Genomic DNA, 54,993 nt, shown 5'->3' on the forward strand with positions numbered 1-54,993 from the left:
TCAGCACGTCCCCCTTCGTGCGGACCGGTCCGGCATCTGTACCTGCGCCGGGCGAGCTTTCTTTCTATCACCCGCCCCACAGGCCACACCGGTCACACCGAAAGCGCCTCAGCGATCAGGCGTCCTCGGCCAGTTCCAGCCAGCGCATCTCCAACTCATCGCGCTCAGAGACCAGTTCGCGCAGCTCCGCGTCCAGCTTCGCCACCTTCTCGAAGTCCGTGGCGTGCTCCGCGATCTGTGCGTGCAGCGCGGTCTCCCGCGTCGACATCTTGTCGAGCTGCCGCTCCACCTTCTGCAGTTCCTTCTTCGCCGCACGTGCGGCCTGTGGGGAGACGCTCGCGGCCGGCGCGGCCTTCTCCTTCGCCGCCGCGGGTGCGGCGGAGGGGGTGGCCGCCTCCTCCATCCGCTGCCTGCGCTCCAGGTACTCATCGATCCCGCGCGGCAGCATCCGCAGCGTGCGGTCGCCGAGCAGCGCCATCACCCGGTCCGTGGTCCGCTCGATGAAGAACCGGTCGTGGGAGATCACGATCATCGATCCGGGCCAGCCGTCGAGGAGGTCCTCCAGCTGGGTCAGGGTCTCGATGTCGAGGTCGTTGGTGGGCTCGTCGAGGAAGAGGACGTTCGGCTCGTCCATCAGCAGGCGCAGGATCTGGAGCCGGCGCCGCTCACCGCCCGAGAGGTCACCGACCGGGGTCCACTGCTTCTCCTTCGAGAAGCCGAACTGCTCGCAGAGCTGGCCCGCGGTCATCTCCCGGCCCTTGCCCAGGTCGACCCGGTCCCGTACCTGCTGGACCGCTTCGAGCACCCGCAGGTTCGGGTTGAGCTCGTGGACCTCCTGGGAGAGGTAGGCCAGCCTGACGGTCTTGCCGACGACGACCTTTCCGGCGGCGGGCTGCGCGTCGCCCTGTGTGCGGGCCGCCTCGGCGAGCGCCCGCAGCAGCGAGGTCTTGCCCGCGCCGTTGACCCCGACCAGACCGATCCGGTCACCGGGGCCGAGCTGCCAGGTGAGGTGGGTGAGCAGCGTCTTGGGACCCGCCTGGACGGTCACGTCCTCCAGGTCGAAGACGGTCTTGCCGAGCCGCGCGTTGGCGAACTTCATCAGCTCGCTGGTGTCGCGCGGCGGCGGCACGTCGGCGATCAGTTCATTGGCCGCCTCGATGCGGTAGCGCGGCTTGGAGGTACGGGCGGGGGCACCGCGGCGCAGCCAGGCCAGCTCCTTGCGCATCAGGTTCTGCCGCTTGGACTCCTCGGTCGCGGCGATGCGCTCCCGCTCGGCCCGCGCGAAGACGTAGTCGCTGTAGCCGCCCTCGTACTCGTGGACCGTGCCGCGCTGGACGTCCCACATGCGCGTACAGACCTGGTCGAGGAACCAGCGGTCGTGGGTGACGCAGACGAGCGCCGAGCGGCGTGCCCGCAGGTGGCCGGCCAGCCAGGAGATGCCCTCGACGTCGAGGTGGTTGGTCGGCTCGTCGAGGACGATCAGGTCCTGCTCGGCGATGAGCAGCTTGGCCAGCGCGATCCGGCGCCGCTCGCCGCCGGAGAGCGGGGCGATGACGGTGTCCAGACCGTGCTCGAAGCCCGGCAGGGCGAGCCCTCCGAAGAGTCCGGTGAGCACATCGCGGATCTTCGCGCTGCCCGCCCACTCGTGGTCGGCGAGGTCGCCGATCACCTCGTGGCGGATGGTCGCCTCGGGGTCGAGCGAGTCGTGCTGGGTGAGGACGCCGAGGCGCAGCCCGCCGCTGTGGGTGACACGGCCGCTGTCCGCCTCCTCCAGCCTGGCGAGCATCCGGATGAGGGTCGTCTTGCCGTCGCCGTTACGGCCCACGACACCGATCCGGTCCCCCTCGGACACGCCGAGGGACACGCCATCGAGCAGGGCACGGGTGCCGTACACCTTGCTGACCTGCTCGACATTGACCAGATTGACGGCCATTTCACTCCTGCCTGGGGGATCGATCGACGTCCCAGGGTAGTCGGCTCGCGGCTGCGATAGCGTGCGGCAATCGATCAAGGGGCGGGGGCCCGGTCGGAAGATCTTCGGACATCTCAGGGGTGGGGACTTCAGTGGGGACTTCGACGGTGCGTGACACCGTGCGGAATGCCGGTCGAGGGCCGGTGCGGGGCATGGTCGCGGCGGCACTGCTGGCGACGCTGGTGCTGGCGGGCTGTTCGTCGGCGTCGCAGGATGCGGGGGCCGTGGCCGAGAAGCCGACAGGCGGGAAGCCGTCGCAGAAGGCCGGGACGGCCGGGAGGACCGCCGCCGAGGGCGGCACGGTCGGCGGCTCCGGCTCGGCCTGCCCGCTGCCCGTCACCTTCGACCTCGCGGCGTCCTGGAAGCCGAAGGCCGTCGACGTCGATCCGGACTCCGAGCTCGGCGCCGCACTGGGCGTGCAGGGCCAGGTCACCATGGTCTGCGAGATCGACGCGAAGCCGGCGGGGAACATCGGTTATCTGCGGGTGTGGCAGGGCAAGAAGTCCGATCGCAGCCCGCGCCAGGTCCTGGAGGCGTTCATCGCCGACGAGGACGGCGCCGGAAAGGTCACGTACACCGAGACCAGGGCCGGTGACCTGGCCGCAGCCGAGGTCGGCTACACGGTCAGGAGCAAGCTGCTGGACGAGCTCAAGAAGGAGCGGGCCTTCGCCGTCGCCACCCCGGACGGGCCGGTCGTGATCCATCTGGGCGGGATGGACTCCGAGGAGCACGAGGCGATGCTCCCGGCGTACGAGCTGGCCAGGAAGAGCCTGCGGCTCGGCTGACCGGGCGGCGGTGCCGCCCGGCCGGCCCGGCTCACAGGACCGTGGCGCCCGGCGCCGGGGACACCGCGGCCCGTGCGTTTCTGCATGTTCCCGAGGTGATCAGCGCCTCGGCCACCTTCCGCGCCGACTCCGCGTCCGCCACCAGGAACGCGGTGGTCGGCCCGGAGCCCGAGACCAGGGCGGCCAGGGCACCGGCCTCGGTGCCGGCGGCGAGGGTGTCGGCGAGGGACGGGCGCAGGGACAGCGCGGCGGGCTGGAGTTCGTTGCTCAGGGCGCCCGCGAGAGCCGTGGCATCACCGGTCCGAAGCGCGTCCAGGAGCGCGGCGGACGCGGCGGGATCCGGGACGTCCGTACCGGCTGTGAGCCGGTCGAACTCGCCGTAGACGGCCGGGGTGGAGAGCCCGCCGTCGGCGACCGCGAAGACCCAGTGGAAGGTTCCGCCGACATCGATCGCGGTCAGCTGCTCGCCGCGTCCGACACCGAGAGCCGCGCCGCCGACGAGGCTGAACGGCACGTCACTGCCCAGCTCCGCGCAGATGGCGAGGAGCTCCTCCCGGCCGGCACCGGTGGACCAGAGGGTGTCGCAGGCCAGCAGGGCGGCCGCACCGTCGGCGCTGCCGCCCGCCATGCCGCCCGCGACGGGGATGTCCTTGGCGATGTGGATGTGCACATCGGGTGCGATGCCGTGCCGCTCGGCCAGTGCGATCGCGGCGCGGGCGGCGAGGTTCGTCGCGTCCAGCGGGACCTTGGCGGCGTCCGGGCCCGAGCAGGTGATGCGCAGTTCGTCGGCGGGGGTGACGGTGACCTCGTCGTACAGGCCGACGGCGAGGAAGACATTGGCCAGGTCGTGGAAGCCGTCGGGGCGCGGGGCGCCGACCGCCAGCTGGACGTTGACCTTGGCGGGTACGCGGACGGTGACGCTCACTCGCCACTCCCGGAGGGCTTGTTCTCGGCAATGGCGGCGAACTCCTCGACGGTCAGCGCCTCGCCGCGGGCCTGCGGCGAGATCCCGGCCGCGACCAGGGCCGCTTCCGCGGCGGGCGCGGAGCCCGCCCAGCCGGCCAGGGCCGCCCGCAGCGTCTTGCGGCGCTGGGCGAAGGCCGCGTCGACGACCGCGAAGACCTCGGTCCTGCTCGCGCTCGTCATGATCGGCTCGGTGCGCCGGACCAGCGACACCAGACCGGAGTCGACGTTCGGGGCGGGCCAGAAGACATTGCGGCCGATGGACCCGGCCCGCTTGACGTCCGCGTACCAGTTGGCCTTCACCGACGGCACGCCGTAGACCTTGTTGCCCGGCCTGGCGGCCAGCCGGTCGGCGACCTCGGCCTGGACCATGACGAGGGTCCGCTCGATGGACGGGAAGCGCTCCAGCATGGTCAGCAGGACCGGCACGGCGACGTTGTACGGAAGGTTCGCGACCAGCGCGGTCGGCGCCGGGCCCGGCAGCTCCCGGACCAGCATCGCGTCGGAGTGCACCAGGGCGAACCGGTCGGCGCGCCCCGGCATCCGGGCGGCGACCGTGGCCGGCAGGGCGCCCGCCAGCACGTCGTCGATCTCGACGGCGACGACCCGGTCCGCCGCCTCCAGCAGGGCCAGGGTCAACGAGCCGAGCCCCGGACCGACCTCGACGACGACGTCGTCCGGGCGGACTTCCGCCGTCCGCACGATCCTGCGGACCGTGTTGGCGTCGATGACGAAGTTCTGACCGCGCTGCTTGGTCGGGCGTACGCCCAGCTTGGCGGCCAGCTCGCGGATGTCTGCGGGGCCCAGGAGGGCATCGGGCTCAGTGGTGCTCACCCGGTAAGCCTACGGCCGCGGCGCGGCCGGGGGCTCGCCCCCGTTGCGCGTACGGCCTCCCGCTCCGCCGCCGGTGCTACCTCCGCGCCCGGACGAAGATCTTGTCGCCGTTGGCGAGCGAGCTGCCGAGGGCAGGGGTGACGGTGTCGTGGGCGGTGATGGTGACGCCCTGGTCGGCGAGGAGTTCGTCGACGTCGTCCGCGAAGGTGTGCACGGTGCGGGGCGTGCCGTCGACGTCGAGCGTCACCGCCTTGTCGCAGGCCACGAACGCGGTGGTGCCACCGGCCAGGAACGCGACGACGAGGGCCTGCGGGACGAGACGGCGCAGGCTCTCGGGGCGGACGGGGACCTTGCGCCGCCGGGCGGCCCGGCGCGCCGCCGCCCGGCCGCCGTCGGTGCCGGGGAGGGCCGGCCGGCCGGGCCGCAGGGGCGTATCGACGACTGTCGGGGCGCGGATCGCCCAGGCGGCGAGCGTCAGCTGCTCATGAAGCGGTACGGATGCGGCGGCCGGAAGACGGGTGGGCGGCATCGCCACCGCCGTACGCCCCCTGCCGCGTGCTGCACGGTGACTGCCCTTCGAATTGCTCACGACGCTCCAGAGGATCCGATCGGCCGGCTCGCCTGATGGCGCCCGGGACGATAGCGGAGCGTCGATGACTCTCCAAAACGCCTCAACTACACACCGTAGCCTCGGAGTCGGCCGATACCGGCCAGTACCGGTCAGTAGTCGAATGCGCGGGCGGTGTTGTCGGAGATGGCCGACGCCAGAGTGTCCTCGTCCACGCCCTTCACCTCCGCCATGGCACGCAGCGTGACCGGAATGAGGTAGGGCGCGTTGGGCCGTCCGCGGTACGGGGCGGGGGTCAGGAACGGTGCGTCCGTCTCGACCAGAACCAGTTCCATCGGCGCGACGGCCAGTGCGTCACGCAGCGGCTGGGCGTTCTTGAAGGTGACATTGCCCGCGAACGACATGAAGTACCCGGCGTCCGCGCAGATCCGGGCCATGTCGGCGTCGCCGGAGTAGCAGTGGAACACGGTCCGCTCGGGAGCACCCGCGTCGGCGAGGATGCGCAGCACATCCGCGTGCGCCTCGCGATCGTGGATGACCAGCGCCTTGCCGTGCCGTTTGGCGATCTCGATGTGGGCCCGGAAGGACTCCTCCTGCGCGGCCATTCCCTCGGGGCCGGTACGGAAGCGGTCGAGACCGGTCTCGCCGACACCGCGTACGTGGTCGAGTGCGGCCAGCGCGTCGATCTCCGCGAGAGCCTCGTGCAGCGCCGCCCGGCCGCCCCCCTCACGCGCCCCCTGCCGCGACCGGCCATCGGGGTCGCCGTGCACGATGCGCGGCGCCTCGTTGGGGTGGAGGGCCACCGCCGCGTGCACGTTCGCATGCGCGGCGGCGGTCTCGGCGGCCCAGCGCGAACCGGCCACGTCACAGCCCACCTGGATCACGGTGGTCACATTGACCGCCGCGGCCCTGGCCAGGCCCTCCTCGACAGTTGCGTCCTGCATGTCCAGGTGGGTGTGCGAATCGGCGACCGGTACCCGGAGGGGTTCGGGCAGCGGCGGGGCTTCGGAACGGCTCATGACGACGATCGTACGAGGACCGCGCCGGTGGCCTTACTTGCGGTGGAACGGGTGCAGCAGGTCGGACAGGTGCCAGTGATGCCCCGCACCCGCGGGTGCGACGGTCGCGGCCACGGCCTCGCCCTCCCGGGCGCCGATGTCCTCGATCGCCGGCCGCGTCGACGCGGAGTTGCGGAGCAGCTGCTGGACGGTCGAGACCCGGCCGGCCCTCATGATCCGGACCACGTGTCCGCCGCAGTTCGTGCAGGTCGGCGTGGAAAGGGGTGAGGGCACCCGTTCTCCGTCCGCCTTGTATATGACGAAAGCGTTGTTGGAACCGTCCACGTGGTGCTCTATTTCGAAGGCCTGCTCCCAGCCGTGTCCACACCTCATGCAGGCGAAGGCATACGCCTCATGCACGGTGGTTGCTGCGATCTCGCTCATGCCCGCTCCTTCGTCCGTTCGGACAAGCACGCCGGAGAATGCGTCCCTGGTCCAGTGGACGCCCATACCGACGGGAGCGCATCAGGCCCTGTCGAGTGTTGAAGCGGATTTGGCCTTCTCGTGGCAGAAAGGCCCGGTGCGCGGCTCGCGCTTTGCCATCTACGACAATCCTTTGCCCTCGGCCGGGCCGGTCCGCGCCGCATTCTTTGCCGCAACGACCGCATCGAAGACTTCGCGCTTGGGCAGCCCCGCATCCGCGGCAACAGCGGCAATGGCCTCCTTGCGCCGCTCCCCCGCCTCCTCGCGCACCTGCACCCTGCGTACCAGCTCCGCGGCGTCCAGTTCTTCGGGTCCGGAGTCGGCCGCGCCCTCGACGACCACGGTGATCTCACCGCGTACCCCTTCGGCCGCCCAGACCGCCAGCTCGCCCAGCGGGCCGCGCTTCACTTCCTCGTACGTCTTGGTCAGTTCCCGGCACACGGCCGCCCGGCGGTCGGCGCCGAAGACCTCGGCCATCGCCGCGAGGGTGTCGTCGAGCCGGTGCGGGGCCTCGAAGAAGACCATGGTGCGGCGCTCGTCGGCGACCTCGCGCAGTCTGCCGAGCCGTTCGCCCGCCTTTCGCGGCAGGAAGCCCTCGAAGCAGAACCGGTCGACGGGCAGCGCGGACAGGGCGAGAGCCGTGAGCACCGCGGACGGGCCGGGGACCGCGGTGACCTTGATGTCCCTCTCCACAGCCGCGGCCACGAGCCGGTAGCCGGGATCGGAGACGGACGGCATCCCGGCGTCCGTGACCAGCAGCACGCGGGCGCCGCCGCTCAGCGCCTCGACGAGTTCGGGCGTACGGGCCGACTCGTTGCCCTCGAAGTAGGAGACGACCCGCCCCGTGGTGTGGACGCCGAGCGCCTGCGTGAGACGGCGCAGCCGTCGGGTGTCCTCGGCGGCGACCACATCGGCCGTCTCCAGTTCAGCGGCGAGGCGTGGCGGGGCGTCCGCCACATCGCCGATGGGGGTTCCTGCGAGTACCAGCGTTCCAGTCGTTCCAGTCACATGAGTCATCCTCCCAGCACGGGCGACAGCGCTCGCACAGACGCGTTCCCTACGATGGCGCGGTGACGAGTACTGCGCCCGAAGCCCAGCAGGGCCAAGACGCCGGGGAACCGCACGGCGAAGAGCCGACATCCTGGCAACAGCGGCTGCGCCGCTTCGGCCATTCGCCCCGGTCCGGAATCGGGCTGCGTGAACGGCTGATTCCGCCGTACACCCGCCCCGGCGCCCAGTTGTGGTCGGTGCTCGGGATCTCTCCGCCCATGGCCGAGCGCCTGGTCCGGTGGTCCGCCTGGGGCGGCCCGCTGCTGGTGGCACTGGTCGCCGGGGTGCTGCGGTTCTGGAACCTGGGCAGCCCGCACGCGCTGATATTCGACGAGACGTACTACGCCAAGGATTCCTGGGCGCTGATCAACCAGGGGTACGAGGGGAACTGGCCCAAGGACATCGACAAGCTGATCCTCGACGATCCGTCGAAGGTGCACATCCCGGTGGATCCGGGCTATGTGGTGCACCCGCCGGTCGGTAAGTGGATCATCGGGATCGGTGAGCAGATCTTCGGTTTCACGCCGTTCGGCTGGCGGTTCATGGTGGCGGTGCTCGGCACGCTGTCGGTGCTGATGCTGTGCCGGATCGGGCGGCGGATGTTCCGCTCGACGTTCCTGGGGTGCCTGGCCGGCACGCTGCTCGCCGTCGACGGTCTGCACTTCGTCATGAGCCGCGCCGCGCTGCTCGACCTGGTGCTGATGTTCTTCGTCCTGGCGGCGTTCGGCGCCCTGCTGATCGACCGCGACTGGGCGCGACGCCGCCTCGCCGCCGCTCTGCCGGTCGACGAGGAGGGTGTGCTGCGCCCCGATGCCGAGGTCGCGGAGAATCTGCGTCTGGGCTGGCGTCCGTGGCGGCTCACCGCCGGTCTGATGCTGGGGCTGGCCTTCGCCACCAAGTGGAACGGCCTGTACATCCTGGCCGGCTTCGGTCTGATGACGGTGCTGTGGGATGTGGGCGCGCGCCGGACCGCGGGTGCGGTTCGCCCGTACACGGCGGTGCTGAAGCGGGATCTGCTGCCGGCGTTCGTCTCGACGGTCCCGGTCACGATCCTCACGTACCTCGTCTCCTGGACCGGCTGGATCGTCACCGACAAGGGCTACTACCGGAACTGGGCTCAGACCGACGGCAGGGGCGGCAACTGGACGTGGTTGCCGGACTGGCTGCGCAGTCTGTGGCACTACGAGTACCAGGTCTACGAATTCCATGTGAATCTGACGTCCGGCCACACCTACCAGTCCAATCCGTGGAGCTGGATCGTGCTCGGCCGGCCCGTCTCGTACTTCTGGGAGGAGCAGCCGGGCTGCGCGGCCTCGGAGACCGGCAAGTGCTCCCGCGAGGTGCTGGCCATCGGGACGCCGCTGCTGTGGTGGGCGGCGTGCTTCGCCCTGGTGTACGTGCTGTGGCGCTGGTTCTTCCGGCGCGACTGGCGGGCGGGGGCGATCGCCTGCGGTGTGGCGGCGGGCTGGCTGCCCTGGTTCTTCTACCAGGAGCGGACGATCTTCCTCTTCTACGCGGTCGTGTTCGTGCCGTTCCTGTGTCTGGCGGTCACGATGATGATCGGCGCGATGCTGGGTCCGGCGGCGGGGACCGGGGCCGAACGGGAACTCGGCCTGGCTGCCGGCGATCCGTCGGGGGAACGGCGGCGGACGCTGGGGGCGATCGCGGCGGGCGTGCTGGTATTGCTGATCATCTGGAATTTCATTTATTTCTGGCCTATTTATACGGGAACGCCCATTCCCGACGGCTCCTGGCGGGACCGAATGTGGCTGGATACCTGGATCTAGCTGGGCAGGAGCACCAAGAGGCCGCAGTCATCGACTGCGGCCTCTTGGTGAGTTGGCCATCATCGGTACCCATCGGGGGCCCGCGGACGGCCCGCGGACGGCCCGGCGGTCGGCCCAGGGAACGGCTCTGACACCCGCGTGACACCTGACACCGTCACGGGGGCCGTGACACCCAAACCCTTAGGCGGGAGCGAGTGTCACTATCCTGCGACAGCGAAGATCGATTCATTGCCAACGAAGTTTGGCTGCAGGGCGAGGGTTGATGAGCCGCCGTATATCCCAAGGTGTCCTGGTCGTCGGGTCGATCGGCGCTCTGATCAACATCGTGGACGCGATCGGGCCGGGGCGTCTGGAGCCGCACGATGCCTTCGCCGCGCTGGTCGTGCTCGGTGCGGGTGGTGAACTACTCAAGGAGCGGCGGCCCAGGGCCGCGAAGGCGCTGTACGCCGTGGCGTCGGTGCTGCTGGTGGTTGCCGGATCCGTCGCGGGGGCCAGCGCGTGGGCCTCGTTCTTCAGGGGCGCGGCCTATGACTGGCTCGACCTCGGACTCGGGGTTCTGGTCATGCTCTACGTGGCCGTCGGCGCGGGTCAGCTACTCGCGCACCTGTCCCGCAGAGCATCGAAGTCTCTTGACTTCCGCTCCCCGCCCTAAAGGACGGGGATTCCTGCCACGGTCTGCTGACCGTCTCGGTGGGTTCCTGCTTCTTCGCGCTGTGCCGGGAGCCGAAGTCCCGGTCTTACCTGCGCTCGACAGGCTGACACCGCCAGTCCGGCGGCCAGTGCGACGTTGACTGCCGCGTTGATGTCCCGGTCCAGAACCACCCCGCACGTCCGGCACTGCCAGACGCGGACGTGCAGGGGTTTGGGACCGTCCTTGACGCCGCAGGCCGAACAGACCTGGCTGGTGGGCTCGAAACGCCCGATACGGATGAAGACCCGCCCGTACAGGGCGGCCTTGTACTCCAGCATCGCGACGAACGACGCCCATCCCGCGTCGTGCACGGACTTGGCCAGACGTGTGCGGGCGAGCCCGTTGACCGCCAGGTCCTCCACGGCCACCGCTTGGTTGTCGCGGATGATCTGTGTGGAGAGCTGGTGGTGGAACTCGCGCCGCGCATCGGCCGCCTGCGCATGCGCGCGGGCGACCTTGACCCGGGCCTTCTCCCGGTTCTTCGACCCCTTCGCCTTACGGGACAGACCGCGCTGCTCCCGTTTGAGTTTCTTCTCCGCCCGGCGCAGGAACCGGGGGCTGCTGATCTTGGTCCCGTCGGAGAGGACCGCGAAGTGTCCAAGGCCGAGGTCGATGCCGACGACCGGTTCCACGGCGGGCAGCGTTTCGGGTTCGGTTTCCACGACGAAGGACGCGAAGTACCTTCCGGCCGCGTCCTTGATCACAGTCACTGTCGAGGGGGCCGAGGGCAGAACACGGGACCACTTCACCCGCACAGCGCCGATTTTCGGTAACGACAGGTCCCCGCCGGGGGTGATCTTCCACCGGGCGTTCCTGGTGAAGCGGATCGACTGCCGACTGTCCTTACGGGACTTGAACCGGGGTTCTGCGATCTTCGGCCCCTTGCGGGTGCCCTTCAGCGAGGCGAAGAAGTTCGTGTATGCGGTGTCCAGGTCCCGCAGGGACTGTTGGAGCACCACGGCGGACACCTCGCCGAGCCAGGCACGGGCCCGGGTCTTCTTCGCCTCGGTGATGACCTGTTTGGACAGGTTCCCGGCCTTCGGGTAGGGCAGGCCCTGTTCATGGGCGTCCTTGCGGGTGCGCAACGCGTCGTTGAAAACGACGCGGGCGCACCCGAACGCCCGGGCCAGCGCGGCACGCTGAGGACCGTTCGGGTACACGCGGAAGGTGTACCGAAGCTGCATACCGAACACCGTAATACAGTTGGTTTATGGCCGAGTATCAGAACATTCGTACTGGTCGTCACTGTGCTTTTGCCCTCCATGCACATTTGGTTTTTGTGACGAAGTACCGGCACAGGGTCTTCGAGGACGTGCACCTGACGCGTATGGAGGAGGTCATGCGGGCCGTGTGTGAGGACTTCGAATGCGAGCTGGTGGAGTTCAACGGCGAGGACAACCACGTACATCTGCTGGTGAACTTCCCCCCGAAAGTGGCCCTGTCCAAGCTGGTCAACTCGCTAAAGGGCGTCAGCTCACGCCGGCTCCGCCAGGAGTACCCGGAACTGGTCCGACACTACTGGCGGGCTCAGCGTCTGTGGTCCGGCTCCTACTTCGCCGGCTCGGTGGGTGGGGCTCCGCTGTCCATCGTCCGTCAGTACATCGAGCAGCAGAACCGTCCGCTCTAGCCTGCCGGTCAGAGCAGCGCTCAGAATCGCTTCACCACTGCGATTAGTTCCGGTAGCAAGCCAGGCCGCCCCACTGCTTGAGCTTGTTGATGCAGCGTTCGACGGGCATCCGCTGGGGCGGACGCCCTCTCAAGATCGCAGCCTGACCAACCCGGCGAACCAATGCGGTCACGGCACTAGCCGCCGCAGGTCAGGTCCTTCGCGGGCAGCCGGCCCGTGGTCAAGTACCGCGTGACGCCGGCGTCCGCACAGGACGGGCCGGCCACCACCACGCCGTGGCCCTCACCGCCGGCCACCGTGACCATCCGCGCACCGTGCAGCGCCCGCCGCATGCCCTGCGCCATGGCCAGCGTCGCCTGCGGGTCCCACTGGTTCTGCACGATCAGCGCGTTGACGTCGTTGCTCACCACGGTGGCCGGCTCGCTTCCCGCCGACTTCCAGAACGCGCACGGCTGAATGTTGGCCCCCAGGTCGCCGGCCAGCGGGTACTTGGCCCGGTCTCGGATCGCGTCCCGGCGGTACTGCTCGGGGTTGCGCGGCCAGCTGCGGGTGTCGCCGCAGAAGACGGCCCACACGACGGCGGACGGGTTGTCCGCCGGAACGTCCGCACCGAACGCCCCCGCGTCGGCGGACCGGACCGGGACGGAGTCGGGCACCGCCGACGCGGTCGGCGTGGCCGGCGCGGGCGGTCCGCCCGCGGCCGCGGCCTTCAACGCGACGATCCACGGGGTGACGGTAGCGACGTGGACGAACGCACCGTACTCGGAACGGATGGCGCCACCGCTGAGCGCCCCGCCCTTCGTCGGGACGGGCGTGCGGTCGGCGCGGGCGATGAGCTCCCAGTACGTCTTCCGGACCTCCGCCGGAGTCGGGCCCAGCCCGTACGTGGCGTTGCGCGCGGCGGCCCACTCGGTCCACCGGGTGAAGGCGAGTTCGGCCCCCGCCGACCACCCCCGGAACAGCCCTCGCCACGCGAGCGTCGGATCGAGCGCGCTGTCGAGCACGAACCGGTCCGAATGCCGGGGGAACATCTGCGTGTAGACGGCGCCCAGGTACGTGCCGTACGAGTACCCGAAGTAGGAGATCTTCCTCTCTCCCAGTGCCGCCCGGACGACGTCCATGTCCCGTGCCGTGTTGCGGGTGGTGATGTGCGGCAGCACGTCCCCCGCTTTGGCCCAGCACTTGTCGGCCACCGTCCGGGCCCGGGCCACGTCCTTCGCGAACGTCCTTGCGGTGTAGGGGTGCTGGAAGGTCTGTTCGTCGCCCGTCAGGTCGCAGCCGATCGGCGAGCTCTGCCCGACCCCGCGCGGGTCGAAGCCGATCAGGTCGAACCGCTCTCGTACCTCCGCCGGCAGCAGCGGCTCCATCTCCACGGGCATGGTCAGCCCCGGACCGCCCGGGCCCCCGGGATTCATCAGCAGCACGCCGTGCCGCTCCTTCGCACTGCCCGCCTTGATCCGCGATATCGCGAGGTCGATCTTCCGGCCCCCGGGGTCGCTGTAGTCCAGCGGCACCTTGACCTTCGCGCACTCGAACCCCGCCGGCCGGTCTGTATCGCAGCGCTCCCAACGGAGTTTCTGCTGCGCGTACTGCTGGAGCGGATCCCCCGCCGCGATCGCCGTCACGGGGGTGAGCGCTGCCGTCACGACCGTCACCGCGCCGACCGTCAGCACGGAAATCGTTCGTCCGCCTCGTAGAGCCATGCCAGTCCTCTGTACAGAATCAGTGTCTCGGATCGCCTCCAGTCTCTGTTCCGCCCCACTCGTACCTCGTACGGCTCGGGGATGGGCCCGTGATCCAACTCGTGGCGTACGGCGACGCATCGACCTCCTGCTGGAGTCCTGCTCCTTGTCGTTCACCGGTCAGGGTGGGTGGCCGGTCGGCCACCTGCCGGCCGTCACGCCGTGGACACCCCGGCCCGCAGCGCGGCGATGGCACAGGCGGCCGCAGCGCCGACGGCGCGGCCGATCGCTGTGTCGTCGGCGCCCGGGCAAGAGCGGGTGAACACGGTTGCCGCGTTCCGGCATCCGCCGGGGTGGGTGACGATGCCGACCTCGTTGCGCACCACGCCGACCGGGCTGCCGCTCCTCGCGACCGCCCACACCGGCGGACGGACGCCAACGACAAGGCGGTGCCCTTCCGTTGACGCCCCATCACCGCCCGCACCCACACGCAGTCAGCAGGGGCCCGGTGCGATCGGCCCATGCAGTGGTTCGGCCGTGTCGCGGGCGGTGGTAGGGGTGGAGCGGCGCGGGTCGAGCGCCCGACCGGTGGCCAAGTTCTTGTCGGCGGCGAGCTCCGGGAGCGGCGGTGGCGGGCCAGGCCGGCGCGTCGGCCCACTCGGCGCGGCCTCCCTGTCTTCCGGCTTGTCGGATCAGCACGCGGATCCCCCGCCCCCCTAGGGGTTAGGGGAGGGATGCCCGGCGTCGCGCGTCCAGCCAGATCCAAGCCACACCCGCGTCATTCCATGGACAGCACACCAGGTCTTCGGTGTGCGCGGCGCACTGCCCAAGCATCTGCGGGCGACCGTGGACGTGGCGAGCGGGTGTGGTCTCCGACAGGGCGAGGTGTTCGGGCTCTCCGAAGACGAGCTGGACTACGAAGACGGCCGGCTCGCGAAGACGGCGCAGTAGGCGTTGAACGGCCCCGTCCGGCAGGGAAACCGCTGGTCGGGGCCGTCTGCGCCGCCATGCGCGAGGCTTCATTCATTTCTGGCCCATTTACTACGGGGACGCCCATTCCCGACGGGTCCTTGCGGGACCGAATGTGGCTGGATACCTGGATTTGACCGGCACACCTTGACTTGACCGTCATATTCATGCCGCATGTATCGCGTTCCTATAACAAACATCTCGACTGTCACCGCCGTCCCGTAGTGTGCCCGGCAGCATCCCCTTGAACGCGTTCAAGGGGAACTCCTGGGGAGGGGGACTGCAGGGATGCGCAGTGGAGCGAAGGTTGCGATGGTCGGCGGAGTGTTCGCGGTCGTGGTCGGCGGGGTGGGCTACGGGGCGTACAACGTCCTGAACGGGCTGAGCGGTGGCGGCGACGGCACGGACAGCAAGTCCACCTCTGCCGAAGTGAAGACGGGGCCGGTCACCAAGGCGGAGATCGACGACGCGTCGAAGAAGTTCCTCAAGGCCTGGGCGAGCGGTGACGCGGCCGCCGCGTCCCAGCTCACCAACAACGCGGCCGAGGCCGAAACGGCCCTGACCGGCTACCGCGAGAGCGCCCATGTCACCAAGGCGGTGATCACTCCGGGCCCGGCGGTCGGCACGAAGGTGCCGTACACGGTGAAGGCGACCGTGTCGTTCGAGGGGAAGTCCAAGCCCTGGTCGTACTCCTCCGAACTGACCGTGGTGCGCGGCCTGACCACCGGCAGGGCGCTGGTCGGCTGGGCCCCCACCGTGATCCACCCGGATCTCACGGCCGGTGCGTCGCTCAAGACGGGTGAGGCGTCGACGCCGTCGATCGAGGCCGTCGACCGCAACAACAAGGTGCTCACCAAGGAGAAGTACCCCTCCCTGGGCTCGATCCTGGACACGCTGCGCGAGAAGTACGGGGAGAAGGCGGGCGGCACCGCGGGCATCGAGACCTGGATCGAGAGCGCGGACGCGAACGGCCCGGACAAGACCCTGCTGACCCTCACCAAGGGCCGGCCGGGCAAGCTGCAGACCACGCTGGACGCGAACGCGCAGGCGGCGGCCGAGGTGGCCGTGAAGAAGTTCAGCCAGGCCTCGGTGGTCGCGGTCCGGCCGTCCACGGGCGCGATCCGCGCGGTCGCCAACAATCCGGCCACCGGATTCAACGCGGCGATGCAGGGCAAGCAGGCGCCCGGTTCGACGATGAAGATCGTGACGGCGGCGATGCTGATCGAGAAGGGCCTCGCCTCGGCCAACCAGAAGATCGAGTGCCCGCCGACCGCGACGTACTACGGCCGCACCTTCAAGAACCTGGACGGCTTCTCCATTCCCGACGGCACTCTGACGACCAGCTTCGCCCGGTCCTGCAACACCGCCTTCATCAAGCTGATCGACGACACGAAGGACGATGCCGCACTCGCCAAGGAGGCACGCGACGTCTTCGGGATCGGCCTGGACTGGCAGACCGGTGTCGTGTCCGTCGACGGCAGCGTGCCCGAGGAGACCGGAGGCGAGGCGGCCGCCCAGTACATCGGGCAGGGCACGGTCCAGATGAACGCCCTCAACATGGCGTCCATCACCGCCACCGCGAAGAACGGCACCTTCCGCCAGCCGATCCTCGTGGACCGGTCCCTGGACGGTCGGCCGATCGCCACCGCCTCCCGGTCGCTGTCTCCGTCCGTCTCCCAGCAGCTCACCAACATGATGCGCCAGACGGCGAGTTGGGGCACCGGGAAGGCCGCGATGGCCTCGGTCGGGGGCGACAAGGGCGCCAAGACGGGCTCGGCGGAGGTGGACGGCCAGGCCACGTCCAACAGTTGGTTCACCGGCTTCAGCAACGACCTGGCCGCAGCGGCGGTCGTCCAGTCCGGCGGCCACGGCGGGGACGCGGCGGGACCGGTGGTGGCGGCGGTACTGCGCGCGGGGTCGTGACGCGTCCCCGCGTACGGAACGTCGTCGCGCGGCCCCCGCGGTGTTCGCTAGCGTGCGGGGCATGAGCACTTCCGATGCCACCGCTGCCGCAGAAGCCCACCCCCGATTCGCCGAGGCCCTGCGGGAACTGGGCCTCGATGTCGAGATCCGCCGGTTCCCGGAGGCCACCCGCACCGCCGCCGAAGCCGCTGCCGCGATCGGCTGCGAGCTCAGCGAGATCGTCAAGTCCCTGATCTTCGAGGCCGACGGCGTCCCGGTGCTGGTCCTGATGGACGGCGCCTCGCGCGTCGATGTCGAACTCGTGCGCGAGGAACTGGGGGCCGGGAAGGTCAAGCGGGCCGGGGCCGATCTGGTCCGGGAGACGACCGGGTACGCGATCGGTGGCGTGCCGCCCTTCGGCCACCGTACGAAGACCCGGGTGCTGGCCGACCGCGGTCTGCTGGACCACGACGTGGTGTGGGCGGCGGCGGGCACCCCGCACACCGTCTTCCCGCTCGACCCCAAGTCGCTGATCGGGCACGCCGGCGGAACCGTGGTGGATGTGCGCGAGCAGTCGAAGTGACACCGCTGGTCGCGTTCGCGGTCCTGGTCGCGGCCGTCACGCACGCCAGTTGGAACGCGATCGCGCACGCGATCAAGGACCAGCTCCTCTCCTTCACCCTGATCTCCGGCGGCGGTCTGCTGATCGGCGCGGCTGCCGCCTGCTTCGTCCCGCTCCCGGCCGCCGGGGCCTGGCCGTACCTGCTGGTCTCGGCCGCGCTCCATGTGGCGTACATGCTGCTGCTGATGCGTTCGTTCACCCTGGGCGACTTCGGGCAGATGTACCCGATCGCCCGGGGTACGGCGCCGCTGGTGGTGACGCTCCTCGCCGCGGTCTTCGTCGGCGAGCACCCCGACGGCTGGGCCACCGCCGGAGTCGCGGTGGCCTCGGCGGGGCTGGTCGGGCTGGCCCTCTGGGGCATCAGGGGCTCCGGCAGGCGCCCCGACTGGCCGGCCCTGCTGGCCGCCCTCGCGACCGGCCTGGCCATCGCCGGGTACACCACGATCGACGGGGTCGGGGTGCGTGCCTCGGGTACCCCGCTCGGCTATGTCGCCTGGCTGATGATCCTGGAGGGTCTGGCCATCCCGGCCTATGCGCTGTACCGCCGCCGCGCCGAACTCCTGCCCGCCCTCGGCCCATTCGCCGTACGCGGGCTGCTGGGCGCGGCCCTGTCGGTGACGGCGTACGGCCTCGTCCTGTGGGCCCAGACCCGGGCAGCACTGGCACCGATCGCGGCCCTGCGGGAATCGTCGATCATCGTCGGAGCGGCCATCGGGACGCTGTTCTTCAAGGAGCGGTTCGGCGCACCGCGGATCGCGGCGGCGGGGCTGATGGTGGTCGGCATCGGGCTGATGCTGCACACGAGTTGAGCACGACGACCCTGCGGCTCCGCCCCTTGTTCAATCGGGGTGCACGGAGAGGGTGTACGTGAAGTCGGTGTCGGGGACGACGACGAGGAACGGGTTGCCGCCCTTGATGTGTGCCTGGGCCGCGTGCTGTCCCTGCCGGTCCTCGTACCAGGCACGGAGCTCGGCGGGGCGGTCGGGCGTCCGACCGCCGCGCCGGCCGACCTGCCGGAGTTCGCCACCGCAGGGCGGGAGTCGGTGGCAGGCAGCTCGCGGGCCGACGCGGCGGAAACCGATGCTCCGGGTCTCGCCGCGCTCAGCTCGCCGGGACCGGCGCCAGGCGGGCCGGCGGTTCCTCGGTGGCCGGGGCCGCCGGGGCCGTCGGCCTGGCGGCCGGGCGCAGGAGCACGGCGCAGGCGAGGGCGGCCAGCAGGGCGAGCGAGGCCGAGACGGTCAGGCACAGCCGCATGCCGTCGAGGAAGGAGTCACCCAGGGCGGTCAGGGCCGGTCCGGTGGCGGCGTCCAGGTCGAGCCCGGCCACGGCGCCGAGTCCCTGCTCGCGGGCGGTGTCGAGGACGCGGGCACCGGCCTCGGCGGGCACCCCCGCGTCGGCGAGGCGGCCGGGCAGCGCGTCGAGGGCCCGGGTGGTCAGCAGGGCGCCGAGCACGGCGGGGCCGAGGGCTCCACCGACCTGGCGGAAGGCGTTGTTCCCGGCGGCGGCCATCCCGGCCAGGTGGTACGGGACGGAGGACACCGCGGAGGCGGTCATCGGGGTGAGCACGGCGCCCATGCCGAGGCCCAGCAGGGCCAGCCGCCAGACGATCGAGCCGTAGGAGGTGTGGGCGTCGACGCCGGTCAGCGAGACCATCGCGCCCGCCACGACGACCAGGCCCGTGGTGATCAGGATCCGGGGGGAGACCCGGTGCATCAGGCGTCCGATGGGCGCGCCGACAACGAGGGCCACCCCGGACACCATCACCATCCGCAGCGCCGCCTCGATCGTGGTCAGGTGCTGGACCATGCCGAAGTAGAGACTCAGCACGAAGAAGAAGCCGATCAGCCCGAGGAAGCTGATCATGGCGACCAGGGCGGTGGCGGTGAAGGCCGGGCTGCGGAACAGCGCCAGGTCGAGCATCGGGCTCGCGCTGCGGCGCTCCACGGCGACGAACACGGCCGCGGATACCGCGCCGAGCACCAGGGCCGTCACCACGGCGGGCTCGCCGAAGCCGTCAGCGCCGCCCTCGATCACGCCGTAGACGACCGCGGTGACCGCGACGGCCGCACTGATCTGTCCGGGCCAGTCGAGCCGGCGGCCGTGCGGGGCGCGCGAGTCGGGCAGCAGGAACGCCGCGACGACCAGCACGATCAGGGAGACCGGCACGGGCAGGAGGAAGATCCAGCGCCACGCGACGTGCTCCAGCAGCGCACCCGCGATCAGCGGGCCCACGGCGAGCGAGGCCATCAGGGACATGACCCACAGGCCGATGAACCTGCCCCGTTCCCGGTGGTCGGGGACCGCGTGGCTGATCAGGGCCAGCGTCGTGGGCAGCAGCGCCGCCGCCCCCAGCCCGGAGACGGCCTGCCCGGCCCACAGGGCCTGCACCGAGTCCGAGGACAGCGAGATCGCCGCGCCCAGCGCACAGAAGGCCATGCCCGCCTGGAAGACCCGCTTGCGGCCGTGGACGTCGCCCCACACCCCGGTGGTCAGGATCAGCGCGGCCATCGGCAGCACGAAGGCGTCCGAGACCCAGGACAGCTGGGACGTGGAGGCGCCCAGAGCCCGCTGGACGGCCGGCAGGCTCACCGACACGGTGGTCACGGGGAGGTAGGCGACGAAGACGCCCAGGCAGGCCATGACGAGCGTGACGCCCCGCCCTGATCTGTCCTGTGTCATTGCGGAATTCACGAAAAGGTTCCTTCTGCTGCGGGGGTGGGTGCCGCGCGGGCACCGGCTGCGATGTGAGCACCGCCGTCCGGCGTGCGCCCGCTCCCGGGCGCACCGGCGTACCACCGCGTTCCGCGCGGTCCGCCGGATCACCCGCAAAGCCGCCGACCAGCTTCGCCCCGACCGTCGATGAATCCCCAAGCGATCCCGGCGAACGTCATGGAACCTCCGGATGGAGCGCCGCCCATGTGACCATTCATCCATGCCTGACGATCTGGACCGCAAAATCATCCATGGGCTGAACTGCTCGCCGCGGGTCTCCTTCCGCCGCCTCAGCGAGGTCGTCGGGGTGTCCGAACAGACCGTGGCGCGCCGCTACAGCGCCCTGCGCCGCGGCGGCGTCGTCCGCGTCGTCGGGCTGAGCAGCCCCGCCGCCCACGGCCGGTCCGAGTGGATCGCGCGGCTGCGCTGCCGCCCGGACGCCGTGGGGCCGCTCGCGGATTCCCTGGCCCGCAGGCCGGAGGTCGCGTACACGAGCATCGCGTCGGGCGGTTCGGAGATCATCTGCATCATCCGTTCGCCCGCCGGGACCGCCGGCGACGACGTGCTGCTGAGGCGGCTTCCCCGGGCGGCCTCGGTCCTCGACCTGAACGTCGATCTTCTCGTCCACGCCTTCGGTTCCCCGGACACGGCCGGCTGGACCGGGCGGGAGGGCTCGCTCACCGACGAGCAGGTGCGGCTGCTGACCGCGGAGCGCCCCATCCCCGCCGGGCCCCCGCTCACCCCGACCGAGGAGGACCGCCCGCTCCTCGAAGCGCTGGCGGAGGACGGCCGCGCCTCCCACACCCGGCTCGCGGAGGCCACCGGCTGGTCCAAGCCGCGCGTGGCCCGTCGGCTGGAGGCCCTCGAAGCGACCGGCTCGCTGGTCTACGACATCGACACCGTGCCCGAACGCCTCGGCTACGAGCTCAACGCCACCCTCTGGCTCCAGGTCGACCTGCCCCGGCTCCAGGAGATCGGCGAGGAGCTCAGCGGGCACGACGAGTGCGCCTTCGCCGCTGCCATCAGCGGCAAGCACAACATCATGGCCGTGGTCATCTGCAAGGACACCCCGGACTTCTACCGCTACCTCAGCGGCCGCTTCGCCCGTACCGAGGGCATCAGGGGCTACGAGATCAGTGTGCGCGTGCGCCGTCTCAAGCAGGCCGCCTCCCTCATCCTCAACGGGCGGCTCGTCCACCCCGCGCTCGCCTGACCCGGGCGCGGGGCGGACCGGGCCCGTATCGGTCGGGACGCGCTCAGGCCACGGCCCGCCGGGGCTCGTCGTCGGCGCCCTCGCCCGCCGTGAACTCCTCGCCCTCCGGCCGCCCCTTCTTCGGGAGCAGGAAGGTCATGGCCAGGAATGCGACCAGCAGGCAGGCCTGCGCGATCAGCGCGTGCCGGAAGCCGGACGCGAAGTCGCCGCTCCTGGCGTCGGCGAAGAACACGGAGCCGAAGACGGCCACCCCGATCGAGCCGCCGATCGACTGGACCGCGGAGTGCACGCCGGAGGCGGAGCCGATCTCGTGGTCGTCGACGGCCGCGAGGATGAAGCTGAACAACGCCGCGATGACCATGCCCGCGCCGATGCCCGAGACGACGACGCCGGGGGCGATGTCCCAGATGGAGAACGAGCCGCCCAGGCGGCCGAGTTCGCGCTGCTCGTCCTGCCGCTGATGTCCGGCGCGCAGGCGCACAGCAGGGAGGTGGCGGTGAGTGATCGTGGCCCCCGCCGAGCACTGGGAGGCCATGGCGTACGAGCACGTGGCCCCGGTCATCCAGGGCGTCACCGAGGCCGCGGCCGACCTCTCCCCGCAGGACCGGGCCGTGGTGGCGGCGTTCCTGCGGCGAGTGGTCGGCGTCTACGACGGGGCGACCGGCCGCTGACCGAACACGGCCAAGGGCCTACTCCCCCGAAACCGCCTGGCGGAAGCCGTAGTTCGTCGCCGTGAGCCCGCCGTCCACCCGTAGCGTCGTCCCCGTGATCCAGGCCGCGTCGCGCGAGGCGAGGAAGGCGACGGCGGACGCGATGTCGTCCGGCTCGCCGACCCGGCCGAGCGGGTAGAGGCCGCTCACCCGGGACAGTTCCGCGTCGCGGCCCGCCCAGGCGTCGGTGCGGATCGTGCCGGGTGCGACCAGGTTGACGCGTACGCCGCGCGGTCCCGCATGGCCCGCCAGGGTACGGGTCAGGCTGCCCAGGCCCGCCTTGGCCGCGCTGTAGGCGTGATTGCCGAAGGCCTGTTCGCCGTTGACCGAGCCGATGTTGACGATCGCGCCCCGGCCGGAGGCCACCAGGTGCGGGAGGGCGGCGCGGGCACAGCGGTACGGGCCGGTGAGTGTGATGTCCAGGTCGCGCTGCCAGACCTCGTCGGGCTCGTCCTCGAAGAGCGGGACGTCGCCGGTACAGGCGTACGCGTTGTTCACCAGCACGTCGAGCGAGCCGAAAGCGGCGACCGCGTGGGCGACCGCGGCCTCGACCGCCGCCCGGTCGGCGACGTCGCAGGGCAGCGACTCGGCCGTCGCGCCCGTCTCGCGTATCTCCGCGGCAGTACGTCCTGCGCGGTCGCCGTCCAGGTCGGTGACCAGGACGCGCGCGCCCTCCGAGGCCAGTCGGCGGGCCGTGGCCGCACCGATGCCCTGGCCCGCTCCGGTGATGAGTACGCCGTAACCGTCGAACCGTGAACCAGCAGAGTGAGGAGGAGTCATAGCGCCGACCGTACTGCCCTGACCAGGGCCTGCGCACGGGGATCGGCGGTGACTCCCTTCTGCAGACCGTTCGTCACATAGCCCAGCGCGACACCGGATTCGGGGTCGGCGAATCCGAGCGAGCCACCCCGGCCGGGGTGGCCGAACGAGCCGGGGGCCAGCAGCGGGGCCGCCGGGCCGTGCAGCATGTAGCCGAGGCCGAAGCGGGTGCTGACGACCAGGACCCGGTCGGGGCCCGCCGACTCCTCGGTGCGGGCGAGGGTGAGCGTGGCCGGGGCGAACAGTCGGTGGCCGTCGACCGGGCCGATCATCGCGGCGTAGCAGCGGGCCAGCGCGCGGGCGGTGGCGATGCCGTTGGAGGCGGGGAGTTCGGCCACCCGGTAGGCGGGGTCGTTCTCGTCGGGGAGGGGGTCGATGGCCCCGAAGGCGCGGCGGGTGAGGGACTGCGGGTCGCGGTACGCCTCGACGACGGACCGCTTGGGGCGCATCCTCAGGGCTCCGCCGTTGCCCGCGTCGGCCGGGGGTTCGACGGGCCCGATCCGGCCCACCCGGTGCGCCTCGTCCGCCGGGAGGCCGAACCAGAAGTCCAGGCCGAGCGGGCGGGCGATCTCCTCGGCGACCCAGCGGCCGACGGTGCGGCCGGTGACCCGGCGCACCAGTTCGCCTATGAGCCAGCTGTAGGTCTGGGCGTGGTAGCCGTGGTCGGTGCCGGGTTCCCACTGAGGGCGCTGGGCCGCGACGGCCCGGGGCCCAGAGATCCCGTCGGCCGCCTCGGAGGGGGTCAGCGGGCAGTCGAGGGCGGGTATGCCGGCCCGGTGGGCGAGGAGGTGGCGGACGAGCACACGTTCCTTGCCGGCCGCCTTGAACTCCGGCCAGTACGTGCCGACCGGGGCGTCGAGGTCCACCTGGCCGCGCTGGTGCAGCATCAGCGGTACGGCGGCGGCAATGCCCTTGCCCGCCGAGCGGACGATCTGCACGGTGTCGACGGCCCATGGTTCGACGCCGTCGACGTCTCTCGTACCGGCCCACAGATCGACGACCTTGCGCCCGTCCCGGTAGACCGCGACGGCCGCACCGCGTTCGCCGCGCTGCTCGAAGTTACGGACGAAAGCATCCCGGACCGGTTCGAATCCGGCCGCCACCGTGCCCCGTACGTCCACGCCTGCTCCTGCGCTCCCGCTCATCCCCCCATGGTGCATCCCGCCGCAGGTCGGACGCGGGGCGGGTCACCCCATGTTCACAGTCACGGAACGCGGGTCGAAGCCGAAGGGCAGCTCCAGACGGTGGGTGCGCATCAGTTCCTCGTCGCAGAGCAGGTCCTGGGTACGGTCGTCGGCGGCGATGACGCCCTCGCTCAGGACGACCGCGCGCGGGCAGAGCTCCAGGGCGTACGGCAGGTCGTGCGTGACCATGAGCACAGTGACGTCCAGGGACCGCAGGATGTCGGCGAGTTCGCGCCGCGAGGCCGGGTCCAGGTTGGAGGACGGCTCGTCCAGCACCAGGATCTCCGGCCTCATGGCGAGGACGGTGGCGACGGCGACGCGGCGGCGCTGGCCGAAGGAAAGGTGGTGCGGCGGCCGGTTCGCGTACTCCTCCATGCCGACCTGCCGCAGGGCTTCGGTGACGCGTTCCTCCAGTTCGGCGCCGCGCAGCCCGGAGGCGGCGGGACCGAAGGCGACGTCCTCGCGGACGGTGGGCATGAAGAGCTGGTCGTCGGGGTCCTGGAAGACGATGCCGACGCGGCGGCGGATCTCGGCGAGGTTGCGCTTCTCGACCGGGAGACCGGCGACCCGGACGGTGCCCGCACCGGCGTCGAGGATGCCGTTGAGGTGGAGGACGAGGGTGGTCTTGCCGGCTCCGTTCGGGCCCAGCAGGGCGACGCGCTCGCCTCGGGCGACCGTCAGGTTCACCCCGAAGAGCGCCTGGTGACCGTCGGGGTAGGCGTAGGCGAGGCCACTGACTTCCAGGGACGGCGCGGGGGCGGTGGGCATGCTCATACGGTCCATCCCAGCAGACAGATGATGAGGGCGAGTACGGGGAGTGCCGAGGCATGCGCCCACTGGGTCCTGGAGGCCGTCACCTCGTCGATGACCGGCATGGAACCGGCGTAGCCGCGGCTGACCATCGCGAGGTGGACGCGTTCGCCGCGCTCGTACGACCTGATGAAGAGCGCGCCCGCCGATTTGGCCAGGACACCCCACTGCCGTATCCCGCGGGCCTCGAAGCCGCGGGAGCGGCGGGCGATCGACATCCGGCGCATCTCGTCGGTGATCACATCGCCGTACCGGATCATGAAGGAGGCGATCTGGACGAGCAGCGGCGGCAGCTTGAGCCGCTGGAGGCCGAGCAGCAGCGAGCGCAGTTCGGTGGTGGAGGCGAGGAGCACGGACGCGGCGACGCCGAGGGTGCCCTTGGCGAGGACGTTCCAGGCGCCCCAGAGGCCGGGAACACTGACCGAGAGGCCGAGGACGTGGGTATGTTCGCCGGGCACCACGAACGGCATGAGCAGCGCGAACGCCACGAACGGCACCTCGATGAGCAGCCGCTTGAGCAGGAGGAGCGCGGGGATGCGGGCCAGCGCGGTGACGGCACCGATCAGCGCCGCGTACAGCGCGAACGCCCACACCGCCTCGCGCGGCGTCGAGACGACGACCACGACGAAGCAGAAGGCGGCGGCGAGCTTGCAGTGCGGCGGCAGGTCGTGGACGGGCGAGTGCCCGTGCCGATAGAGCCTGTGTGCATGTCCGGCGCCCATGGTCAGACGGTCTTCCCGGTGCGCGGGGTGCCGACGGGCGCGTCCGGCGTGCGACGGCGGCGGACCACGTAGAAGACTCCGCTGCCGACCACGATCGTGGCACCGACACCGATCACTCCGGCGAGGCCGCCCGAGATCCGGGCGTCGGAGACGTCCTTGACGCCGTAGTCGGCGAGCGGGGAGTCCTTGGCGGCGTGCTCCTCGGTCTTCTTGTCGATGCCCTGGTCGGCGGCGACCTTCTCCAGGCCGTCGGGGCTGGCGGAGGCGTAGAAGGAGACGAAGCCCGCCAGGACGAGGGCGATGACCAGGCCGGTGGCCCGGATTCCCCGGGTGGAGCGGGCGGCGACGGGGGCGACGGGCTGCCGGGCGGGGGCGTCGACGAGCTCGCCGTCGACCCGGAGCTTGAGCGGGGCGGTGAGTCCGCGGGCTCCGTGGACCAGATCGGGCCGTACGGCGATGACGGCGCCGACGGTCAGGGCGGTGATCACGGCTTCGCCGATACCGATCAGTACGTGGACCCCGACCATGGCGGTGAAGACCTTGCCGATCGGTATGTCGGTGGTGCCGCCGATCCAGTAGATCAGCGTGAAGACGCAGGCCGAGGCCGGTACGGAGACCAGAGCGGCGACGAAGGAAGCGGCCGTCATGGAGCGGCGGGTGCGCGGCAGCACGCCGACCAGCCCGCGGAAGAGGGCGTACGCGACGACGGTGGTCGTGATGCCCATGTCGAGCACGTTCACGCCGAGCGCGGTGAGGCCGCCGTCGGCGAAGAGGATGCCCTGCATGAGCAGGACGACGGAGATACAGAGCACCCCTGTGTAGGGCCCGACCAGGATCGCGGCGAGCGCACCGCCCAGCAGATGCCCGCTGGTGCCCGCCGCGACCGGGAAGTTCAGCATCTGTACGGCGAAGATGAACGCGGCGACCAGGCCGGCGAGCGGCGCGGTGCGTTCATCGAGTTCACGGCGGGCGCCCCGCAGGCTGACGGCGACGGCACCCGCGGCGACGACTCCAGCAGCGGCGGAGACGGGTGCGTTGATGAATCCGTCGGGTACATGCATGGAGGGGGCTCCGCTTCCTGCGTTACTGCGTAGCTGCGCGGGGTCATGAACCTCTCAATGATAGGTCCTTGTTGCAAATCATTCGCAAGAGCGCATGCATAACAGCTGTGCAACCTCGGCCACCCCGGCACTCCCACCGCACCAACCGGCCAAATATGGGACATTGGAGGGTACGAATAGGCAAAGAGGAGGAGTCGGCTATGTCCCCAGTGATCGAAGAGCACACCGAAGCCCGGCTCATCACCGAGGCCACCGACACCTTCGCAGTCCCCGTCGACCTGCGGTACGACGCCACCTCCGACCCGCGAACCGTCCATGTCGCCTTCCCCGGCGGCACCGACTGGGCCTTCGGCCGCGACCTGCTGGAGGGCGGGATGCGCTCCCCCGCCGGGCGCGGTCCCATCCGGATATGGCCCTGCGGCCGGGCTCAGCTGGTCGTGGAGAAGCACTCGGCGGACGGCGTCGAGGTGGTGCAGTTCGACAATGCGTCGATGAACCGCTTCCTGCACCGCATCCACGACGAGAGCGGGCCCGAGGCCGTGCGGACGGTGCCCACCCGGACGTGACGGCATGAATGAGCCCCCGTGCCGCTCGCACGGGGGCTCATCGTCGCCCCGGTCCCCCGTCCCACAGGTAACCGGCGCATCCGGGGCCGCGCTCCGCTCGGACGCGGCCCCGGGGCTCGTCAAGGAATCAGACCCGGGCCAGCTCGCGCTCGCCCTGGGCGTCACCGCGGCCTTCGCCGTCGGACGGCGCCCCGCCGAGCTCCTTGCGCAGCCCCTCGCCCTCCACGTCCACGTTCGGCAGGAGCCGGTCCAGCCAGCGCGGCAGCCACCAGGCACGCTTGCCGAGCAGGGCGAGGACCGCGGGCACGATCGCCATCCGGACCACGAACGCGTCGAAGAAGACGGCGATGGCGAGCGAGAAGCCGATCATCTTGACCATCTGCTCACTGGAGCCGATGAAGCCGGCGAAGACCGCCATCATGATCACGGCCGCGGCCGTGACGACCCGGGCGCCGTGCCTGAAGCCGGTGACGATCGCCTGGCCGGGCTTCTCGCCGTGGACGTACGCCTCCCGCATCCGGGTCACGAGGAAGACCTCGTAGTCCATGGCGAGGCCGAAGACCACACCCACCATGAAGATCGGCATCATGGACATGATCGGGCCGGTCTGTTCCACGCCGAAGAGCGAGCCGAGCCAGCCCCACTGGAAGACGGCTACGACAGCGCCCAGGGCCGCGACGACCGAGAGCAGGAAGCCGAGGGCCGCCTTCAGCGGCACCAGCACCGACCGGAAGACCAGCATCAGCAGCAGGAAGGCCAGGCCGACGACGAGCGCCAGGTACGGCAGCAGCGCGTCGTTCATCTTCTGCGAGAAGTCGATGTTCATCGCCGTGGAGCCGGTGACCAGGACCTCGGCGCCCGTGTCGGACTTGATGTCCTTGCCCGAGTCACGGATCGCGTGGACCACGCTCTCGGTCTCGGTGGAGCTCGGCCGGTCCTTCGGGACGACGGTGATCATCGCGGTGTCGCCGGCCTTGTTGAACTGGGCCGGGGTGACGGCGACGACGCCCGGGATGCCGGAGATCTCGTCGGAGACCTGCTTGGCGGCGGTCTTGCCGTCGGAGCTCTTCGCGGTGTCGACGACGACCATCAGCGGCCCGTTGAAGCCGGGGCCGAAGCCGTCGGAGAGCAGGTCGTAGGCGCGCCGCTGGGTGGTGCTGGTGGGCTGGGAGCCGTCGTCGGGCAGGCCCATCTCCAGGGACGCGGCCGGCACGGCGATCGCACCGAGGCCGATGACTCCGACCAGCAGCACCCACACCGGCTTGCGCAGTACGAACCGCGCCCAGCGGGTGCCCATGTTCGGCTTCGCCTCGGGCCGGTTCCCGGCCTCGGCGGCCTTGCGCGCCTTGCGCCCCATGACCCGCTTGCCCGCGAAGCCCAGCATGGCCGGAACCAGGGTGAGCGCGATGAGGACGGCGATCACGACCGTACCGGCCGCGGCGAAGCCCATCTTCGACAGCATCGGGATGTTGACGACGGCGAGGCCGACCAGGGCGATGACGACGGTGAGGCCGGCGAAGACGACCGCGGAACCGGCCGTGCCGACGGCCCGTCCGGCCGCTTCCTCGCGCTCCCGGCCCTCGGCCAGCTCGGCGCGGTAGCGGGAGACGATGAACAGCGCATAGTCGATGCCGACCGCGAGGCCGATCATCATCGCGAGGGTGGACGTGGTGGAGCCCAGGTCGAGCACGTTCGCCAGGGCCGTGATCGTCGAGACACCGATGCCGACCCCGATCAGGGCGGTGAGCAGCGGCAGCCCGGCGGCGATCAGCGAGCCGAAGGTGATGACCAGCACCACCGCGGCGATCGCGACACCGATGACCTCGGTGATCCCGGTCTCCGGCATCACCTGGAGCGCGTCACCGCCGATCTCCACGGTCATCCCGCTCTTCTGCGCCGTGTGGCCCGCGTCCTTGAGGGCGTCCCTGGTCGCGTCGGTCAGCTCCATCGAGTTGACCTTGTAGGACACGGAGACGTACGCCGTGGAGCCGTTCTTGCTGACGGCGCCCGCGGTGTACGGGTCGGTGACCGAGGCGATCTGGTCCGAGCCGGACTTCAGCTCACCGGCGATCTTGTTGACCTCGGCCTTGTTCGCCGGGTCCGTCATCTTCTGGCCGTCGGGGGCCTTGAAGACCACACGTGCGGTCGCGCCGTCGGCGCTGGAGTCGGGGAAGCGCTGTTCCAGCAGGTCGAAGGCATTCTGCGCCTCCGTACCCGGGATCGAGAAGGAGCTGGAGGTGGCGGTGGACGCGGAGGCCGCGCCGAATCCGGCGAGTGCCAGCAGTGCCACCCAGATCAGGGCGACATAGCGGCGGCGCCGGAAGGCGAGCCGTCCGAGCTTGTAGAGGAATGTGGCCACGGAGGCGTACTCCCGGTCAGGTCGTGTGAGTGGAAAAGGGCGTGAGGAACCGGCCCGACGACGAGAGCGGCGTGTCAGGTGAGTCTTGGGGAGGGGGCCGTGCGAAGGGGACGGGAGGGGGCGGACTCCGGAGCCGGCTGGAGATGCTGCGCGAGCCCGGCCAGGATCTTCAGCCGACTCCGAGTGCGGGGAGGATCACGGAGTCGACGTAGTCGGTGAGGAACTCCTGGTCGACGGGGCGGTCCTCGACCAGCTGCCGAGCGGTGAAGGCACCGATCAGCATGTGCGATACATATTTCAGCGCCGGATGGTCCGGACGCAGTTCTCCCCGGTCCACGGCTCGGCGCAGCAATGTGTTGAGGCCGGTCATCTCCGGCTCGATCAGCAGTTCGCGCAGGGCCTGGAGCAGATCGGGATTCTCGTGGACGGCATGGCTCAGAGCCCGCATCAGCGCGGAGTTCTTCTCCATCTGGCAGTCGTTTGTACGGCTCAGTGCGGCGTGGAAGTCACCGCGCAGCGATCCGGTGTCGATCTCTGCGAGGGACACCGGCTTGTTGTTCCGCAGGGCCTTGACGACCAGCTCGGGCTTGCTCCCCCACTGGCGGTAGAGGGTGGCCTTGCTGGAACGGGTGCGGGCGGCGATGGCGTCCATGGTCAGGGCGTCGTAGCCGACTTCGCGGAGCAGGTCGAGCACGGCGGCGTACAGCTCGCCCTCGCGCTCGGGCGTGAGCCGGGTGCGCGCCATGTGCCGACCTCCTGTTCGCGCTTCCGTCCGTGACTCCCGTACAGCAGCCAATCGAACGAAACTGTTTCGTACACATCGACAGTACTGCGCCGCCCAGCGAAACGAAATCGTTTCGCTTGTGTTCCGCACCACAAGTTGCCGGGGCCCTCCCGCGCGGAAAGCATTGGAGGGTGAGTGACGACGTCGCGTATCTCCGTTTCCCGCATCTCCACGAGGATCTGCTCTGCTTCGCGGCCGAGGACGACCTCTGGGTCGCTCCCCTCGCCGCCGAGGGGCAGCGGCCCGGCCGCGCGTGGCGGCTGACCGTCGACCGGACCCGGGTCAGCCACCCACGGTTCTCCCCCGACGGAAGCCGTATCGCGTACACGACCTGGCGCAGCCTCGACCCCGAGATCCATCTCGCGCCGGTCGAGGGCGGGCCGGCCCGCAGGCTCACCTACTGGGGGTCGACGGACGCCCGGGTCTGCGGCTGGACACCCGACCCCCCGGACGCTTCCCAGATTCTCGCCGTGTCCTCGCACAACCAGCCGTTCTCGCATGTCTCCTGGGCCTACACGGTCCCCACGGACGGCGGCCCCGGCGGCAGACTCCCCTGGGGACCGGTCTCCGACATCGCCGTCGCCGACATCGACGGCGAACGGCGCACCCTGCTGCTGACCGGCAAACCTCCGCACGAACCGGCCTCCTGGAAGCGGTACCGGGGCGGTGCCATGGGGCGGCTGTGGCTGCACGGCGAGCGGCTGCTCCCGGACATCGGCGGCCACCTCGACTCGCCCATGTTCGTCGGCGGCCGGATCGCGTTCCTCTCCGACCACGAGGGCGTCGGCAATCTGTACTCCTGCCTGCCCGACGGCAGCGATCTGCGCCGCCACACGGACCACGACGCCTTCTACGCCCGGCACGCCTCCAGCGACGGCAGCCGGATCGTGTACCAGTGCGCGGGCGATGTGTGGCTGGTGGACGACCTGGAGTCGCCGGACGCGATGCCGCGGAAGCTGGAGGTACGGCTCGGCGGGCCGCGTGCCGGACGGCGTACGTACCAGGTGCCGGCCGCCAGCAATGTCGACTCACTGTCCGTGGACGAGACGGGCCGGGCCAGCGCCGTCTCCGTGCGCGGCAGCCTGTACTGGCTCACCCACCGCGACGGCCCCGCCCGGACGATCGCCGGCACCCCGGGGGTCCGGGTCCGGCTGCCCGAGATGCTCGGCAGCGGCGGCCAGGTCGCCTACGTCACGGACGCGGACGGCGAGGACGCGATCGAGATCGCCTACCTGCCGCGCGCCAGCGGCGACCGCGAGCCGCGCCGACTGGCCTCCGGACAGATCGGCAGGGTCCATGAGCTGATCTCCGACCCGGACGGCGAACGGCTGGCGATCGCCACGAACGACGGGCGGCTGCTGCTCCTGGACACGGACGAGGAGTCCACCGGCGAACCCACCGAACTGATCCAGTCCGTCAACGGACCGGTCCGGGACATGGCGTTCTCACCGGACGGCGCCTGGCTGACCTGGTCGCACCCCGGGATCGGCCGTTCGTTGCGGCAGATCAAGCTGGCGCGCATCCTGGGAACCGGCGCCCCGGTGATCGTCGATGTCACCAACGGCCGCTTCGAGGACGAGAATCCCGTCTTCACCGGCGACGGACGCTACCTCGCCTTCCTTTCCTGGCGTGGCTTCGACCCGGTGTACGACGTCCACACCGGGGACCTCTCCTTCCCGCTGGGCTGCCGCCCGTACCTGGTGCCGCTCTCCTCGGCCACGCCCTCCCCGTTCGCCCTGTCCCCGGAGGGGCGTCCGGCGGCGGGCGGTCTCGACCCGGCCGACGACGTCGTCGTCGAGGCCGGTACGGGCGAGGGGCCGTCCACGGTCACGGTCGAGTTCGAGGGTCTGGAGAACCGGGTGACACCGTTCCCGGTCTCCGCGTCGAAGTACTCGGCCCTTCGTCCGGTCAGCGGTGGCGGGCTCGTCTGGCTGCGCTGGCCGATCTCGGGCGCGCTCGGCGAGACATTCGCCAACCCGGCGGACATGTCGGGTCGCCCGACGCTCGAACACTTCAACATCTCCAAGGCCAGGAAGACCGAACTCGTCGGCCATCTGGACTGGTTCGCGGTCAGCGGCGACGCGACGCGGCTGGTCGTCATGGACGAGGGCGAGCTGCGCGCCGTCCCCGCCACCGAGACCGGCGACAGCGACTCGACGGTCTACATCGATCTGCGCCGCATCCTGCACGAGGTCGACCCGGCGGCGGAGTGGCGGCAGGCGTACGGGGAGGCCGGGCGCATCATCCGCTCCTACTTCTGGGAGCCGGAGATGTGCGGCATCGACTGGGACGCCGTACTCGACCAGTACCGACCGCTGGTCGAACGGGTCGCCTCCCCCGACGAGTTCGCCGATCTGATGCGCGAGGTCCTGGGCGAGCTGGGCACCTCGCACGCGTATGTGGCACCGGCCCGCCGCAACGAGGGCCCGCCGCACTACCAGCGGGCGATCGGGATGCTCGGCGCGAACCTGGTGTGCCGGGACGGCGACTGGACGATCCGGCGCATCCTGCCCGGTGACTCCTCCGACTCCAAGGCCCGTTCCCCGCTGGCCGGTACGGGCATCCGGGAGGGCGCGGTCCTCACCCATGTCGACGGCCGTCCGGTCGACCCGGTGACGGGCCCGTACCCCCTCCTCTCCGCAGCAGGCGGCACCACGGTCGAGCTGACCTTCCGCCCCGCCGAAGGGGGCGGCCACTCCCGCCGCGTCGCGATCATCCCCCTGGTCGACGAACGCCCCCTGCGCTACCAGGACTGGGTGGCCAAACGCCGTGAAGTCGTACGGGATTTGAGCGGCGGCAAGTGCGGGTATCTGCACATCCCCGACATGGGCGGCTCGGGCTGGGCCCAGTTCAACCGGGACCTGCGCGGGGAGGTCTCCCGCCCGGCCCTGATCGTCGACGTACGCGGCAACGCGGGCGGCCACATCAGCGAGTTGGTGGTCGAGAAGCTCACCCGCACGATCCTCGGCTGGGACCTGACGCGCAACGCCCAGCCGGTCAGTTACGCCTCCAACGCCCCCCGGGGCCCGGTGGTCGCCCTGGCCGACGAGGCGACGTCCTCCGACGGCGACATGATCACCGCCGTGTTCCGCCTGCTGAAACTGGGCCCGGTGGTGGGCCAGCGGACGTGGGGCGGCGTGGTCGGCATGACCGGCCGGCACCGGCTGGGCGACGGCACGGTGATCACGGTGCCGATGAACGCGGCCTGGTTCGACACGTACGGCTGGTCGATCGAGAACTACGGCGTCGAACCGGACCTGGAAGCCCTGCGCACCCCGCTCGACTGGGCCGAGGGCCGGTACGCGGTGCTGGACGACGGGGTACGAGTGGCGCTGGACCTGCTCGCCGCACACCCGGCGGCGACCCCGCCGACGTACGACAACGTCCCGGACCGGCAGCGTCCGCCCCTGCCGCCGCGGTAAAGGGCTCCCGCGACGGCACACCGTTCAGCGCTCAGCGCGTCGGCCCGGCTCCGGGTCCGCCGAGGCCGACGCCCGTTTCGGGTCTGCCGGGACCGGGAGGCTCGTACACCGGCGAGCCCCACGAGGCGGGCGCCCTCAACTCGCACCAGACCGTCTTCCCGCACGGCCCCTGCTCCACGCCCCACCGCAGCGCCAACGCGTCCACGAGCGACAGCCCCCGCCCCGACTCGTCGCCCCCGGCAGTGGCCCGGAGAGCCGGCCAGGCGCACGGCTCGGGATCGCTCAGCTCGACGCGGATACGGCCGACGCACGTACCGCTGACCCGTAGCGTGACCGGTGTCCCCTCACCGAGATGCACGATCACATTGGTCAGCAACTCACTGACGCAGAGCAGCAGATCGGGCGAATCAGCACCACCGCACCGCTCCCGCAGGGTGCGCCGCATCTCCGGTACGGCCTTCGGCACGGCGAGCAGGTCCACCGTGAGTGGCAGCGGGGTCATCCACCGGCCGCCGAGCGCAGCACCTCGGCCAGCCGACGCGCGGTCTGCGCAGTGCAGTTGCCGAGCGCGACCAGCGGCGGCCGGATCGTCCACCCGGCCAGGGTCAGCGGATCGACGCCGAGCGACGGCAGGGCGATGCCGTGGGCCGTGAGCGCGGCGCGGAGCGCGTCGATGGCCGGGCCGATGTCGTAGTCGGGGGCGTCCTGTGTGTCATCCATGAGGGTCATCCACCTTTCATTGCACACTGTGACGAACCACTCACACACTGCCGCGCAGGGCTCTACCTTGAAAGGGTTTCCCGCTCCACAACGCACAGCGCGAAAGGTGGTCAAGAGTGGCTACGCGCAAGGAGATCGACGGCTCGGCGGGTGTCCCGCAGTTCTACGGCAAGGAACTCCGCTTCAAACGGGAGGCGGCGGGCCTCACCCTGGAGAAGCTGGTGGACGGCAGCTTCTACGGCATCACGTACTTGAGCGAGATCGAGCACGGCCATCGCCGGATGCCGAAGGACCTGGCCCAGCACGTGGACCGGGTGCTGGCTACGGACGGCTTCTTCCAGCGGCGGTGCGAGGACGTGCGGAAGGCCAGGCGCAAAGGTCACGCGGAGTATTTCGAGCGTGTACTGGAGGCGGAGAAGCACGCCGAAACCATCGAGCAGTGGTCCCCGGCCGTCTTCCCTGGCCTGCTCCAGACAGAGCCTTACGCGCGGGCCCTGTTCCGCGCCGAGCGGACGCCTGAGCTTCCGCAGGAGATCGACGAGAAGGTCAACGCGCGGCTGGCACGGGCACAGCTCTTCGAGACGGACCACCGGACACCGCAGTACTGGGTGGTCCTGCACGAGTCCCTGCTGCGATTGCCGATCCTGCCGCAGCAGCAGTTGGCGGAGCAGCTCGATCACGTCGCCGCCCTCATCAGACGCGGCCGGATCTTTACGCAGATCCTTCCGTGGAACACGGGAGCGCACGCCCTCATGCTGGGCAACGCCATGGTTCTGGACTTCGCGGACGCTCCTCCGTTGGTCTACATGGAGGGTCAGCACCACGGCAACACCGTCGACGATCCGAGCCTCGTGAAGCAGTATCGGAGGTCGTACGATCTCCTGAGGGCCGCCGCTTTGCCGCCGGAGGCGTCCCTCGCCATGATCGAGGAAGCGGCAGAGGATTACCGAAATGGTGTGCAAACCAGTCGACTTGAGCGCCGCTACCTGGCGTAAGAGCAGCCACAGCAACACCTCCGGCGGCGACTGCCTCGAAGTCGCGGACGGCCACCCCGGCATCGTCCCCGTCCGCGACTCCAAGCGCCCCGCAGGTCCGGCACTCGTCATCACCGCATCCGCCTGGACGCCGTTCGTCGAGTCCGTCAAGACGGCCTGACCGCAGCGCGGCTGTTTCGCCTCCGTGCGCGGCATTTCGCCCATCCGATCCCGCCCCGCCTTCGAGCCCCGCTCGGACGCGTCACGAGCGTCCGGTCCCGGCCCTCGCCCATCCACTCCCGGGCCTTCCCTGCCCGAGTACGAACATCTTGCGTGTCATAGCTCAGACGCGAGGATCGCCAGACGAAGCAAAGCGGCGAAGGCCAGTCCGGCTGGGAACGCGTACCCCCAGCTACGCAGCCACTCGGCCTTCACGAACGCCCACGAGAGCAGTGCCGTCACGACGGAGAAGGCCAGCCCGATGCCGCCCGCGAATCGGGCGTTGGTGACAGCCTGGCCGCCCCAGGGGGGAGCCGCGCTGGACGCGCTCCTCCCCACCCGACGCACGTTGCGGATCAAAGCCCGCACCCGCAAGAACTCCACCCTTGACGGGGCCTGTCGCGTTCGGCGAAGGCACGGGCCGTGTGATGTTGGCGCAGAGCGAGTCGCTGGGATGCGCTGCTGACCAACCTGCCCTCAGACGAGGCCGACACGGGACTGTGCCGCACCATGCCCCGGATGAGGTGGGGGGAGTGGCCGGCCCCGGTCTGGATTGGCATGAGCAGTGATTGCAGCCCCGCGAGCGGGCCGGTGACCGCCCCGCCGACCCCCAGGAGGGGTGAGGTCTTCGACGGCCGGGCCGACGGGGTCATTCAGTGCCGCGGTGCCGAATTCAGGACATCGCGCTTGGCCAGCGTCTCCGCTCCGGCTCCCATGAGCGTGACCTTGCCGGAGTGAACAGTGTCCAGTTGCTCGACCTGCTTGCCGTACCACTCAATGGCGGTCAGCAAGAACCCTGACGTGGCCGTGCCCGGGCCGGCTGCGGAACCTGGGTGCTGGAACACCATGCCCAGCCGTGCCGTCCCCTCGACGCAGCGGACCACGCACACGGCCACGTCGCCCGCAGCGCCGGTAACGCCCGGTGTCACGGACTCGATGGATTCGATGCTCAGGGCCGCTTTCTGCGGCACGTTATCCAGCACGTCGGTGTGCCTCCTCGACGAAGTGCGCGATCTGCTCGGGGGCGAGCTTCGGAACATCGTATTCAAGGAGCGGATCGATGTCCCCGTTGCCGATCTTGCGTGGCACGTGGATGCCCATCTCGGAGAGGATCTCCCGGGCTACCGCCGATGGCACCTGCACGGATGCGCGGGACGACAGCTCCGCCGGACTCAGCTCGACCGGCCATTCGGCCTCCCGCGCGATGTACCCCTGGTGCACCGGGACCCCGTCCAGCGCGCCGCGCGGATAGATCTCGACGATGGCGTCGCCGAACCGTTCGGCCTGCGCCGCGAACACGCTGGCGACGCCCGGGTCGGACGAGGTTGGTGTGATGCCGTGCCGCTGCACACCGGGGCTGCCCTCGAAACCTGTGGTGGTTCCGCAGAACAAATGCGGAGGGCACGGTGACAGGCCGAGCGGGTCGGTCCAGGTGTGCGGATTCAGGACATACGTCGACGGGTTCGGCGCCGGGACGAGGCCGAGCGGGTCCGGGGTGAGGTATCGGGCCGTCTCCGGATCGTAATGCCGGAAGTAGTAGTGCAGCCCTGTCTCAGGGTCGTAGTACTGGCCGGGGAAGCGCAGTGGCGTGTACGCGGTACTGTCAGATGCCCATGTGGTGGTACCCCACAGGGTCCGGCGGCTGCGCCAGGCGATACCGCCTTGCATGTGTCGACCAGGTCCCAGTGGAGCACAAACAGCCAGGCTCGCCTTCTTCAGGCCGCTGGCGATGCGGACTTCGTGGATGGCGGCCCCGGACAGATCAACCCCTACGACGGCGTCACAGCAGGTCCTGGCCAGCTCGCTCAACCAAGGCAGGTGCCTCGCATTCAGGTGGGCGTGAGTCCACGCTCACTCTGCCGTGCCGTTGATCGCCCCCGCGATACGCGGGGCGAATTCCTCCATGTACTCGCGGTGTTCCACGTGGATCACGGATTCCGGGATTTCCCCCAGGGGTGAGAGATCGACACCGTCGAGCTTCCCGCAACCGTCGAGATCGGTAAGCGCGTGCAGGAGCGCCTCCAGGGCCACTCGGGACTCCTCGTGCGGGGCCAGCATGGCGATCAGGTCCCCTACCACTCTGGCTTGGGTGCGGGAGAGCAGGTTCACGAAGTCCTGAACGCGGTCGCTCGCCTCCGTACGCACCGCTTCGTCGAGACTCAGAAGGTCTCGGAGGAAGTCGACATAATACGTGCTTTCCATACGTCCCGTCTTCCAGTTCAGTGCGGGTACGGCACCGGCAGATGGCTGGGCCACGGAATGTGGGTGTCGTTGATCGCCGTCTCATTATAGTTCGGACTGTTCTGGTTTCCGGGGCCCGCGCCGCTTCGTCCCCGCGCAGCACGGCCATGGGGTTCGACTTACCGGAACGGAACGAACCGTGCAGATACGTGGCCTTTGAGGTGTGCCGTCCAGAGCGGCCTCCACGGGAGAATCGGGACTATTCTTCCCAGTTAATGATCCAGCGAGATTCAATGAAATATTGACGAAGCGATGCTTCGTCTTCGGCCCACGAATCACCACCCCCTTGACGGAAATCTCGATCTACAGCGGTAATGATGAGGTAGCTGGGTGGATCATCAGGTAGTTCCTGGATTCTTACGAATCTCCCCGCTTCTTCACCAGAAACGATTCTCCCAATGGAGTCGATTTTAATCACTGCGACCTTACCTATCGCGGCTTTACTCGATCAGTGGAACGCGGGAGAACGCGTAAGCACGCGAAGCTCCTGACGGACATGGTGATCTTGGTCGAGAACCGTCTATCAGGAGCTTCGCCGTTCCGTACAGCCCATCCCGACAACGACCCGCACCACCAGCTTGGAAAAGGCTCAGTTCACGCCGAAAGAAATCCTCCGCGCCAGGACAGCTTCAATGAATTTCTGAGGTGGCAGGTATTTGTGATACTTGACGTAGTGGTAAGCGAGATCCGGCGCGATTAGCAATTCTCCACCTGCGGAATAGACGCGCACTTCCGCGGCCCCCAGTGCAATCCAGGCTCCATCCGCTTCGGCGCGATAGGGGTATGAGGGCTTACCGTTCTCATGAGGCAACGAGCAGGCGTGCCACCCGCGCATCCTTGCGGAAGAATGGTCTCGGGCAAGGAGAATGAAGGAGTCAAGAAAGCCTTCCGGTACATCACCCTCCGGGAAATCGTTGTCGCCACCGAGCCATCCAATATTCAGCGCATTTGCGCCAGGCGGGATGGTTTCAGCTGCATAGACGTAAGGAGATAGATCGCTATACGTGGTCACGTCGCCTCGTCCTCCAAGAATCACACTTCGGCATGCTGCCCAGTGGATATTTCCCATGTTGGGTCTCAATAATTCAGAGAGGTTCACTGGCAGTAACATTCCTGGGTGCCCCGAGAATCTTTAGCCCATCAGGCTTGAATGGGGTGTGGTTTGGGGCGTCACTTACCCCCAGGATCATTGATCCACTCGGCGAGGAGGTCTGTGAACTCCTCGTCCGAGATGACGCTTCCGCCGAAGTTGAACCCTTGCCAGGCGAGTGCCCGCTGAAGAACATCTATTGGAATTCCGAATGCGCTGCGGAAGGCTCCCACGAAAGAAACCGGACCGAACGCAGGGCCGAGGACCTCCTTCGCCAGCCTTCCAAGGTCCGTCGCACCCAATCCTTGATTATGCGCCGCCCGGAGATCGTCAGTGGCGCGCTGTATGAAATCGTTTCCCATGGATGTGCCTTGCTTTTTTTGGAATGGTTAATGAGAAGGTGGTCTGAATATTACACCGACGTTGCTATAGTCTCCATGTGGTCCCCTCAGCTCCACTATTTCGACATCGGTGAATCCATGACGCGCGGCCATCTTACCGGTAAAGGTGGTTCGTGCAGCATCCTCAAGGGCCCGCATGTCGCCGGGTGGTGCATTTCGGGCGGCGGAATTGAAAGAATCCAAATTGTCTCGTAGTGTCCCGCCATTCTGCCAGTAACCCTTGACGCCCTGCACGTCATTTCCGAAGCTTCTTATGGCGTTGTCGAACATCTCTGAACCACGTGGAGTGTCCGGGCCCTTCTCGATGACCAAGCTCATGATCCCCTTGGAGTCCAGATCGGCCACGATCCCCTTCCCGCTGGGATAGATGTCCATGTACGGGCAGGGCGCAAGTCCGAGAGGGTCGGACCACGCATGTGGATTCTTGACGTACGCAACCGGATGAGGGCTGGGTGACAGGCCGAGTGGGTCGGATGAGAGATAGCGTGCGGTTTCCGGGTCGTAATATCGAAAAAGATTGTAATGCAGACTCGTCTCTGCGTCGAAATACTGCCCTGGGAATCGCAGCGGTGTGTAAGTTGAACTTGCACTATTCCAGGTGGTTGTTCCCCATAGCGTGGTACGCGTCCACCACGCCAATTGCCCTGAGTCGTCGATAAGTTCCTTTGGGGTTCCGATGAAATCTGTGACGATGGAGAAGAAGCGTTCGTCTATGATTTGCTGAGGATCGTCGGGAGAAATTATCCGCTCAGTTTGTGTGAGTGGGTGAAGGTCGTTGTGTTCCCAGGTCAATGTGACTGCGTATGGCATGTTCTGGCTACGCGTCACTTGCTCGCAAAGGGTGCTGTCATCCCAGGCGAAGGTGACTTCCTCCCGGAGGAACTTTCCGTCCATGCCGACGTGCTGCTTGCATATGCGGCGTCCCAGAGGGTCGTACCTGTAGTGCCATTTTGTGCCATCTGGCGTGGTAACAGAGGTAAGGCGGTCTTCTGCATCCCATTCGTATCGCCAGGTGTCAGGTTTGCGGGAGAGACGGGTCTTCTGGCGGAGGGTGATGCGGCCGAGGGCGTCGTTTTCGTAGCGGATGGTGCCGGCGCGGGTGATGGCTGTGCCGGAGTAAGTGCGGGTGCCGACGGCTTCTTGGCCCGGGTGTGATGTGGGCCAGGAGGCTTCGGTCTGGTTTCCGGCTGCGTCGTAGGCGTAGCGCTCCGTCCAATTCGCGGCGTGAACGGCGGTGACGCGGCCGGCGGTGTCGAGGTCGAAGGTTTTGGGGCCGGAGAGTTGGTCAGTGAGGCCGGTGAGGTGGCCGTCGGCGCGGTAGGTGTAGTCGCGACGTTGGACGCTGCGGTTGTCCGGGCCGGTGATGCGCTGAGCGGTGAGGCGGCCTATGGGGTCGTACTGGTTGGCCAGGGTGAGGGTGTCGCCGATGTGACGGGCGGTTTCCTGGCCTGCTGCGTCGTGTTCGAAGGTGAGGTTGCGGCCGGAGGCGGTGAGGGAGGTGCGTCGGCCTGCGGCGTCGTAGGTCCAGGTGCTGTAGGCACCGCTGGGTGTTCTGCGGCTGGTACATCGGCCGAGGGCGTCGTACTCGTACGACATGGTGCGGCCGTCGACGGTTTCCGATTTGAGGCGGCCGTGCCGGTCGCGAAGGTAGGTGAGGGTCGTGTCCGGGCCGGTCGCCTCGGCGAGTTGGTCGAAGATGTCGTATTCGAAGGTGGTGACCGCGCCTGCGGCGTCCTTGGAGATGATGCGGTCGAGGTCGTCCCGCTGGTAGCGGATGGTCTGGCCGAGGGCGTCGGTGCGTGCGGTGAGACGGCCCGCCGCATCGCATTGGTAGGTGATTGTGCGGTTGTCGAAGTCGGTCTCGGATATGAGATGGCCGACCGTGTCGTAGGCGTATTGCCAGGTCAGACCTTGAGGGTTGAGGACCTGGGTGAGTCGGAGTTCGTGGTCGTGGGCGAACTCGTAGCGCACGCCGTCCGGCCCGGTGCGGGCGGTCATGAGATCGAAGTGGGTGTACTCAAATTGGGAGACGGAACCCATGGCATCGGTGTGCGTGAGGCAGTTGCCCTCGCCGTCGTACGCCCATGACTGCGTGGTGCCGTCTGCGTCGGTACGGCGGGACAGTTTGCCTTCGACCGTCCATTCGAGGCGGGTGGTCGCGCCGAGAGGGTCGGTGAGGACGACGGGACGGCCGAGAGCGTCCCGGACGACACGGGTGGTGGCGCCCAATGGGTCGGTGATCTCGATGGGAAGGCCGACCGCGTCACTGCTGATGCGGGTGGTGTTGCCGAGTGCATCCGTCATGGATGTGAGGTGTCCGGCCTCGTCGTACGTGTAGGCCGTCGTCGCGCCGGAGGCGTCGGTGACCGAGGTGCGGTTGCCGCGCTCGTCGTAGGTCTGCCGGGTGACCAGGCCGTCTGCTCCCCGGATTCGTAGCGGTAGGCCGAGGGCGTTGTAGTCGGCGGTCAGTTCCCGCCCGTCCGGACGGACTACCGAGGTGAGGTGGCCGTGCTCGTCATAGGTGGACCTGGTGACGTGCCCCAGCGGGTCGGTAACGGACAGCAGTCGGTGGTAGCGGTCGTGCTCGTAGCGGGTGACCGCTCCCAGGGCGTTGATCTCGGCGACGACCTGGGAGCGGTCGTTGACCGTGTATCGCTTGGTGTGGCCGAGGCCGTCGGTCATGGACGTCATGCGCAGGCCGGTGTCGGGGTCGGTGTCGCCCCAGGTGAAGTGGGCTTCGAGGTGTCCGTTGGTGCCGGTCTGGTAGACGCAGCGGTCGTGTTCGTCGTAGACGTACTCGTACCGGCTTCCGTTGGTGTCCGTCCAGGAGGTGATGCGGCCCAGTTCGTCGTAGCCGAAGCGCAGCGGCTTGTCGGAGGAGCTGGTGACTTCGGTGAGGTGGCCGTCGGTGTAGCCGTAGCGGAGAATTTCCTGGTCGGTGCCGTCGGGGGCGGCGCCTGCCAGGTGCAGGGCGGTGACCCGGCCGTCGTTCGTGGTGAGTTTCAGGTGGTAGCCGCCGTGGTGCACGATCGACGTCGGGGCGCCGGTCTCGTCGTACTCGAAGGTGATCCATCGGCCGTTGCGGTCGTCGATCTGGGCCAGGAGTGCCAGCTCCCCGTTGGGGTGGTCGACGAAGTGCCGGACGCGGCCGGTTTCCGGGTCGGTGATGGTGTAGCCGTCGTCCACCCGGTCCAGGGGCCAGCGTCGGCCGTGCGTGGGCATGACGGGGGCGCCGGGTGCGGGGTGCGGGTAGGCGAGCAGGCTGCCTTCGGCGCAGCTGAACACCACGCCTTCTGCGTCGATCTCCAGGCGCTGGTCGACTGTGCTCGACCAGCCTGATCCGAACCAGCGGCCGGCTCGGTACGAGGAGTCGAAGACGCGTTCAAAGACAAGAGGCAGTGATCCCGGCAGCGTGATGTCCGTCTGCGGGAGCAGCATGCGTCCGGTCGCGACGTCGACGGGGTCTCCGGCGCACTTGACGTCGCTGCATTTCTTGGCGTTGGAGTCGGGGTTCTTTTCGTGGCCGTGCCGGTTCTTGCCCTTGGGGTGTTTGAGGAGGTCCTTCATGCCGGCCCGTAGGCCGCCCTTGATCAGGCCGCCGCCCTTGGTGCCGATCATTTCGGGGACGAGTCGGCCGATGAATTCGGAGGGGTCGCCTTTGGCGGCGTCCCAGGCGTTCTTGAGGGCTCGGTCGGGGTTGGCGGCGGTGGAGACGAGGCCGGCGAGCGTCATGTGGACGCCCTTCACATACTCGGCCGGGTGCGTCAGGTTGTAGGGGTCGGTCGGATTGACCGAGCGGACGAAGTTCACCAGTCCTGCGGTGCCTTTGACGACTCCGCCGCCGAAGTGGGCCAACTCGATGCCCTGGCCGACTTCGTAGTCGATGAACTCCTGCTTGGCACGGTTCAGTCCGGTGGGTTCCTTCGGGGCGTGTGCCATCGCAGTGGTGATCGCGCTCTTGGCCGCTTCGGCGGCCTCGTTGCGCGCCCGGCGGGCGTGTTCCAGGATCTCCTGTGCATGCTGCCGTTTGGCCACGCTCGGATCGGAGAACGTCCCTGGGTGCGGGAGCGGGTGATCGGTGTTGCGTACCGCGTTGTACGCTGCCGCCTTCTCCCGGAACGCGGCAGCGGCCGTCTCGTAGTCCTGCTTGCCCTCCTTGTAGAGAGCGATCGCCTCGCGGGCTTTGGCCTGTGCACTGGTGACCGTCCCGGCGTACGTCTCCAACGCCGTGGCCGCGTCCTCGAATGCGTCCGCCGCACGCAACCAGTCGGTGGGCAGCGTCTGGAACTTCTCCCGGAACGCGTCGGCGGCTTCCCCCTTCCAGTGACCGGAGTCGAGCTTCTTCATCCCGCCGCCGACGAGATCGAACGCCTTTTGGAAGTCCCGGAGGTTCTTCACCGCCGCGCTGATCTTCTCCGGCCTGCCGTGGATCAGCTCGTTGGCTTCCTCGGTCTGTCCGAGCTGTTTCTCCCCGACCTCCGCCCCGAGCGAGGACGCGGTCTCATCCCCCTAGTCCTCGACCGCATCCGCCCACTGATCAGCGCCGACCTTCTCCAGACCGGAGCCGAGCACGTCGGTGCCCTTGTCGATCCCCTCGCCGACAAGCTCCTTGCCCTTGTCGACCAGCTTGCCCGCACCGTCGTAGAGATCTCCGCCGAGCTTCCCCCAGTCCACCATCAGCGGCTCTCCCCCCACCGCGGCTGCTCGGCCTGACGAATCGTCTCCTGCGACGGATCAAGCTGCTCCTTCAGCCGCTCATCCGCCGCCGCCCGCACCGCCGGATCCACCAGCCCGGACCGTTCCATCGCGTCGAGTCCGGCGTCCTCCACGTCGTAGGCGGTGTCCTTCCAGGTCTGCTTCACCTCTTCCCCCGCCTTCAACATCGACTCCCCGCTGAAGTCCGGGTCGTCATACATGGACTGGTTGCGGATCGTGTCCCAGCTCATGCCCTTCACCTCGTCCTCGGACAGGTGCGGGTTCCCGTTCAGGGAGTTCACGCCGATCTTGAACGAGTCCTTGACGTACTGCTCCTGCTCCGCGAAAGAACCCGCCGACAACCCGACCCCCAAGGCGAAGTTGTTGCCCTTCTGCGTCAGCGCCCGCACACCCCACTCCCAGCGGTTGCAGAACGTCTCGAACTCCGACGTCAGCCCGCCATGCCCCAACTCCAGCCCCGACAAAGCGAGATCCGAGAACCCCCGGCCCATCGACGCCTGCCCGATCATGCCGAGATCCTTCAACTCGGCATGCGCCAGATCGATCCCCTTCGCGATCGCAGCCAACGCCTCCGGCGGCACCTGAAGATCAGCACTCTCTCCGCTCATCGCATCCCCCCGAGATCCACAGCAACCGCATCCGGCACGATCCCCGCCACCGGCGGAAACAACATCCCGCCGTCTTCACTGCCCGCATCCAACGCCACCCCCGCCGGCCCCGGCAACATCGGCACCATCACATCCAACAACCGCGCACCCAAAACTGCCTGGTACACCCACTCCCGCTCGGCATCCCCACGAGCCCGCGCAAACCGGGCCAACGCCTCCTCGTCCGAGAACGCACAGATCCAACGAACCCCGTTCTGCTCCGCCGACCACAAATCCCCGAACTCATCCAGCGGCACCAGCACCGCCGTACGCCGGAACTCACCCAGTAACACAGCAAACTCATGCCGAGCCGCCGCCGTCGGATCATCCTGTGGTGTCGCGGCAGGGACAGGTTCCGGTACCTCACGCGGTGCCGACGGCACGTCGGGCGCCGCAGGCCAGTCGGCCAAGTCAGCAATCTTCGAACGCCGGACACGCGGCTCCGCTACGTCATCCCCGTTATCGAACACGCGTCGAATGCTGTCACGGCACGCTTCCCAGGAGCAACGAGCAAAAGCAGCCAGCCAGTCATGGCCCGGACCCGGTCCAGCTCCACACCCACACAGATGGGCAGCCACAGCAATGGCGACGGCGGCAACTGCCTGGAAGTCGCGGACGGGCACCCCGGCATGTCTCCGTCCGTGACTCCAAGCGCCCGAGGGCCCGGTGCTCGTTCTCCCCGCGTCCGTGTGGACGCCGTTCGTCGAGTCCGTCAAGACGGCCTGACCACCGCCTCCTCGGCACTACCGACCCGGCCACACGGGTTCACCGCCCCGGACCGGCCGAGTCGCGGCAACGCGGTCAGGCTCCGCTGACGGCAGGCAGCTCCGAGTGGTCCGTCCGCAGCACGGCGCGCACCAGGGCGCGGCCTCGTGCGGCCGTCCGGACGCGGAGGGCGCTGTCGTCGTCGGGGCGGGGGCCGTCGACCGGGCGGGCGCAGTCACGACAGGTGCCCTCGTGCGGTATCGGGCGACCGCACTCGTCGCACTCGGCCCAGCGCGGCATGGCCGGGCCGGGCGGCTCGGGCGTCGAGCACTCGGGGATCGAGGGCTCAGGAGGTGGGGGCAGCTTCCGGACCAGGCGGTTGCGCAGGATCGCCGAGGCGGAGTGGATACGGGCAGGCAGCCCGCCCAGGAGGGCCCCGGCGAGGTCTCGGTGGTCGTAGCCGCGTTCCAGCCAGGCGGAGACCAGCGGCGCAAGGGCGAGCGCCGTGCCGAGCCGCAGGCGCGGTTCCGGACGGATCACCCGGAACAGCGTGGCGACGGCCGCGCCGCGGGCGTCGGCGGTCGAGGGATCGACATGGCCCCGGCCGGGCCCGGCCCCGAAGACCTCGTTGACCGTGAGTACATCCCGGGCCGCGGGCACCTCCGGCACCGTGAGCGTCTTCGGCATGAGGGACGTCTCCACTGGATCGCCCGTTCCCGTGGCAGCCCCGCCGCCGCGAACCTCGGCCGCCTCGCACGCGTCGGCCGCGCTCGGCCGCTGACGCCGACCGGGGAGGGAGGGTCTTTTCCCACGGTTCTTTACGGGGTTGGCGCCCCGGCCACCGACGATCGGCTCACCGGAACCCGGACGGCTGATACCCGGCACGACCTGGCGTACAAGAGCCGTACCCGAAACGGGCTGCGGAGTGTCGTAGACATGGGCTTCGCTGACGAAAGTCCCGTCGCTGCGACGGACCTTGTGGACCCGGTAGTACCCGAAGGCCGTCAGCTCCCGCAGGGCCTTCGCGACCGCGAGACGGCCCTGCGGACTCGCGTCGGCCATCCGCCGGCCGTCCTCGGACCAGCCGTCAGGACGGGAAAGAAGGTCGGCCAGAAGGCCGCGGGCGGTGTAGGACAACCGCCGGTCCTGCAACAGCGCGTTGGGTAGAACCGTGAAACCGCGCGTATGGCGGCTACGATGAATCTGCATGAGGAGGGTTGTCTCCTTGTGCCAGGCCCCGGAGCGTTGGCGCGCTGCCGGGGTCACCTTATTGAGTTCGAGGTGACAGAACGTACCACGTTCGACACGTTCGGTTTCCCTGTCGGGCCAACCCCCCTTGAACGCGGACCGGTTGGAGAGCGCCCCCGCGAACCACTCGCCTTCCGTCGCGGACCGCAACGAACCCGAACCGGCCTGAGCCAGCCCGGCCCAGTCCGCCCAGTGCACCGGCCGGCTCCATCCGCCCGGCCGTGTCCCCCTCTCGGCAGGAGCAACAACGTGCACCAGCTCACGTACGACGACATCAAGGCCGCCACCGACCGGATAACCGGGCACGTCCGCCCGGTCGCGGTCGCCCCCGTCGACCCGGGAACCATCCGCGCGGCGCACGGCGCGGCCCTCGACGACCGACCTGCGGAACCCTGCGAGGCCTGGTTCGCGCTGGAGTTCATGCAGCACACCGGCTCCTTCAAGGCACGCGGCGCGCAGAACTTCATCCAGGCCCACCGCGAGGCCAAAACCCTGCCGGACGCGGGCGTGACCATCGCCTCCGGCGGCAACGCCGGGCTGGCCTGCGCGTGGGCCGCCCAGCAGCAGGGCGTGCGCGCCACGGTGTTCCTGCCGACCGTCGCCCCAGCGGTGAAGGTGGCCAAGCTGCGCGACTTCGGGGCGGACGTGCGGGTGGTCGGCGCGGAGTACGCCGAAGCCCTCGAAGCGTGCGAGGAGTTCGCCGCCTCGTCCGGCGCGCTCGCCGCGCACGCCTACGACCACCCGCTGATCGCCGCCGGGGCCGGCACCCTGCTGGAGGAGATCCACGCCCGGATCCCCGGTCTGGACACCGTGGTGGTCGCGGTCGGTGGTGGCGGCCTGTTCGCCGGAGTGGCCACCGCTGCCCGGCACCACGGAATCCGCACGGTCGCCGTCGAGCCGGAGAACTGCCGGGCGCTGAACGCCGCCATCGAGGCCGGTCGCCCGGTCGACGTCCCCGTCGACTCGGTCGCCGTCGACGCCCTCGGCGCCCGCCGTGCCACCGCGCTGGCCCTGGACGCCGCCCGCCAGGACGATGTCCGCTCCGTCCTCGTACCGGACGGCGAAATCGTCCGCGCCCGCCAGGAGTTGTGGGACCAACGCCGCGTCGCTGTCGAGCACGCCGCCGCCACCGCACTGGCCGCGCTCACCGCCCCGGACCTTCCGGCCGGGCCGACAGCGCCGAACCTCGGCTACCGGCCGGGCAGCGGCGAGCGAGTCGCCGTCGTGCTGTGCGGGGCGAACACCGACCCGAGCGACCTGGTGCACCCGGCCGAGAACTGATATCCGGTGGCCGGCCCGGCCATGACGGCAGCCCCGCAGGTCAAACGGTCTCCTGAGGGCCGCCACCTTGTCACCGAAGGCGTCCCTCTCCGTGATCGAGGAAGCGGCAGAGGAGAACCGAAATGGTGTGCAGCCGGATCGACTTGAGCACCGCGACCTGGCGCAGGAGCAGCTACAGCAATTCCTCCGGCGGCGGCGACTGCCTCGAAGTCGCCGACGGTCACACCGGCATCGTCCCCGTCCGCGACTCCAAGCGCCCCGAAGGACCGGCCCTCGCCATCGCCGCGTCCGCCTGGACCCCGTTCGTCGAGTCCGTCAAGCCATCCCGACCCGCCGCAACGTCGTCAAGAACCCTCCGGGCAGCCCTGGTTCGTGGGCATAGGCGGGACGTGAGCCGAACGTCAGCGGTGAGCCGAAGCGTGGGAACGCCGCTCAGACCCCGCCACGAAGCCGAATCCAGCAGATTGATCACAACCCGATGCGTGCCGTGGGTTGCGGACAGTGGTGTTGCGCGCCGGGTGGGACGGCCGGGCTGACCATCGGGTCAACGGCCAGGACTGTCTCACCCGGCGCTCCAGGAGTCCGGCGCGCCGCCCCGGGGCTACCGGGTCGGCTTGTTCCGAGGAAAGGAGATCGTCACTTGACGTCGACGTAGTCGCCGGCCGCGGTCGCGCCGCCGGTCGTGTTCGTCTCACCGAAGGTCCATCGCCAGTAGCCGTCGGCGGAGGCGGTGACCGTGGTCTTCAGGGCGCCGGTCGAGCTCGCCTTCACGATCTTGACCGTGTTGTACGTGCTGGTACCGGCTTTGCGGAACTGGAGCTTGGCCGCCTTGCCACCGAAGCCGGTGTAACTGTGCTTCACCCAGTCCGCGCGGGTGATCTTGCCGGTGACGGTGAGCTTGCCGCCCTTGGCGACGGGCTCGGGCGAGGCGTCGACGGTGACCTTCGCCGCACGCTTGACCCGCACGGTGGGCGAGAGAGGCAGATACTCCTCGCTCTTGAGCCCGCCCTTCGCGTTCCAGATGCGTACCCAGACGGCGCTCTTCCAGGTCGTGGCGTCGTTGTTCGAGTCGAGGGTGTATCGCGGGTCGATGTGCAGCTCGCCCTCGCAGTCGGCGGCCACGGAGCCGTCCTCACAGGCGGTGAGCACCGTGTAGATGGCCCCGCGCTCCGAGGCCTTGGCGGGGGTGGTGTCGTGGTACAGCAACAGGGAGGTGTTCACGTCGGACTGCTTGAGGCCGGACGGCCACGACACGCGGTACGTGAATGTGGGGGAGACCTCTGCGGACGTACCCACGATGATGGACTTGCCCTTGTTCAGGACCAGGTTCGACACCTTGACGCCGGTGTCCGCCGCCTGCGCGGACGGCGCGGTGAATGCCCCCAGGGCGAGCGTTCCCGCGACCACGACCGCGAAGCCGGATCTGCCTGCGCGCATGCGCAACCTCTTGTTGGTGAGGGACTGGTATGAGTCCGGTAAGGGAAGAATGGATCGCCGCAGGCTAACAGCCCCCGAACGGGGTCCGGTTCGAGGGTGCCGGGCTCGAACCACCGGCCCGACAGCCTCGTGACGGGCGAAGCCGAGACGGATGACCTTCTCGGGATCAAACCCCTGCAGGGCGCCAATCGCCACGGCCCGGCGGCCCGGCAGGAACGAGGCCCTCCTCGGGCCGCAACAAGCCGACGGGGAACCGGAAAGGGCGCGCCCGGTATCCGGGCGCGCCCTCAAGCAGGCAACGCGCAGTGTCGCGAATCGCGTCAGCGGTCGAAGCGCTCGCGGGTGTCGTCCGCAGCGTCCCGGACCCTGTCACGGCCCTGCTGGGCCTTGTTACGGCCCTGCTGCGACGTCTTCGGGGCCCGCCCGGACGCGCCCTGCGTCGGGGCGCGGCCCGCGTCCTTGCCCTCGTTCTGCTTGCGCTTCGCCTGGTCGGCGAGCTCCTGCGCCTTGTCCTTGAACTGGTCTGCGATACCCATGCCGTTCACTCCTAGTGGGTGCGTGGGGGACGGCCTGTAACGGCCTCGACCAGAGTTACATGCCCCGACATTCATCGCATTTCGATCACTTACTCTGTGTACGCACCGCCCGCGCATCCTGGTCCGCCGCGCCCCCCGCGCCTACGAGTCCCTTGCTCACGCCCTCCAGCCGCGCTCCGAACCGCCGCATCTCGCGCTGTCCGACGACACCGATCACCGCGGGAAGGCAGCCCCGCACGGACTGCATCCCGCGCAGCCACCACTGCGCGTACACATGCGCCGACCGCCGCTCGATACCGGCCACGATCCGGTCGACCGCCGGGCCCAGCGGATATGTCCGGTTCGACGGCCAGGGCAGCCGCTGCCGCAGTTCCCGCATCACGTCGTCCTGGTCGGCGCCCCGCACCATGTCCGTGTCGGTCCAGGACAGATAGCCGACCCCGACCTTCACCCCGCGGTGGCCGACCTCGGCCCGCAGGCTGTGCGCGAACGCCTCCACGCCCGACTTGGACGCGCAGTACGCGGTCATCATCGGCGCCGGGGTGATCGCCGCGAGCGAGGCGATCTGCAGGAAGTATCCGCGACTCTCCATGAGCACCGGCAGGAAGGCCCGCCCCGTCACCGCGCCGCCGATCAGATTGACCTCGATGACCCGGCGCCATGCCTCCGGGTCCGAGTCGACGAACGGACCGCCCGACGCGACTCCGGCGTTGGCGACGACGACGTCGACCTTCCCGAACCGCTCCTTGACCTGCTCGGCGACGCGCGCCATCGCCTCGTGGTCGGTGACGTCCGCGAACCAGTGGTCGCTCTCCGAGTACAGCCGCTCGGAGACCTTCTTCAGCTCGTCCGGTTCCAGGCCGACCAGCGCGAGCTTGGCTCCGCGCGCCGAGAGCTTGCGCGCCAGCAGTTCGCCCACGCCACGCGCCGCGCCCGTGACGACGACGACCTGTCCTTCGAGACTCCGCCTGTCGCTCATGCGACATCCTCCTTCTCGGCCGTACCGTCCACACCGTCCGCGCCGCCCGCCGGGACGTACGCGGTGACGAGCTCCCGGATCTTCGCGGTGACCGCCTCCGGCGCCTCCACCGGTGTCATGTGGCCCATGCCCGCCAGCTCGGTGAGCCCCAGGCAGTCGGGCAGCGCCGCCGCGATGGCACGGGCGTGCACGAGCGGCGTCAGCCGGTCCTCCGTACCCGCGATCACCGCCGTGGGCACCCGCAACTCCCGTACCCCCGCTTCGAGATCGAGCTCGGCGAGGACATGCCCCCAGGCAATCCTGGCCGCCCGCGGGCAGGCGTGCACGATCCTGGCGCAGATCTCGACCCGTTCGGGTGCCGAACCCGCTCCCATCGTGCCGTACTTGAGTATCCGCCTGGAGACCGGTGTGACGGGCCCGAGCGGGGCACGCGCCCCGAGAATCGCGCGGGTCATCCGGGTACGGACGGCCCCGGCCCGCAACGGCACCACCAACGACTCGGCGGTCAGCCGCGAACTGCCGGTGCTGCACAGCAGTACGGCGGCCGCGTGCTCACGCAGCCCGGCCCGCCGCGAGGCGGCCATCATCGTCATCCCGCCCATGGAGTGCCCGGCGAGCACGGCCCGCTCACCCGGTTCGAGGGCGGTGGCCAGTACCGCTTCGAGGTCGTCGGCGAGGGCGTCCGTGCTGTACCCGTCGCGGTGGGCCGCGGGCGAACGGCCGTGGCCCCGCTGGTCGTAGACGACGACCCGGTGGTCCACCGCGAGGTCCCGGATCTGCGCGGCCCAGAAATGGGTGTTGCAGGTCCAGCCGTGCGACAGAACCACCGCGGGGGCGCGGTCCTGCCCGTGCACCTCGACATGGATCCGGGCGCCGTCGGCAGAGATCGCGGTCAGTTCGCGCGCGGGGACCGGCGGGGCGTCGTCGCGCCGCAGCAGCCGGCTCATCCCACGATCTCCTCGACGACGGACCGCTCGGGGGCAGCGGCCTGCTTCGGTACCCGGACGACCTCGTACTCCGCGAGATCGACCGACCGCGTCACCTTGCGGAGTTCCGAAGTGGTGCCCGGCCAGACCGTCGTGTTGCGACCGCTCGCGTCCAGGTACCAGCTGGTGCAGCCACCGGTGTTCCACACGGTGCGCTTCATCCGCTCCTGCACCCGGCGGTTCCAGGCCCCGACCGCCGAGGGCCGCGCGTCGAGTGCGACACGGCCGCCCAGCACGTTCAGCCGGCGCAGATAGTCGGCCATGTAGTTCAGCTGGGACTCGATCACGAGGATCATCGAGGAGTTCCCGAGCCCCGTGTTGGGGCCGATGATCGTCATCCAGTTGGGGAAGCCGGTCACGCTCGCACCGCGCAGCGCCTGCATGCCGTCCTTCCAGGATTCCGCGAGCGTGATGCCTTCCGCGCCCACCACCCGGTCGGCGATCGGCATGTCGGTCACATGGAAGCCGGTGCCGAAGATGATCGCGTCGACCTCGGCCTCGGTACCGTCGGAGGCGACGACCGTGGAGCCGCGGACCTCGGCCAGGCCGGAGGCGACCACCTCCACATTGGGCTGGGCGAGCGCCGGGTAGTAGGCGCTGGAGAGCAGGATGCGCTTGCAGCCGATGCGGTACGAGGGGGTCAGCTTGGCCCGCAGCGCCGGGTCCTTGATGGACCGCGCCATGTTGGACTTGGCTATCGTCTCGACCAGGCCCAGCTCGTTCGGGTGCTTGGTGAAGGCGCTGACCTGCAACTCCCTTATGCCCCAGAGCAGTCCGCGGCGCGCGGTACCGGTGAGGGGGAGCGTGCGGTGCAGCCAGCGCTCGGCGCCGCTGATCCTGCGGTCCATGCGCGGCATGACCCACGGCGGGGTGCGCTGGAAGAGCGTCAGCTCGGCGGCCTTCGGCTGGATCGAGGGCACGATCTGGATGGCGGAGGCTCCGGTGCCGATCACCGCGACGCGCTTGCCGGTCAGGTCGTAGTCGTGGTCCCAGCGGGCCGAGTGGAAGACCTTGCCGGGGAAGCCGTCGAGCCCGGGTATGTCCGGCATCTTCGGGTCGGAGAGCGGGCCGGTCGCGGAGACGACGACATCGGCGGTGAACGTGGCCCCGCCCGCGGTCTCGATGACCCAGTGGAGCTCGTCGCGCTCCCAACGCATCATCATCACTTCATGGCCCAGCCTGATGTGCGGGCGCAGCCCGAAGGTGTCCGCGACATGCTCCAGGTAGGCACGGATGTGCTCCTGGCCTGAAAAGGTGCGCGGCCACTCGGGGTTGGGGGCGAACGAGAACGAGTAGAGGTGGGACGGTACGTCGCAGGCGCAGCCCGGATAGGTGTTGTCACGCCAGGTGCCGCCGACCGAGTCGGCCCGTTCCAGGACGACGAAGTCCGTGATGCCTTCGCGGCGCAGCCGGACCGCGGCCCCGAGGCCCCCGAATCCGGATCCGATCACCGCCACTCGTACGTGCTCGTGCTGGGCCATGCTGCCGCCTCCCGCGGTACGTCACACGACTCTGCCAGCAATCACTGGCATTGTTGGGAGAGTAGAGCAGCTCCGTACCGATGGGTAGGGGTGCGACGAGGGGAAGTTACCGGCGGTAGAACATAGGGTGCGGGTGTGGCTGAGGGACGCGAGCACCGTGAATACCGGATGGAGGAGCTGGCCAAGGAGGCCGGCATCCCCGTGCGGACCGTGCGCTTCTACCGGGAGCGCGGCCTGATCTCACCACCCCGCCGCGAGGGGCGCATCGCCTGGTACGACGACCACCACCTGGCCCGGCTGCGCACCATCGCGGGCCTGCTGGAGCGCGGCCACACCCTCACCGGCATCGCCGATCTCGCCCGCACCTTCGAGAGCGGCCGCGATGTCGCCGAGGTGCTGGGCCTGGGCGAACCGACCGAGGAAACCCCGGTCCGCCTCACCCCCGAACGGCTCGCGGACTACTTCGAGGGCGAGGTCACCCCCGAGAATCTGGCCGCCGCCCTCGACCTGGGATATCTGGCCACCGACGGCGACGAGATCGTCCACATGAGCCGACGCCTCCTGGAGGTGTCGGCCGAGCTGGTACGGGAAGGGGTGCCGCTCGCCACGGTGCTCTCGGCCGCCCGCCGGGTCCGCGAGCACGCGGACGCGCTCGCCGAACTCTTCGTGAGCGCCCTCGAAGCCCACAGCGATGAAAGGGAACCGCCCCAACTGCGCCCGCTGGCCCGCGCGGTGGTGGACGCCGAGCTCTCCATGGCCCTGGACCGCCGTCTGCGACACGAGAACACCGACCGCCCACCGCGGGGACCCGCCTCCTGACGGGGGACGAGCCAAGGGCCCCACCGCACACGCCTGGCGGAGGGACCCTGATCAGCGCCCGCCCACCGCGGGGACCCGCCTCCTGACGGGGGACGAGCCGAGGGCCCCACCGCACACGCCTGGCGGAGGGACCCTGATCAGCACACCCCCCGCATGCCCTACAGGTCGAAGACCACCGTGACCGGCGCATGATCGCTCCACCGCTCGCCGTGCGTCGCGGCCCGCTCGACCCAGCCCTTCACCGCGCGCCCGGCCAGCCCCGGCGTCGCCACCTGGTAGTCGATCCGCCAGCCCGTGTCGTTGTCGAAGGCCCGCCCGCGGTAGGACCACCACGAGTACGGCCCCTCCTCCTCCGGGTGCAGCGCCCGTATGACATCGACGTACTCGGCCTCGCCGAAGACCCGGGTCAGCCACTCCCGCTCCTCGGGGAGGAAGCCGGAGTTCTTCTTGTTGCCCTTCCAGTTCTTCAGATCGGCCTCCTGGTGGGCGATGTTCCAGTCACCGCACACCACGACCTCACGACCGCCGGCCGCCGCCCGCTTCCTGAGGCCCTTCAAGTAGGGGAGAAACGCGGCCATGAACCGTTCCTTCTCGTCCTGCTTCTCCGTGCCGACCTCACCTGAGGGCAGATACAGGCTCGCGACCGTGACACCGGGCAGGTCGACCTCGATGTAGCGGCCGCTCGCGTCGAACTCCTCGCTCCCGGCGATCCCGAAGCCGCCGAACCCGATCTGCACGCGCTCGGGCGCCCGCCTCGCGTAGAGGGAGACACCGGCCCGCCCCTTGGCAGCGGCCGGTGCGTGCACGACGTGCCAGCCCTCGGGGTCGCGCACCTTGTCGGGCAGTTGCTGCGGCTCGGCCCGCACCTCCTGCAGGCAGATCACATCGGCTTCGGTCCGGGCCAGCCACTCGACGAAGCCCTTCTTGGCGGCGGCGCGGAGCCCATTTACATTGACGGTGGTCACAGTGAGCATTACGGCACGATACCGACATCCAGTGGACGCATATCTGTACCATTGCTCGCATGAATATCCATCCTCGGTCCTTCGATCACGCCGATGCCGTCAAACTCAACGACCAGGTGCAGCTCGAGTACGCCGAGCGATACGGCGACGAGGGCGACGTCACACCGCTCGACGCGTCGATGTTCGAGCCGCCGAACGGTCTGTATCTCCTCGCCTACGACGCGCAGGACCGCCCGGTCGCCACCGGCGGCTG

The 54,993-nt window shown here is 69.4% G+C and carries 52 protein-coding genes and 5 pseudogenes (2 of these 57 running past the window's edge); 18 read left to right on the forward strand and 39 right to left on the reverse strand.

The features are described 5' to 3' along the window. Position 1: a 1-nt sliver of an outer membrane protein assembly factor BamB family protein gene (locus tag IEZ15_RS18790; RefSeq protein WP_189278255.1), read on the reverse strand. Its footprint begins 1,769 nt before the window's first position; a 1-nt sliver of its 1,770-nt coding sequence is all that appears in the window; only part of the start codon is in view: it crosses the left edge, with 1 base visible at position 1; its stop codon lies beyond the left edge, outside the window. Positions 2-115: 114 nt separating this feature from the next. Beyond that, entirely contained in the window at positions 116-1,933 is a 1,818-nt protein-coding gene (locus tag IEZ15_RS18795; protein ID WP_189278257.1) for an ABC-F family ATP-binding cassette domain-containing protein, read from the reverse strand. A 191-nt stretch (positions 1,934-2,124) separates the two neighbouring features. On the opposite strand from IEZ15_RS18795, the gene IEZ15_RS18800 reads away from it, so the two are divergent. Next, entirely contained in the window at positions 2,125-2,757 is a 633-nt protein-coding gene (locus tag IEZ15_RS18800; protein WP_189278526.1) for a lipoprotein, read from the forward strand. 31 nt (positions 2,758-2,788) lie between these two features. On the opposite strand, the gene IEZ15_RS18805 is transcribed toward IEZ15_RS18800, so the two are convergent. The 6 genes from IEZ15_RS18805 to rsmI all read right to left on the reverse strand — a co-directional run bounded on the left by IEZ15_RS18805 (position 2,789) and on the right by rsmI (position 7,620). Then, on the reverse strand, positions 2,789-3,682 hold the full coding sequence (locus IEZ15_RS18805; RefSeq protein WP_189278259.1) for a 4-(cytidine 5'-diphospho)-2-C-methyl-D-erythritol kinase: 894 nt from the start codon (positions 3,680-3,682) through the stop codon (positions 2,789-2,791). Then, entirely contained in the window at positions 3,679-4,554 is an 876-nt protein-coding gene (rsmA, locus tag IEZ15_RS18810) for a 16S rRNA (adenine(1518)-N(6)/adenine(1519)-N(6))-dimethyltransferase RsmA (protein WP_189278261.1), read from the reverse strand. Before rsmA ends, IEZ15_RS18805 begins: the two co-directional genes overlap by 4 nt. A gap of 76 nt (positions 4,555-4,630) precedes the next feature. Next, on the reverse strand, positions 4,631-5,083 hold the full coding sequence (locus IEZ15_RS18815) for a ubiquitin-like domain-containing protein (RefSeq protein WP_189278263.1): 453 nt from the start codon (positions 5,081-5,083) through the stop codon (positions 4,631-4,633). 191 nt (positions 5,084-5,274) lie between these two features. Next, the gene (locus tag IEZ15_RS18820; protein WP_189278264.1) at positions 5,275-6,141 is read right to left on the reverse strand and encodes a TatD family hydrolase; all 867 of its coding nucleotides are present in this window, start codon (positions 6,139-6,141) and stop codon (positions 5,275-5,277) included. Positions 6,142-6,174: 33 nt separating this feature from the next. After that, positions 6,175-6,564, reverse strand: coding sequence for a hypothetical protein (locus IEZ15_RS18825; RefSeq protein ID WP_114244973.1), 390 nt, complete (start codon positions 6,562-6,564; stop codon positions 6,175-6,177). Between the two features lie 159 nt (positions 6,565-6,723). Then, entirely contained in the window at positions 6,724-7,620 is an 897-nt protein-coding gene (gene rsmI / locus IEZ15_RS18830) for a 16S rRNA (cytidine(1402)-2'-O)-methyltransferase (protein ID WP_189278265.1), read from the reverse strand. Between the two features lie 53 nt (positions 7,621-7,673). Here rsmI and IEZ15_RS18835 point away from each other — a divergent pair, with 53 nt between their 5' ends. Beyond that, a complete protein-coding gene (locus tag IEZ15_RS18835; protein WP_189278266.1) occupies positions 7,674-9,440 on the forward strand; it encodes a dolichyl-phosphate-mannose--protein mannosyltransferase in 1,767 nt (588 codons plus the stop codon). 262 nt (positions 9,441-9,702) lie between these two features. Continuing rightward, positions 9,703-10,092 carry a hypothetical protein gene (locus tag IEZ15_RS18840; RefSeq protein ID WP_189278267.1) on the forward strand — a complete coding sequence of 130 codons (390 nt, stop codon included), beginning with the start codon at positions 9,703-9,705 and terminating at the stop codon, positions 10,090-10,092. On the opposite strand, the gene IEZ15_RS18845 is transcribed toward IEZ15_RS18840, so the two are convergent. Beyond that, positions 10,089-11,315, reverse strand: a complete 1,227-nt coding sequence (locus IEZ15_RS18845; protein ID WP_189278268.1) for an RNA-guided endonuclease InsQ/TnpB family protein — start codon at positions 11,313-11,315, stop codon at positions 10,089-10,091. The genes IEZ15_RS18840 and IEZ15_RS18845 overlap by 4 nt on opposite strands. A gap of 26 nt (positions 11,316-11,341) precedes the next feature. Here IEZ15_RS18845 and tnpA point away from each other — a divergent pair, with 26 nt between their 5' ends. Continuing rightward, positions 11,342-11,758: an IS200/IS605 family transposase gene (gene tnpA, locus IEZ15_RS18850; RefSeq protein ID WP_114242432.1), complete on the forward strand. Its 417-nt coding sequence runs from the start codon at positions 11,342-11,344 to the stop codon at positions 11,756-11,758. A gap of 176 nt (positions 11,759-11,934) precedes the next feature. Here tnpA and IEZ15_RS18855 read toward each other — a convergent pair whose 3' ends face one another. Both IEZ15_RS18855 and IEZ15_RS18860 read right to left on the reverse strand, forming a co-directional pair. Then, positions 11,935-13,413, reverse strand: coding sequence for an alpha/beta hydrolase (locus tag IEZ15_RS18855; protein ID WP_308427423.1), 1,479 nt, complete (start codon positions 13,411-13,413; stop codon positions 11,935-11,937). Positions 13,414-13,655: 242 nt separating this feature from the next. After that, on the reverse strand, positions 13,656-13,826 hold the full coding sequence (locus tag IEZ15_RS18860) for a hypothetical protein (protein ID WP_189278270.1): 171 nt from the start codon (positions 13,824-13,826) through the stop codon (positions 13,656-13,658). A 424-nt stretch (positions 13,827-14,250) separates the two neighbouring features. On the opposite strand from IEZ15_RS18860, the gene IEZ15_RS18865 reads away from it, so the two are divergent. From IEZ15_RS18865 to IEZ15_RS18880, 4 genes are all read left to right on the forward strand, one after another. Next, a complete protein-coding gene (locus tag IEZ15_RS18865; RefSeq protein ID WP_189278272.1) occupies positions 14,251-14,391 on the forward strand; it encodes a hypothetical protein in 141 nt (46 codons plus the stop codon). A 306-nt stretch (positions 14,392-14,697) separates the two neighbouring features. Next, positions 14,698-16,332 carry a penicillin-binding transpeptidase domain-containing protein gene (locus tag IEZ15_RS18870; protein ID WP_189278274.1) on the forward strand — a complete coding sequence of 545 codons (1,635 nt, stop codon included), beginning with the start codon at positions 14,698-14,700 and terminating at the stop codon, positions 16,330-16,332. A gap of 61 nt (positions 16,333-16,393) precedes the next feature. Continuing rightward, positions 16,394-16,894 carry a YbaK/EbsC family protein gene (locus tag IEZ15_RS18875; RefSeq protein WP_189278276.1) on the forward strand — a complete coding sequence of 167 codons (501 nt, stop codon included), beginning with the start codon at positions 16,394-16,396 and terminating at the stop codon, positions 16,892-16,894. Then, positions 16,891-17,742: an EamA family transporter gene (locus IEZ15_RS18880; protein WP_189278278.1), complete on the forward strand. Its 852-nt coding sequence runs from the start codon at positions 16,891-16,893 to the stop codon at positions 17,740-17,742. The genes IEZ15_RS18875 and IEZ15_RS18880 overlap by 4 nt, the downstream gene beginning before the upstream one ends. A 292-nt stretch (positions 17,743-18,034) precedes the next feature. Here IEZ15_RS18880 and IEZ15_RS18885 read toward each other — a convergent pair whose 3' ends face one another. Continuing rightward, complete coding sequence (locus IEZ15_RS18885; protein WP_189278528.1) at positions 18,035-19,612, reverse strand: MFS transporter; 1,578 nt, start codon at positions 19,610-19,612, stop codon at positions 18,035-18,037. A 253-nt stretch (positions 19,613-19,865) separates the two neighbouring features. Here IEZ15_RS18885 and IEZ15_RS18890 point away from each other — a divergent pair, with 253 nt between their 5' ends. Then, the gene (locus IEZ15_RS18890) at positions 19,866-20,858 is read left to right on the forward strand and encodes an Lrp/AsnC family transcriptional regulator (protein WP_189278280.1); all 993 of its coding nucleotides are present in this window, start codon (positions 19,866-19,868) and stop codon (positions 20,856-20,858) included. 43 nt (positions 20,859-20,901) lie between these two features. On the opposite strand, the pseudogene IEZ15_RS18895 reads toward IEZ15_RS18890, so the two are convergent. Next, a pseudogene (locus tag IEZ15_RS18895) lies at positions 20,902-21,276 on the reverse strand (MFS transporter); the annotation flags it as partial. An 82-nt stretch (positions 21,277-21,358) separates the two neighbouring features. Here IEZ15_RS18895 and IEZ15_RS18900 point away from each other — a divergent pair. Further along, positions 21,359-21,529, forward strand: a complete 171-nt coding sequence (locus IEZ15_RS18900; RefSeq protein WP_189278282.1) for a hypothetical protein — start codon at positions 21,359-21,361, stop codon at positions 21,527-21,529. Positions 21,530-21,547: 18 nt separating this feature from the next. Here the strand turns inward: IEZ15_RS18900 and IEZ15_RS18905 are convergent, their stop codons facing one another. From IEZ15_RS18905 to IEZ15_RS18925, 5 genes are all read right to left on the reverse strand, one after another. Next, positions 21,548-22,348, reverse strand: a complete 801-nt coding sequence (locus IEZ15_RS18905) for an SDR family NAD(P)-dependent oxidoreductase (protein ID WP_189278284.1) — start codon at positions 22,346-22,348, stop codon at positions 21,548-21,550. Beyond that, positions 22,345-23,508 (reverse strand): serine hydrolase domain-containing protein, encoded by a 1,164-nt coding sequence (locus tag IEZ15_RS18910; protein WP_189278530.1) that lies wholly within the window; start codon positions 23,506-23,508, stop codon positions 22,345-22,347. The genes IEZ15_RS18905 and IEZ15_RS18910 overlap by 4 nt, the downstream gene beginning before the upstream one ends. A 66-nt stretch (positions 23,509-23,574) precedes the next feature. Further along, on the reverse strand, positions 23,575-24,345 hold the full coding sequence (locus IEZ15_RS18915; RefSeq protein ID WP_114244991.1) for an energy-coupling factor ABC transporter ATP-binding protein: 771 nt from the start codon (positions 24,343-24,345) through the stop codon (positions 23,575-23,577). Then, complete coding sequence (gene cbiQ / locus IEZ15_RS18920) at positions 24,342-25,103, reverse strand: cobalt ECF transporter T component CbiQ (RefSeq protein ID WP_189278286.1); 762 nt, start codon at positions 25,101-25,103, stop codon at positions 24,342-24,344. The genes IEZ15_RS18915 and cbiQ overlap by 4 nt, the downstream gene beginning before the upstream one ends. A 2-nt stretch (positions 25,104-25,105) precedes the next feature. Beyond that, positions 25,106-26,164 (reverse strand): energy-coupling factor ABC transporter permease, encoded by a 1,059-nt coding sequence (locus IEZ15_RS18925; protein WP_114244993.1) that lies wholly within the window; start codon positions 26,162-26,164, stop codon positions 25,106-25,108. Positions 26,165-26,364: 200 nt separating this feature from the next. On the opposite strand from IEZ15_RS18925, the gene IEZ15_RS18930 reads away from it, so the two are divergent. Further along, positions 26,365-26,730, forward strand: a complete 366-nt coding sequence (locus tag IEZ15_RS18930) for an SsgA family sporulation/cell division regulator (RefSeq protein WP_189278289.1) — start codon at positions 26,365-26,367, stop codon at positions 26,728-26,730. A 127-nt stretch (positions 26,731-26,857) separates the two neighbouring features. On the opposite strand, the gene IEZ15_RS18935 is transcribed toward IEZ15_RS18930, so the two are convergent. Together IEZ15_RS18935 and IEZ15_RS18940 are read right to left on the reverse strand one after the other, a co-directional pair. Next, positions 26,858-29,089, reverse strand: coding sequence for an MMPL family transporter (locus IEZ15_RS18935; RefSeq protein WP_189278291.1), 2,232 nt, complete (start codon positions 29,087-29,089; stop codon positions 26,858-26,860). Between the two features lie 169 nt (positions 29,090-29,258). Next, positions 29,259-29,834: a TetR/AcrR family transcriptional regulator gene (locus IEZ15_RS18940; RefSeq protein ID WP_114244996.1), complete on the reverse strand. Its 576-nt coding sequence runs from the start codon at positions 29,832-29,834 to the stop codon at positions 29,259-29,261. A gap of 170 nt (positions 29,835-30,004) precedes the next feature. Between IEZ15_RS18940 and IEZ15_RS18945 the strand changes: the two genes are divergently transcribed. Continuing rightward, entirely contained in the window at positions 30,005-33,295 is a 3,291-nt protein-coding gene (locus tag IEZ15_RS18945) for a S41 family peptidase (RefSeq protein WP_189278293.1), read from the forward strand. Between the two features lie 31 nt (positions 33,296-33,326). Here the strand turns inward: IEZ15_RS18945 and IEZ15_RS18950 are convergent, their stop codons facing one another. Together IEZ15_RS18950 and IEZ15_RS18955 are read right to left on the reverse strand one after the other, a co-directional pair. Beyond that, a complete protein-coding gene (locus tag IEZ15_RS18950) occupies positions 33,327-33,797 on the reverse strand; it encodes an ATP-binding protein (RefSeq protein ID WP_189278296.1) in 471 nt (156 codons plus the stop codon). Next, positions 33,794-34,015 (reverse strand): hypothetical protein, encoded by a 222-nt coding sequence (locus tag IEZ15_RS18955; RefSeq protein ID WP_189278297.1) that lies wholly within the window; start codon positions 34,013-34,015, stop codon positions 33,794-33,796. The genes IEZ15_RS18950 and IEZ15_RS18955 overlap by 4 nt, the downstream gene beginning before the upstream one ends. Before the next feature lie 116 nt (positions 34,016-34,131). Here IEZ15_RS18955 and IEZ15_RS18960 point away from each other — a divergent pair, with 116 nt between their 5' ends. Further along, complete coding sequence (locus IEZ15_RS18960) at positions 34,132-35,010, forward strand: helix-turn-helix domain-containing protein (protein ID WP_189278299.1); 879 nt, start codon at positions 34,132-34,134, stop codon at positions 35,008-35,010. Further along, entirely contained in the window at positions 34,967-35,170 is a 204-nt protein-coding gene (locus IEZ15_RS18965; protein WP_189278301.1) for a DUF397 domain-containing protein, read from the forward strand. The genes IEZ15_RS18960 and IEZ15_RS18965 overlap by 44 nt, the downstream gene beginning before the upstream one ends. Before the next feature lie 155 nt (positions 35,171-35,325). On the opposite strand, the gene IEZ15_RS18970 is transcribed toward IEZ15_RS18965, so the two are convergent. The 11 genes and pseudogenes from IEZ15_RS18970 to IEZ15_RS19025 form a co-directional block, all read right to left on the reverse strand. Continuing rightward, positions 35,326-35,547 (reverse strand): hypothetical protein, encoded by a 222-nt coding sequence (locus IEZ15_RS18970; RefSeq protein ID WP_189278303.1) that lies wholly within the window; start codon positions 35,545-35,547, stop codon positions 35,326-35,328. Positions 35,548-35,861: 314 nt separating this feature from the next. Beyond that, complete coding sequence (locus IEZ15_RS18975; RefSeq protein WP_189278305.1) at positions 35,862-36,191, reverse strand: hypothetical protein; 330 nt, start codon at positions 36,189-36,191, stop codon at positions 35,862-35,864. Continuing rightward, a pseudogene (locus IEZ15_RS44800) lies at positions 36,181-36,870 on the reverse strand (RHS repeat-associated core domain-containing protein); the annotation flags it as partial. The pseudogene IEZ15_RS44800 and the gene IEZ15_RS18975, both read right to left, overlap by 11 nt. Positions 36,871-37,059: 189 nt before the next feature. Continuing rightward, complete coding sequence (locus tag IEZ15_RS18985) at positions 37,060-37,410, reverse strand: hypothetical protein (RefSeq protein WP_189278307.1); 351 nt, start codon at positions 37,408-37,410, stop codon at positions 37,060-37,062. A gap of 17 nt (positions 37,411-37,427) precedes the next feature. Next, positions 37,428-37,499, reverse strand: a pseudogene (locus IEZ15_RS47065) (hypothetical protein); the annotation flags it as partial. 539 nt (positions 37,500-38,038) lie between these two features. Further along, the gene (locus IEZ15_RS18995) at positions 38,039-38,461 is read right to left on the reverse strand and encodes a DUF7919 family protein (protein WP_189278308.1); all 423 of its coding nucleotides are present in this window, start codon (positions 38,459-38,461) and stop codon (positions 38,039-38,041) included. A gap of 158 nt (positions 38,462-38,619) precedes the next feature. Then, entirely contained in the window at positions 38,620-38,901 is a 282-nt protein-coding gene (locus IEZ15_RS19000; RefSeq protein WP_189278310.1) for a hypothetical protein, read from the reverse strand. A gap of 27 nt (positions 38,902-38,928) precedes the next feature. Continuing rightward, positions 38,929-43,617 (reverse strand): annotated as a pseudogene (locus IEZ15_RS19005) (putative T7SS-secreted protein). Then, the gene (locus tag IEZ15_RS19010) at positions 43,617-44,264 is read right to left on the reverse strand and encodes a hypothetical protein (RefSeq protein WP_189278312.1); all 648 of its coding nucleotides are present in this window, start codon (positions 44,262-44,264) and stop codon (positions 43,617-43,619) included. The pseudogene IEZ15_RS19005 and the gene IEZ15_RS19010 overlap by 1 nt, the downstream one beginning before the upstream one ends. Then, positions 44,261-44,773 (reverse strand): SseB family protein, encoded by a 513-nt coding sequence (locus IEZ15_RS19015; protein WP_189278314.1) that lies wholly within the window; start codon positions 44,771-44,773, stop codon positions 44,261-44,263. The genes IEZ15_RS19010 and IEZ15_RS19015 overlap by 4 nt, the downstream gene beginning before the upstream one ends. 331 nt (positions 44,774-45,104) lie before the next feature. After that, entirely contained in the window at positions 45,105-46,217 is a 1,113-nt protein-coding gene (locus IEZ15_RS19025) for a hypothetical protein (protein ID WP_189278316.1), read from the reverse strand. A 288-nt stretch (positions 46,218-46,505) separates the two neighbouring features. Here IEZ15_RS19025 and IEZ15_RS19030 point away from each other — a divergent pair, with 288 nt between their 5' ends. Next, a complete protein-coding gene (locus IEZ15_RS19030) occupies positions 46,506-47,537 on the forward strand; it encodes a serine/threonine dehydratase (RefSeq protein WP_189278318.1) in 1,032 nt (343 codons plus the stop codon). 122 nt (positions 47,538-47,659) lie between these two features. Next, positions 47,660-47,857 (forward strand): annotated as a pseudogene (locus IEZ15_RS44810) (DUF397 domain-containing protein); the annotation flags it as partial. Positions 47,858-48,173: 316 nt separating this feature from the next. On the opposite strand, the gene IEZ15_RS19040 reads toward IEZ15_RS44810, so the two are convergent. The 5 genes from IEZ15_RS19040 to IEZ15_RS19060 all read right to left on the reverse strand — a co-directional run bounded on the left by IEZ15_RS19040 (position 48,174) and on the right by IEZ15_RS19060 (position 52,956). Next, positions 48,174-48,974, reverse strand: a complete 801-nt coding sequence (locus IEZ15_RS19040) for a hypothetical protein (protein ID WP_189278321.1) — start codon at positions 48,972-48,974, stop codon at positions 48,174-48,176. A gap of 320 nt (positions 48,975-49,294) precedes the next feature. Beyond that, positions 49,295-49,510 (reverse strand): hypothetical protein, encoded by a 216-nt coding sequence (locus tag IEZ15_RS19045; protein WP_189278323.1) that lies wholly within the window; start codon positions 49,508-49,510, stop codon positions 49,295-49,297. Positions 49,511-49,595: 85 nt separating this feature from the next. Continuing rightward, the gene (locus IEZ15_RS19050) at positions 49,596-50,489 is read right to left on the reverse strand and encodes an SDR family oxidoreductase (protein ID WP_114245005.1); all 894 of its coding nucleotides are present in this window, start codon (positions 50,487-50,489) and stop codon (positions 49,596-49,598) included. Continuing rightward, entirely contained in the window at positions 50,486-51,436 is a 951-nt protein-coding gene (locus IEZ15_RS19055; protein ID WP_189278325.1) for an alpha/beta fold hydrolase, read from the reverse strand. The genes IEZ15_RS19050 and IEZ15_RS19055 overlap by 4 nt, the downstream gene beginning before the upstream one ends. After that, complete coding sequence (locus IEZ15_RS19060; RefSeq protein ID WP_114245007.1) at positions 51,433-52,956, reverse strand: flavin-containing monooxygenase; 1,524 nt, start codon at positions 52,954-52,956, stop codon at positions 51,433-51,435. The genes IEZ15_RS19055 and IEZ15_RS19060 overlap by 4 nt, the downstream gene beginning before the upstream one ends. Positions 52,957-53,124: 168 nt before the next feature. Between IEZ15_RS19060 and IEZ15_RS19065 the strand changes: the two genes are divergently transcribed. After that, entirely contained in the window at positions 53,125-53,775 is a 651-nt protein-coding gene (locus tag IEZ15_RS19065) for a MerR family transcriptional regulator (RefSeq protein WP_189278533.1), read from the forward strand. Between the two features lie 158 nt (positions 53,776-53,933). Here IEZ15_RS19065 and IEZ15_RS19070 read toward each other — a convergent pair whose 3' ends face one another. Then, the gene (locus IEZ15_RS19070) at positions 53,934-54,749 is read right to left on the reverse strand and encodes an exodeoxyribonuclease III (RefSeq protein WP_189278327.1); all 816 of its coding nucleotides are present in this window, start codon (positions 54,747-54,749) and stop codon (positions 53,934-53,936) included. 50 nt (positions 54,750-54,799) lie between these two features. Here IEZ15_RS19070 and IEZ15_RS19075 point away from each other — a divergent pair, with 50 nt between their 5' ends. Then, positions 54,800-54,993, forward strand: the start of a protein-coding gene (locus IEZ15_RS19075; RefSeq protein WP_114245010.1) for a GNAT family N-acetyltransferase. It continues 286 nt past the right edge of the window; 194 of the gene's 480 nt are visible here — the first part of the coding sequence; it begins with the start codon at positions 54,800-54,802; its stop codon lies beyond the right edge, outside the window.

This window comes from Streptomyces atratus (assembly GCF_014648655.1).
Taxonomy (GTDB): Bacteria; Actinomycetota; Actinomycetes; order Streptomycetales; family Streptomycetaceae; genus Streptomyces; species Streptomyces atratus.

Excerpts from the sequence above, each read along its gene's own strand:
- IEZ15_RS18795 (WP_189278257.1), bottom strand. The coding sequence starts at position 1,933 with ATGGCCGTCAATCTGGTCAATGTCGAGCAGGTCAGCAAGGTGTACGGC.
- IEZ15_RS18800 (WP_189278526.1), top strand. The coding sequence starts at position 2,125 with ATGGTCGCGGCGGCACTGCTGGCGACGCTGGTGCTGGCGGGCTGTTCG.
- IEZ15_RS18815 (WP_189278263.1), bottom strand. The coding sequence starts at position 5,083 with ATGCCGCCCACCCGTCTTCCGGCCGCCGCATCCGTACCGCTTCATGAG.
- IEZ15_RS18820 (WP_189278264.1), bottom strand. The coding sequence starts at position 6,141 with ATGAGCCGTTCCGAAGCCCCGCCGCTGCCCGAACCCCTCCGGGTACCG.
- IEZ15_RS18825 (WP_114244973.1), bottom strand. The coding sequence starts at position 6,564 with ATGAGCGAGATCGCAGCAACCACCGTGCATGAGGCGTATGCCTTCGCC.
- rsmI (WP_189278265.1), bottom strand. The coding sequence starts at position 7,620 with ATGACTCATGTGACTGGAACGACTGGAACGCTGGTACTCGCAGGAACC.
- IEZ15_RS18840 (WP_189278267.1), top strand. The coding sequence starts at position 9,703 with ATGAGCCGCCGTATATCCCAAGGTGTCCTGGTCGTCGGGTCGATCGGC.
- IEZ15_RS18845 (WP_189278268.1), bottom strand. The coding sequence starts at position 11,315 with ATGCAGCTTCGGTACACCTTCCGCGTGTACCCGAACGGTCCTCAGCGT.
- tnpA (WP_114242432.1), top strand. The coding sequence starts at position 11,342 with ATGGCCGAGTATCAGAACATTCGTACTGGTCGTCACTGTGCTTTTGCC.
- IEZ15_RS18870 (WP_189278274.1), top strand. The coding sequence starts at position 14,698 with ATGCGCAGTGGAGCGAAGGTTGCGATGGTCGGCGGAGTGTTCGCGGTC.
- IEZ15_RS18875 (WP_189278276.1), top strand. The coding sequence starts at position 16,394 with ATGAGCACTTCCGATGCCACCGCTGCCGCAGAAGCCCACCCCCGATTC.
- IEZ15_RS18885 (WP_189278528.1), bottom strand. The coding sequence starts at position 19,612 with ATGACACAGGACAGATCAGGGCGGGGCGTCACGCTCGTCATGGCCTGC.
- IEZ15_RS18890 (WP_189278280.1), top strand. The coding sequence starts at position 19,866 with ATGCCTGACGATCTGGACCGCAAAATCATCCATGGGCTGAACTGCTCG.
- IEZ15_RS18905 (WP_189278284.1), bottom strand. The coding sequence starts at position 22,348 with ATGACTCCTCCTCACTCTGCTGGTTCACGGTTCGACGGTTACGGCGTA.
- IEZ15_RS18915 (WP_114244991.1), bottom strand. The coding sequence starts at position 24,345 with ATGAGCATGCCCACCGCCCCCGCGCCGTCCCTGGAAGTCAGTGGCCTC.
- cbiQ (WP_189278286.1), bottom strand. The coding sequence starts at position 25,103 with ATGGGCGCCGGACATGCACACAGGCTCTATCGGCACGGGCACTCGCCC.
- IEZ15_RS18925 (WP_114244993.1), bottom strand. The coding sequence starts at position 26,164 with ATGCATGTACCCGACGGATTCATCAACGCACCCGTCTCCGCCGCTGCT.
- IEZ15_RS18930 (WP_189278289.1), top strand. The coding sequence starts at position 26,365 with ATGTCCCCAGTGATCGAAGAGCACACCGAAGCCCGGCTCATCACCGAG.
- IEZ15_RS18940 (WP_114244996.1), bottom strand. The coding sequence starts at position 29,834 with ATGGCGCGCACCCGGCTCACGCCCGAGCGCGAGGGCGAGCTGTACGCC.
- IEZ15_RS18950 (WP_189278296.1), bottom strand. The coding sequence starts at position 33,797 with ATGACCCCGCTGCCACTCACGGTGGACCTGCTCGCCGTGCCGAAGGCC.
- IEZ15_RS18955 (WP_189278297.1), bottom strand. The coding sequence starts at position 34,015 with ATGGATGACACACAGGACGCCCCCGACTACGACATCGGCCCGGCCATC.
- IEZ15_RS18965 (WP_189278301.1), top strand. The coding sequence starts at position 34,967 with ATGGTGTGCAAACCAGTCGACTTGAGCGCCGCTACCTGGCGTAAGAGC.
- IEZ15_RS18985 (WP_189278307.1), bottom strand. The coding sequence starts at position 37,410 with ATGGAAAGCACGTATTATGTCGACTTCCTCCGAGACCTTCTGAGTCTC.
- IEZ15_RS19000 (WP_189278310.1), bottom strand. The coding sequence starts at position 38,901 with ATGGGAAACGATTTCATACAGCGCGCCACTGACGATCTCCGGGCGGCG.
- IEZ15_RS19010 (WP_189278312.1), bottom strand. The coding sequence starts at position 44,264 with ATGAGCGGAGAGAGTGCTGATCTTCAGGTGCCGCCGGAGGCGTTGGCT.
- IEZ15_RS19025 (WP_189278316.1), bottom strand. The coding sequence starts at position 46,217 with ATGCAGATTCATCGTAGCCGCCATACGCGCGGTTTCACGGTTCTACCC.
- IEZ15_RS19040 (WP_189278321.1), bottom strand. The coding sequence starts at position 48,974 with ATGCGCGCAGGCAGATCCGGCTTCGCGGTCGTGGTCGCGGGAACGCTC.
- IEZ15_RS19045 (WP_189278323.1), bottom strand. The coding sequence starts at position 49,510 with ATGGGTATCGCAGACCAGTTCAAGGACAAGGCGCAGGAGCTCGCCGAC.
- IEZ15_RS19050 (WP_114245005.1), bottom strand. The coding sequence starts at position 50,489 with ATGAGCGACAGGCGGAGTCTCGAAGGACAGGTCGTCGTCGTCACGGGC.
- IEZ15_RS19055 (WP_189278325.1), bottom strand. The coding sequence starts at position 51,436 with ATGAGCCGGCTGCTGCGGCGCGACGACGCCCCGCCGGTCCCCGCGCGC.
- IEZ15_RS19060 (WP_114245007.1), bottom strand. The coding sequence starts at position 52,956 with ATGGCCCAGCACGAGCACGTACGAGTGGCGGTGATCGGATCCGGATTC.
- IEZ15_RS19065 (WP_189278533.1), top strand. The coding sequence starts at position 53,125 with ATGGAGGAGCTGGCCAAGGAGGCCGGCATCCCCGTGCGGACCGTGCGC.
- IEZ15_RS19070 (WP_189278327.1), bottom strand. The coding sequence starts at position 54,749 with ATGCTCACTGTGACCACCGTCAATGTAAATGGGCTCCGCGCCGCCGCC.